The following is a 57,671-nucleotide window of genomic DNA, read 5'->3' on the forward strand; positions in this document are numbered from 1 at the left end:
GCGTGCCTGAGCAGGATGGTGCCCCGCTTCAGCCCCTTGGCGCGCGCCGTGCGGATGTAGTCCTGGCGCAGCACGTCGATCATCGACGAGCGCATCATGCGCGCGTACCAGCCGGCGCCGAGAATCCCGAGCGTGAGGGCGGGCAGCACCAGGTGCTTCCACGTGCCGTAGCCGCCGATCGGGAACCAGCCGAGCTGGACGGCGAAGATGTAGAGCAGCAGCAGGCCGACGACGAACTGCGGCGCCGAAACGCCGACGAACGACGTGACCATCAGCGTCTGGTCGGTCGCGCTGCCGCGCCGGACGGCCGCGATCAGGCCCATGGTCAGGCCGATGGCCAGTTCGCACAGGATCGCGCCGACCATCAGAAGCAGACTGGCAGGAAGGCGGGCGGCGATCAGCTCGCTGACTTCCGAACGCTGGATGTAGGAGCGCCCGAAATCGCCGGCCAGGAGATTGGTGAGGTAGCGCCAGTACTGCACCAGGAAGGGTTGATCGAGCCCGAGTTGCTGGCGGATGTTCTCGACGGTCTGAGGCGTCGCGCTGCGCCCGGCGATCTGGCGCACGGGATCGGCGGGCAGCAGGTAGAGCAGCGCGAAGGTGATGATCGAGACGCCGAGCAGGATCAGCGCGGACTGGATCAGGCGACGGCCGATATACGCGATCATCCCCGGCCTCGCTGCGTGGGATCGAGGATGTCGCGCAGCGCGTCACCGACGAGATTGAAGGCAAGCGCCAGGGCGAGGATGGCGGCGCCCGGGAAGAAGACCAGCCAGGGCGCGACCTGGAAGTAGGTCTGGTTCTCGAAGATGATGTTGCCCCAGGAGGCCGTGGGCGGCTGAACGCCGATGCCGAGATAGGACAGCGTCGCCTCAAGGAGAACGGTCGTCGAGATGCCGAGCGTGCCCCAGACGATGAGCGTCGGCAGCAGATGCGGCAGGATGTGGCGGAACAGGATACGCGGCGTGCTCGCGCCGATGGTCCGCTCGGCGTCGATGAACTCGCGTTCGGCAAGCGAGCTCGTCTCGGTGTAGATGACGCGCGCGGTCTGCACCCAGTTCACCAGCGCGATCACCAGCGCGACGATCCAAAGGCTCGGCTGAAGGATGGCGGCGAGGCAGATCGCGAGCAGCAGCGCGGGGAACGCCATCATAAGGTCGGTGAACCGCATCAGCGCACCGCCGATCCAGCCGCGGAAATAGCCGGCCGTGACGCCGACCAGCGCGCCGATCAGCAGTGCTGCGCCGTTCGCCACGATGCCGATGATCAGCGATGTGCGCGCGCCGAAGAGGATGCGCGTGGCGAGGTCGCGGCCGAGCAGGTCGGTGCCGAGCCAGAACTTTTCGCTCGGCGGCAACGGCGCGCCCTCGAGGGTGAGCCCGTCGAACATCTGGTCGTTCGGATCGTAGGGGGTGATCCAGGGAGCGAACACCGCGCCGGCAACCGCCAGGGCGATGATGACGAGCCCAAAGACCGCCAGGCGCCGCTTCAGGAGCCGCCGCCAGATCCCGTCGCGCGGCTTCCCGGCCGCCAGCGTGGCGGCGACGTCAGGCGCGGTTGGACTGGTCATCGCCGCCCTCCTCCGTCATCGCCACGATCCGCTGCGCCGCCTGCTCCATGCTCACCTGCCAGCTCATCGCCAGCGAACGCAGCTGCGCATAGGCCTGGCCGTCGTCGACGCCGCGGCTTGAAAGCGCGGCGACCGCGCGCACGATGGTCTGCCGCTCTGCGACGCGGGTCTCGAGCGCCGCGATCTCGTCCGCGAGCCGCCGGCGGGCCTCGAACGACTGCCGGGCGATCAGCAGCGCGCTATAGACGCCGGCGGCGCCCACCGGCTTCAGGAGCTGGGCGTCGGCCTTGTGGGAGAGCGCCCATTCGATGCGGCCGGGCGCCTCGGAGCCGATGAGCGCGACGAGCGGCATGGGCGCCTCGCCCGGCTTCCAGGGAAACTGCTCGTCGAACCCGAGATCGACGTCGAAGAAGACGAAGTCGGCGGCGAGGGCTTCGGCAGGCAATTCCGGCCAGCATTCGACCGTCACGAGACCGATGGCGACAAGCTGGCGCGACAGCGCATTCACCGTCACGTGCGGGCGATGCAGGATGAAGGCCTTCGCCCCGCCGAGATTGGGGATACGCGCGGACCGGGTCACGACACCACCTTCAGACGCGGCCGGCCGAAGATTTCCGTGCGGTCGTAGCGGGAAAGGTAGGGGTCGGGCGCGACGCCTTCGATGCGGCTCACCGTCTCGAACCCGTGTTCGCCGATCTGCCCGATGACCACCGGCAGCGTCGCATGCTGCGTCTGCGGATCGATGAGAGTCTCGCCGAAGGGAGTCTGGAACCTGGTCCCGGCAAAGACCGCGGGAAGCTCGGCGAAGGTGGCCTGCGGGTTGCCTTCAAGCACCTTCGCGAGGACACGCACCGAGGCATAGGCGGCGGCCTCGAAGGACGAGGCCGGCCGGGCCCGACCGCCGTCGTCGGGCGCGTCGCCGCTGCCGTCCGTGGCGCGGAAATAGGGGCCCGCCGAAAGATGCCCGCGGGCGTTGTCGCCGATTGCCGGCAGCTCGCTCTCGGTGAGATTGCAGGAGAGAAGCGGGCAGCGGTCCGGCCGGAAATGCGGGTCGGCGCGACCGAGTTCGGCATAGGCTGCGATGAAGGCGTAGGACGAGGTGCCGATCAGGTTGTTGAAGATGAAGTTCGGCCGCGTCGCCCTGATTTCTTCGATGAGCCGCGAAACGTCGGTCTCGCCGATCGGCAGGTAGCGTTCGGCAAGCACCGCGCCGCCGGCGTCGGCGATCAGGTCGCGGGCGACCCGGTTGGTCTCCCAGCCCCAGATGTAGTTGGAGCCGAGGAGCAGGCCGTTGGCCCCGAAGCGCGGCACGACATAGCCCAGGAGCGGCACGAGGTGCTGGTTCGGGCAGGCATGCATGTAGACGATGTGCTCGTTGGCCTCGAACCCTTCGTAGGGACAGGCGTACCACAGGGCCGCACCGTACTTTTCAAGGACGGAGATGACTTCCTTGCGGCTCCAGGAGGTCACGCAGCCGACGATGTGGCCGACGCCGTGCTCGCGGATCAGCGCTTCGCAAAGCGGCGCATAGCGATCGACATTGCCCTGCGGGTCGAGCTGCACCGGAAACAGATCGATCGGACTTGCCGCATCGGCGTTGACGTCGGCGATTGCCCGCAGCACGCCTTCGCGGCAGGCATTCGAGATCAGGCTGTAGGTGCCCGAATGCGAATAAAGGACGCCGATCCGAACCGAACGCTTCAAATTTCAAGCCCCAAAAACGACAAAGCCCCGCAGCCTGCACCGATCGAGGCGAGGCATGCGAGGCATATTTGCCACCCGGCGCACGAGGCCGGTATTTCGTTTGAGACTAGCGGCAAGGCCATCCGAGTCAAGGGGGGCGGCCACCGCCCACCGTGCAGGCGCGCGCACGACCCGATGACCGGATATCTCGGGTCAGAAGAACCCGGTCATCACCGTGAAGTCGACCGCCGTCGTGGTCGTACCGGCTGCATCGTCCGTCGTCACCAGCGTCATGCCCTGATGCATGCGCCGCTCGAGCTCGCGCTTGATCTGCGGGGCGGCCTTGATGCGCCGGATGACCTGGGTATCGGTGTCGCCCTCCCAGCGCGCCGAAAAGCCGGTCGCGACCCAGGTCAGTTCACCATCCTCCCCGTTGACCTTGGTCAAGGTGTAGACGTGGTCCCCGAGCGGACGATCCGGCGAAGCGACGTCGACCGGGCCGGTGGCGACGATCTCGCCATTTTCCCATATCGTCATCGAGCGGTCCTTGCCGCTGACCACGACGCTGGTCGATGTCGGGTTTTCGGTATGGCCCTGCGAGTACTGGTAGGCTTTCACCGCCCCATCGACGGCGGCGAACTCCCTGCGCGCATAGTCGCCGAGCACCATGCCCGGGTGCACCACCTCGCTCGGTTGCGACTCCTCGTCGGCGATCACCACCGTCATGCCCACCTTGGTGACGCCGAACAAAAGCTCGGAAAACGCCAGCGGCAGCCTCACGCAGCCATGCGAGGCCGGATAGCCCGGCAGGTTCCCCGCATGCAGGGCCACGCCCGACCATGTCAGGCGGTTCATATTGGGCATGGGGGCATTGTTGTAGGTGGACGACCTGTGGTGCTTGTCCTTCTGCAGAATCTTGAACACGCCGGTCGGCGTGGAGTGGCCGGGCTTTCCGGTCGAGCAGGTCGACGCGGCGATGCGGATCCCGTTGCGATAGACGTGGACCAGTTGGTCCGGCACGGAGACGATGATCAGGATCGGTCCGTCCGGCGAGCGTTCCGGGAACCAGTTGAATTCGCCGTTGCTCAACTGCTCGGCGTTCTTGTCGACCTTGACGGCCGCGCGCACCTTGAGGGACAGCGGCGCCGCCGACGCCAGCAACGCAAGCGGAAACGCAAGCCCGAAGGTGCGACGGTTCATGCTGCGGCCTCCCTGGTCGGTCCCCGCCCAACCCCGATGCCTCTATCGCCAAGGCGGGTTCCCATTCCTCGCAACGAACCACCCACGGGAAAAGGCCGCAAACGCTGCCAAGCCTGGCTGCGGAGACGTTGTGGTCGCCAAGCGTAGGCCGCCCTGATCATGGCGCCAGTAGACAGCCAAACCGGCTATTCACGCAAGAGTGACGCTGCGAGCAGCCATTGCATGCAGCAAAAGGCCTTAGGCAGATCGATGAACCAGAGGGACACTGTCGTGAATGGGCATACCCTCACAGAGCGCTGGCGTCTGAGCGCGCAATGCGAAGGGCCCCGATCAAGTGCGGGCAAGGCTGGCAAAAAGCGGAGGCCGCCATAAGCATGCCGGACGGCCACAAACGCGGCCGCCCCGAAGGCCGAGCAACAGCGGACCAGCCGCTGTCTAGGCGGATATTATTGGTAGCCTGTCGGCGTAAAGCCTTGGAAGCCGCCGCCCCCGCCCCCGCCCCTGCGCGGGTTCCGGTTCGATTGACCGCCCTTGTCATTGTTCAGCGCGTTCAGCGCGAGTGCGCGGCACGTCGAATTGCCATAGCGGTAATCGCGGAGGAATTGTTCCAGCGCCTGGACGGTGTTCTTCCGCAGCGCATCCTCACACGCACGCTGCTCGTCCAGTCGCGTCGATTCAGCGTTGGTGACGGATGGCATAGCGCCACCAATCGCCGACGCGCCCAGCAACATAAGCACGTAACTACGGAGCTTTCTCATCGATCCCACCCCAATAGACTCAATACAACCCAGCATCGTCATATTTGCGCATTTCCTAATGCCAGTCAAGAATTCGTTAACCAGCTTTCATAAGACATCGTTAACGCCTTGCCCCACCCCTGGCGGCCACCCGACCGATCCCGCGATCATTTATGACAATGATTTCAATGCGCTAAAGAAGGTACCGCGCTTGGCATCCAATCGACGGCCGCGGCATTGCCAGCGAGCCGCCTAAAACCAGAGGTCGCATCGACAATTTTCCATTGTAATCGTTCAGTAACGATCCTGGAAAAGATGGCTATTGCCTTCCGCCTCAATTTCGCCTTCCGAACATCTTGCAGACAAATTTAGTATTTTTCGAAATTCGATATCCATCCATGACAGATAAGAATTCGAGAAACAGGGAGTCAAAACGATGCCTGCTTCTCGTATTTTCAATGCTGCGCTGATAGCTGTTCCGATGCTGATTTCCGCTGTCGCAACAGCTCAAGCCCTTCCCTCGCACGGCTCGCCGATCACGATCCGCAATGATCGCGGCGGCCAGGTAATCCACTACGCGCTGAAGATGCTGCGCCTGAAGGAAGCCGGCCGATCGGTGCGCTTCTCCGGCCGCTGCGATTCGGCCTGCACGCTATATCTGGCCCTGCCACGGTCGAAGTCGTGCGTAACACCGAGCGCGTCGTTCGGCTTCCACCTCCCCTATGGCGCTTCCCGCCGGGGCAACCAGGTCGCGGCGCAATACCTCCTGTCGTCCTATCCCGGCTGGGTTCGTTCCTGGGTCGCCAGCCAGGGCGGCCTTAACGGCCAGATCAAGACGATGAGCTACGGGTATGCGAGCCGCTTTCTGCCGACCTGCCCGCAAGCTGATCGGAAGCTCGCGCTGCCGCAGTTGCGCACGCGATAGAGGCGGGCGCGGGTTGCAGTCCCAAGCCTCCTGACGGCTGGGCGGTGCGACGAACAGGCGAAGATTTCCTGTCAGGACCAGGAATCTTGCTGTAGACTTGCCGCATGGACCCTGACATCGGCCGCTTATGATCGGCCGGTGCCGTGTGGCTGGTGGGTGAAGATGAAGCATCAGGCAGAACGCGCGCGCCAAGAGGTGCGTGTCCGCGCCGGATCGTTCCGATTGCCGGCATCCCATTTCGCTCAGGCGACCGCGTGGCTGCGGCCAGCGGACGGCGTTTTCGCCACCGCTGTCGAGCCCGCATCCCTGACGACGTGAGGCGTCGAGGACCGACGTGAATAGAACAGCCATGCTCGCGGCATTTCGTCGAGCCCTGTCGGACAGGAGACAGTCCCGGTTGCTCGTGCTCGCCATAGTAGCGGCGCTGGCCACTTGCCTGCTCGGCTTGCGGGTTGTCCTCATCCTCCCCGATCTCGGGATAGGAACGATCACAGAAACAGCGGCCAACGTCTTCGCCGGCTTCCTGCAGGACATTCTACTCTGCTGCCTGATTGCTGCGGCCGCCTGGACGGCGCTTTGGCCGCGTCGCATGCGCCCTTCGCTTGTCGTCTACGCGACCTTCATCGTCGCCGTCCTGGCGTTCGGATACGGCGTCGCGAACATCGCGATCGTCAGGCTTCTCGGCGAACCGGTCACGATCGACTGGCTGAGGTACTCCGACTTCCTCTCAGGCGCCATCAATGGCATTCTGCATTTCGCCGACGCCAAAACCCTGGCAATGGCGGCACTCGTTCCGGCGTTTCTCGCGCTACTGTCCGCGGCGTTCGCCCTGCTCGTCTTTCGCCTGCACAGGACGACCCCCCGTACAGCCCTCGGAGCAGCGAGCCTCGCCCTGGCCGGGACACTCGTGGCAGGAGCAGTCGCGGAACCGACCGTTGCGCGCGCGCGCCTGGATAACCCGGTCATCGCGTTCTTCTCCTCCGTAGCCGTTCCGGCAGGGCCCGACCTCGACATCGGGGCGGCAAATAGCGGAGGCATCGGCGGGTCCCGGGCAAGCGGCGGCATCCAGAAAAGCGACATTGAAAAGAGCGGCGATCTTTCCGGGATCAGGAACGTCATCCTGTTCGTGCTGGAGTCGGTGCCGGCAGAGTACGTCTACGACTATTCGACCCCCGCTCCCGTCACCCCGAACATCAACCGCTACGGCGCAGCATCGCTACGGTTCAACAACGTCTACGCCCACGCCCCCGCAACGAACTACTCGCTGTTCTCGCTGCTGACTTCGATCGTGCCCGAACTATCGAGCACCGGCATGACCGAAAAGCACCCCGATCTGCCGCTTGCATCGGTAGCAAACGTCCTGAGCGAACGCGGCTACAGAACTGCCTACATAAGTTCGAGCGATTCGCGCTTTCAATCGACAGATCTCTTCCTCGCCAACAAGGGCTTCGACGTCATCGAGGACTTCCGCGATTGGTCGTGTGACCGGGTCTACAAGAACTCCAGCGAGACCTGGCGCTACATGGACTTCTCGCACGACCTGTGCACCGTCGACCGCCTGAAGAACTGGATCGCCGAAGATGCAACGCGTCCCTTCTTCGCGACGTTCTGGACGGGTATGACGCACTACCCGTATTTCGCCGACGACACGGTTCGCAGATATGTCGCGAACGACGACCTGAACCGCTTCCTGAACGCGCTGAACGTCGGGGATGCGGCCTTTGGCGAATTGATGCGTTTTCTCGAGGCGAGCAAGCTGGCGGACAGCACGCTGGTCGTCATCGTCGGCGACCATGGCGAGGCGTTCGGGCAGCATGGAACCTATGTACACGCCAGCGCGATCTACGAAGAGAACATCCACGTCCCGCTGATCTTCGTGAACGCAAAGGCATTTTCGGGCCAGAGGTCCGACGTCATCGGCGGAAACACGGACGTTGCACCGACGATCCTCGACCTGCTCGGCGTCGAGCGGCCTGCGCTGTGGCAGGGTGCCAGCCTGCTCGCGACAGAGCGGCCGGGGCGTCTCTACTTCTTCAGCCCCTGGAACGGTTTCAAGGTGGGCTATCGGGAAGGTAACCGAAAATACATCTACAACTCGCGCGGCCGCACGCTCGAGACTTATGACCTTGCCTCGGATCCAAAGGAGACGCACAACCTCACGCCGGACACCAACGAGGCGGAACCGGCCCTGCAGCATCTTGCATCCTGGGTCCGATACCAGGACGACTTTATCGAGGGCTCCATACTCGGCGGGCACGGTGCAGTCTCGGCCGGCGCCAAAGCCCGCAGCACCGGCATCAGGATTGCTGCGACCGGCACCAGCTTCGTAACGCCGCCGCGAGCGCGCGTCGAAGTGGACGGCGCGACGGTGGGATTCTTCGACGTGGCGGCAGCGCCGAAGAACGCCGACAAGGCCGCGGCCGACGATGACATCGCAGCCGCGCTGACCGTCTTCGAGTTCCCCCTTCCCGCGGGCACATGCCCGTCGAGGGTTCGCGTCGAGTTCCTCAACGACGAATGGGACGCGCAAAAGGAGATCGGCGACACCAACCTTTTCGTCAAGGAGATCGACGTGAACGGCGTCGGCTTTTCAGCCGACGACATGGCGATCGATTCACCCGATGCCGCCGCAAGGTACGAGGACTACATGGCGCTCTGGCGTCAGGGCAGCGTTCACCTCGACGTCGACGATCTCCGCGTCTGCGGCTGAGCCCTGTCGCGTCGGGTACTTCCTTCCCTCACGCGCTCCTGCTTGGCGATCTGCCTCGGAGAGGACGAGCCGGATCGGTATCTGAATTTGGTCGGATGCTCGCCCACTTCCGCCTGCATGTCGGTGAGTTCGAGGACGAACTCCTCGGAATACGGGACCTTCAGGTAAACACGTGCCAGCGCCCCCGCATCGTCGACGGGATCAAGGCGCGGGCAATCCAGGGTGCATGCCCACGACTGGAAATCGTCGGACAGGAAGACCTTCTGCTCCGGAAGCGTGATCCTGGTGCGATCAGGCAGATCGATGCGCCCGCCGACCGACATCCATTCGTAGACGCCGCGCAATCGGGCCTTGCCCGACACGGTGAACTTGCGTCCCGCGATTGCGTCGGCATCCTCGATCGGGAATTCGAGCCAGAAACGCTTTTCGGTGCTGGCCTGCCCCTTGTTGACGACGCGCAGGTAGGTTTTTCCCCTGGGAAGGCCGATGGTCCCGTCCGACGTCATCCGGTCCAGCGCGTATGTCTTTTCGCGTCCGTCGAACGTGACAAGCAGGCCGGGGCAAACGATTCCCGTGCTGAGCGCCTTCACAGCAAAGACATCGCGTGGGCCTGGCCATTCCCGGAAGTCGCCGTTCTCAACCAGGTTGCCTGAGCCGGAACCCGGCAGCCAGCGGGCCAGACTGAAGCGACCCTTTCCAGATCGCTCCGACATCTGCTGGATCATCCGCTGCTCGACCTCCCAGATCTGGTTGTGGAGCTTCTGGAAGCGCTCGTTCTGATCGTATTCCAGGTTCTTGTAGAACTGCCCCTGAAGAAGCAGCTGGCCGACAGATCCGCTTGTGCCGCCCCCTTCCCTGCGCACGAAGCTGTTCACAAGCTCCTTGCGCTTGGCGACGTGGATATCCCTCTGGGCGTGGACGGAGTTTCCGTAGGCGCCCGACGTCGCCTCGGGGCGGTGATGATAACCCGCCAGCGGCTCCGGGATCACGCGTATGTCGAATCGCTCGAGGATGCGAAGGTGGAAGTCCCAGTCGCCCAGAACGCCGAACTCCTCCCGGAAATGCCCGACATCGTCGAAGGCGGCGCGTCGGAACAGGAAGGAAATCGGCGGGAACCTGTTCTCGATGCCGAGGTCGACCAGCGAAATCGCATGCAGCCGGTCGTTGAAGACGAACCTGTCGACCTCGACGATGTCGTAACCATCGATGAACTGCTCGACGATCACGTCTGACCACGTGACGACGCCGGCGACGCGCGGGTTCCAGCCTTCCGAGTCCATGCATTCCACGGTTCGAGAAAGGAAGCTTGCATCCCACGTGTCGTCATCGTCGTGGATGACGATGAAATCGCTGTCACAGGCGTCGATGCCGAGATTGGATGCCGTCTGCATGCCCAGCGAGACCGCATTGTTCAGGACGATCAGCCGGTCGGACAAGTCCTCGGCGAACTGCTCGAGAACCAGATCCAAGGCATCGACCTCCCCGCCATCATTGACGACGACGGCGATCCAGTCCTTGTAGGTCTGGGCCAGGATGTCGCGCAGCGCCCGCTGCAGCATCACCGGGCGGTCCTTCGTCCGGACCACGATGGCCACGCGGGCAAAGGGGCGAGATCCCGAAGCATGCCGCAGGATGTTCTGCGCTTCGGCGTTCGCCCCCGCGCCAGTTGCCTGCTGTCGAAGCACCGAGAGGCCCTGGGCGTACTGAACCAGCTTCGCCTGATAGTGCGGCAGGGCATCGAGATAGGGACGGATGTGCCGGCGCAGGTTGGCGTTGCGATGCATCTGCATGAGCTGGTTGCGGTACATGCCGCCCTGGTCGATCCGGTACCAGAACAGCGGCAGGGGCAGCGTAACCCGCCTGGCGCCGGCCAGATCGGCGCGAATGTGCAGTTCCCAATCCTCGTGCGTGATGCCGTAGTCTTCAGAAAAACCGCCGATCCGCCGGAACAGGTCGGTCGAATACAGCGCGTTGGCGTCGCCGAGGGCCGGGCTGAAGACGGCGAAGGCGAGATCGCCGCCTACCGGCGCGTAGCAGACCGTCGGACGATCGCGCGCGACGTCCTCTTCATCCTCGAAGCCGTGGTAGAACGGCGTGACGACCTCGGCATCCAGCCGGACGGCGACAGAAACGAGCTTGGAGAGTTCGTCGGGCCTCGCACAATTGTCGTCGTCCATGAACAGCAGGTAGTCGCCTCGCGCCAGCGCGGCGCCCTTGTTGCGCGCCGCCCCCAGATAACGATTGGCCTGCCGGACGAGACGCCATCCGAGCGGTTCGATTTCCTTTTCGATCGCGTCGAGTTCCAGCGCCACGGCCTCCTCCGGGCTGCCGTCGTCGACGACGATGACTTCGAAGTTGGCGTAGTCTTGCCGCCGCAGCGACTCCAGTGCGAAGCGCAGCTTTTGCGGACGGGAGAAATGCGTGACGACGACCGACACGAGAGGCGCAACGGCAGGCGCCTCGAGCGGCGCTGAGCGCACGGGCGCGATCGTCCATTGCCGGCCATCCGCCCAGGATGTCGCCGGCCGGGGGCGCGCAATGGCGGACGACGCCGAAGCCAGGATTTCTGAGATTCGCGCCACGATCGCGCGCGGCGTCTCGTCGTCCGACACGGTCATGTCCCTGCCGATCAGTGCGAACGGAACGCCGAAGCTCGCGAACAGCCGCGCCCGCAAGCTCTCGCGCCGGCTCACATCGCAGACGACGACATTGCCCGGATCGGCGGCGAGTTCGACTTCCTCGAACAGGTCGAGGTTCCGCTCGATCCTTATAGGCACCTTCCAGGTTTGCGCCCTGATCCGGATGTACGAAACGGCATCGACGGAGCCGACCTTGCCAGCCTCGCCCACGAAGGCGACCTCGAACGGGAACGGCCGCTCGCGCGCAAGCAGAGACATCGCATCGCAGAAGTTGCGCAGGCGGGATTCCTGGCCAAGCGCGCCGAGGAACACGATGCGCGCAGGCTTTGGTTCGGCGAGCGGCGCCGCTGCCGCCGGGCGCGTGGGCGAGGCTGCGCCCCAGGCGATGTCGATGACCTGCTGCGGAAGGGAGGGCAGGCGCGACCGGTACCAGTCCCAGGCCCTGCGGTCGTGCACGACGACTGCATCCGCATCGCGGGTCGATCCGCATTCGAACACGTCCAGCATCAGCGACCGCTCTTCGTTCACCAGCGCATCCTGCGCCTCGAGCGAGAAGAGCACGCCGCCGGTAACGTGGGCGACCAGCGTCGTCTTCTGGAAATGGATGCCGCACCGCTTCGCGAGGGTCAGGTAGTAGCCATAGCCTCCGGCATCCTGAAAATGGATCTCCGCCGGCTCTCCGCGCTTCAGCATTTCGAACACGGCGTAGACACGCTGGTGTTCGGGATGACCGAGCGCCGGCGTCTCCGGTTCGGCGACGGCCACGAATGCGACTCCGCGCGAGCCCAGGTCGGGCACGCGCTCGCATATGAGGTCACGGCCGGCAATGTCGCCGTCCGCCGCGATAAGCACCATTTTCGGCTGCCCACCGCCAGTGGTTTCGGCGGCGCGCCCGTGCTTTCCCGCGAACAGGAGCGTCTGCACGACGTCCTCGGAATGCAGGGCCTTCACCCCGAGCGTCTCTACGACGAACACCAGTGTTGGATAGATCAGTTCAAAGCCTTCGAGAAAGGCCATCGGCCCTGCTCTCCCATCAGCAGCGGCCAAAGTACGCAGCACCCGGCCGGACGCTGGACACCGCATGTCCGACGCCGTCGTCGTGACAGGCGTCGAAAACGATTGGCCATTTATGGACTGCCAATAGAGGGCACGGCTCGCCGAAAGGCTTTAGTGTGTTCCATTGACAACGCTCCCCAGCGCAGAAATAGCTATAAACTATTGGCAAAAGGCATACAATCTCTGTTCGGAGAAACAACTGGAACTGGTTACTGGCAGTTCTCGCCCGACTATAATCAATGGGTTACCGCAGCGCAGGACTGTCCCGCATCGGCATGATCGATTCCAAGGTGCGCATCCGTGAGTTGATCGACGTATCGAAATGCGTCTCCTTCGACCTTTTCGACACACTCGTGCGCCGCAGGGGCGTCTTCTTCTCCAAGGACATGTTCGCGCTCGTCGAGCAGCAGGCCGCGGGCGTACTGGGAACCGCGGCGCGCGGTCTCGCCAGGACTCGCGAGGAAGCCGAGGCGGCGGCCAGGGCGCAGGCCTTGCATGCCGGCCGCATGGAGACCAGGCTTGCCGAGATCTATGCGATCGTCGCGCGGCGCATGCATCTCTCCGACAAGCAGCGCGCGCTGCTCATCGGCATGGAACTCGATTGCGAACGCGCCGTGCTGGAGGAAGACGAGTGCGCCGCCGAGCTCTTCGACTATGCGGTCTCGCGCGGAAAGACAGTCGCGATTACCACCGACACGTATTTCGACGAGACTTTCATCAAGGATATTTGCAACAAGTTCCGTTACGGAAAGTCGCTGTTCTTCGTGTCCAGCACTTTCGGCAAGGTCAAGCATGACGGTTCGCTGTTCGACGTGGTGATCGAGCGCACCGGACTGTCGCCGGACGAGATCCTGCATATCGGAGACAACGTACTGTCGGACGTCTCCGCCCCGACCATGAAAGGATTGCGGTCGTGGCACTACCTCAACACGCGGATGTCTTTCCAGAAGCGCCTTGGCATCCGCACCGCGTCGAGCGGATCGGTGGCCGCCTCGACCGTCCTGTGCGATATCGGCGACGCGCTCGCGCGACAAACGGAGGGTTCCGGCCAACCGGCGCTGCGGGCCGCCCTGTCGCTCGGGTTTCTGCTTCTCGGCTTCAATCTCTGGCTCGTGCGGCAGGCGATCGACGCCAAGGCTGCGCGAATCTATTTCTTGGCCCGCGAGGGACTTCTGCTCAAACGCTGCTTCGACCTGGTCGCCAGGCATGCCGGGCAGGCCTACGATACCCGCTACCTCATGGTTTCACGTACCAGCCTCTACCCGAGCCTCCTGTTTGCCGATCGCGAGACGGCCCTGGAGGTCTTCAGCAAGAGCTGGAGCAAGACGACCCTGGGTCAGGCGACGGAGCGCCTATCCCTGCCCTATGACGATGTCAGCGACGCGCTTCGCGACTACGGGTTCCACAGTTCGGCCGACCGCCTGCACGGCGGCGCGTTCGCACAGTTCCGGAGTTTCATCATCGACCATTGGCCGATGATCCAGGCCCGCAACCTGGCAAAGCACGAACGGGCGGTCGACTATCTGGCCGAGCAGGACTTCTTCGAAGCCGACGACACGATGGTGGTGGACCTCGGCTGGCACCTGACCCTGCAGCGTTGCCTCGGCGCGCTGTCGGAAGCGCGAAACGTTGATCGCCGGATCCGCGGCCGCTACCTGGCCACCTTCGGCGTTTCCAAATACGACCTCAAGGGCGACGCCGTCGGCTACCTGGCGAGCTACGGCGCGCCGCAGCACCGCGGCGACCTGATCCGTTCGAGCCCTTCGCTACTCGAGATCCTGCACGGCGCCGGGCACGGGACGACCGTCGGCTACCGCCGCGACGACGACGGCGGGACCATGCCCGTCCTCCAGGAGCACGCCGGCGAGATGGAACAGCATGTTTCCCTGGTCGAACCCGTGCAGGAGGCTGCGGTGGGCCATCTCGACGCGTGGGCGGCCGCGCTGCTCAAGGACGACGACGGCGCACAGATCGCGCCGGACCTCTGCGCCGCCATTGGCCTCTCAAACGTCAGCAAACCGACCCGAGGGGACGCGGAATTTCTCGGGCACATGGTGCACGCCCAGGATGTTGCGGGCATGATGAAGAGCATCACCGGCGTAGCCGAATGGAACCTCGCCCGCATCCTCGGTGACGTACTGCCGGATGGGACCTTTCCCATGTGGCGCCCGGGCTTCGAGATGCTGAGGACGGCGCAGCGCATAACCGCCACGGCTGCTGCGGCGGATCCCGCCCGGCCCGCGCCGACGCAGCTGCCAGCCGGGCGATCCGGTTCCTAAACGACCATTGCCACCGCGCAAGATGGCCAGCGACACCTACAGCCGCAACGAGGCGTCGCCTCGACCCCTGCTGCCGCCCCCGTGTATCTGCGGATCGATCCCGCATCCACTCACCTGTTCGACCGGGCCGGCGCGCGCCTCGACCCGAGGAAGCTGGTTGGCTGACCGCCGGGCAAGGACCGGCCGGAGTTTGCATGCCAGCCCGTCGCGACCATTGAACTTCTTGCCGTTTGGCAGCAGAAACCTGTCTGGCCGTCGCATCGCGGCCCGCAAGGAGCTTTCGATGGTCAGACGCCCCGCCCTCACCCCGCTCGTCGCAGACCTGCCGCCGACCGTCCCCTTCGTCGGGCCAGAAGCGCAGGAGCGTGATCGCGGGGGACGTCCCTTCCGGGCGCGCATCGGCGCCAATGAAAGCAGCTTCGGGCCGGCCCCGTCGGTCATTGCGGCGATGCGGGCCGCCGCGCCCGACATGTGGATGTATTGCGACCCCGACAATTTCGACCTGAAGACCGCTATCGCCGGGCATCTCGGCGTTGCCTGTCACAACGTCGTCGTCGGCGAGGGTATCGACGGGCTGCTCAACCTCGTCGTGCGCATGATGATCTCGCCGGGACAGCCGGTCGTCACATCGCTGGGCGCCTATCCGACCTTCAATTTCCATGTTGCCGGTTTCGGCGGCCGGCTGGTCGCGGTTCCCTACGAGAACGACCACGAGAACCTCGACGGCCTGCTTGCGGCCGTGAAGCGCGAGAACGCTCCGCTCGTCTATCTTTCCAACCCCGACAACCCGATGGGCACCTGGTGGGAGGCTTCCGACATCCGGCGCTTCGCCGACGCGCTGCCCGAAACCACCATGCTCATCATCGACGAGGCCTATGGCGAACTCGGCCCGGACTCGGCACTTTTCCCGATCGACGTGTCGCGCCCCAACGTGATCTGGATGCGCACCTTCTCCAAGGCCTACGGGCTCGCCGGCATACGCTGCGGCTACGCCGTCGGCGAGGAAGGCTTCATCCGCGACGTGGAGAAGGTGCGCAACCACTACGGCGTCAACCGCATGGCGCTCGTCGCCGGCGAGGCGGCGCTCGCCGACCAGGCCTACCTCGCCGAGGTGAAGGCCAAGGTCGCGGCCGGCCGCGAACGCATTTCCGCGATCGCCCGCGACAACGGGCTCTCGCCGATCCCGTCCGCGACGAACTTCGTCACCATCGACTGCGGCGGCGACGGCGCCTTCGCGCTTGCCGTCCTCAAGCAGATGATTGCCCGCGACGTTTTCATCCGCAAGCCGATGGTGCCGGTGCTCGAGCGCTGCATCCGGGTGAGCGTTGGCCTCGATCACGAACTCGACATCTTCGCCGAAGAACTGCCCGGGGCTCTGAAGGCGGCGCGAGGCTGACTACTGCTCGCGCAGGACGCGCTCGAAGATCGCCAATCCCTCGACGAACTTGTCGTTCGCCAGCAGCGCGAAGCCGACGCGCATGTGCTCCGGCGTCCCGAAGCAGTCGCCGGGGGCCACCAGCACGCCCTGCGCGGCCAGCGCCTCGCAGAACGGACGGCTGTCGCGGCCGTCGCGGAACCAGGGAAAGCAGACCGTGCCCCCATCGGGCTTCACCCAGGCAAGGATGTCGGAGACGCGGTCCATGAACCGCCCGAGCGCGGCCAGGTTTTCGCTGGCCGGTATCTGCAGCCTGGCGAGAATCGCCTCGCGGCTGGCGAAGGCATGCACGGCCAATTCTTCCAGCAGCGGCGAACTGGAGATGGTGAAGTAGCTCCTCGCGTCGATCATCTGCGCGCGCCTTGCCGGATCGCGCACGACCAGCCATCCGAGCCGCAGGCCCGCGAGCGACAGCGCCTTCGACATGTCGCCCATCGCGATGACGTTGGGAATCGCGGCCGCGGACGCCGGCGAATGGCCGAAATACAGGGGGTGGTAGACTTCGTCGACGACGAGCGGCACACCCTTCCGCTGCAAGGCGGCCGCCAGTTCTTCGATTTCCTCGCGCGGCATCACGGTGCCGACGGGGTTGTGCGGCGAGTTAACGAGCGCAAGGACCGTGTTGTCGTCGACCGCCTTCAACATGTCTGCGGCGCGCTGCCGGAAGCCGTCCTGGCGCGACAGCCTGACATGGCGCACGTCCAGCCCCCAGACGCCGGCCATCGGATCGAAGGCCGGATAGCCCGGATGCGGCAGCACGACATTCGCGCCCGGCCTGGCCGCCGTGCACAGGAGAACCGACAACGCTTCCGAAGCGCCGAGCGTCACCATCACCCAGTCCGGGTCCACGTCGAGAAAGTCGCCGATCGCGGCGCGCAACGCCCTTCCACCCTCGGATGGGGCGTAGCCGAGCACGACGTCTTCCATGCCGGCGCCATCGCCCAGCGCCAGGAAATCCTGCAAGGTCCATTTCGGTCCGGTGCTGGACGCCAGATCGTAGGCGATGGGGGGCGTCGCGAAACTGTGCATTGCGAGCCAATGGTCAAGCTTGAACGGCGGCAGCTGCATCTCAACCTCCATATCCCGACAGGATTGGCCTAGCGCCCTGATCGCGCCGCGACCAGGGCGACAGAGGCCCACGACGACCCACGCTCACTCCCTTGCCCGGCGGCCGTCGCTCATTGCGACCAGCCGCTGAAGCAAGGGGCGTTGCCCCTCGATCAACTTCTCATGCGCCTTAGCCAGCGCGAACCACGCTGCGCGATCGACTTCCGGGAATACCAGTACGCGCCCGCTCCCGCGCGGCCATTCCATCTCGACGCTGTTGCTGCTGAGGCCCGCCGGGTCGAAATCGCCGCGGGCCGCGAAGGCCGTTACCACCTTGCCCGCCTTCTGCCTGGCTTCGCCAAGCGGCGTCAGCATACCCTCAATCGTCCAGCCGGTTTCCTCCGTGAATTCGCGGCGAGCCGCAGCTTCGGCCTCTTCGGACTGACCGAACTCGCCCTTGGGTATCGACCAGGCCCCGATATCGCGGCGCGCCCAGAAGGGCCCGCCCGGATGGACGAGCAGGACCTCGATCCTGCCCGCACGTTCGCGGTAGACCAGTATGCCGGCGCTCCTTGCCGTCATCGCGCGCTTCCCTCCCGGACAATGTTGCCGCAAGATCGCGAGCGCGGATAGCGCCCGGAGGACAGGCATGTATCTCAACACACTCGACTTTGGCCTCGGCGAGGAGGTCGAGACACTGCGCGACATGGTGCGCCGCCTCGCGCAGGACAAGATCGCACCGCTTGCCGCCGACATCGATCGCTCGAACGAGTTCCCGGCGCACCTGTGGCGCGAGCTCGGCGCGCTTGGCCTGCTCGGCGTCACCGCCGATCCTGATTTCGGCGGCGCAGGCATGGGCTACCTCGCCCACGTCGTCGCCATGGAAGAGATCTCGCGGGCGTCGGCTTCCGTCGGCCTCTCCTACGGCGCGCACTCCAACCTGTGCGTCAACCAGATCAACCGCTGGGGTACCGAGGCGCAGAAGGAGAGGTACCTGCCCGGCCTCTGCTCCGGCGAAACGGTCGGCGCGCTGGCCATGTCCGAGCCGGGTTCCGGCTCCGACGTCGTCTCGATGAAGCTGCGCGCCGAGAAGCGAAACGACCGGTTCGTGCTCAACGGTTCGAAGATGTGGATCACCAACGGTCCGGACGCCGGCGTGCTCGTCGTCTACGCCAAGACCGATCCCGAACGGAAGTCGCGCGGCATCACCGCCTTCCTGATCGAGAAGGGGATGCACGGCTTCTCCGTGGCACAAAAGCTCGACAAGCTCGGCATGCGGGGATCGAACACCGGCGAACTGGTGTTCCAGGACGTCGAAGTGTCGTTCGATCACGTGCTTGGCGAGGAAGGGCGCGGCGTCGAAGTGCTGATGTCCGGCCTCGACTACGAGCGCACCGTGCTTGCCGGCGGGCCGCTCGGCATCATGGCCGCCTGCCTCGACGTCGCAGTGCCCTATGCGCGCGAGCGAAAGCAGTTCGGCCAGCCGATCGGCGACTTCCAGCTTGTCCAGGGCAAGCTCGCAGACATGTATTCGACGACGAGCGCGTGCCGCGCCTATGTCTATGCGGTGGCCGCCGCCTGCGATCGCGGCCGGACGACACGCAAGGACGCCGCCGGCTGCATCCTCTACGCAGCCGAGAAAGCGACGCTGATGGCGCTCGACGCCATCCAGCTCCTCGGCGGCAACGGCTATATCAACGACTACCCGACGGGCCGGCTGCTGCGCGACGCCAAACTCTACGAGATCGGCGCGGGCACCAGCGAGATCCGCCGCTGGCTGATCGGCCGGGAGATGATGGGGGAGAGCTGATGCCCGCGGCAGTTGTGGTTTCACGGCCGGCGACCGCACCGGCCGGGGTTTCGGCCGACGGCCCTCACCGCCCCTCACTTCGCCTGAGGAGCGCATCCGCCGCTTCCCCCGCCGCCTGCATGTAATCCGGGTCGCGGTGCAGCAGGCCGGCCGCGAACGCGCCATCCATCAGCAGTTGCAGCTGCCGCGCCAGCCGCTCGGCTTCAGCCTTCGGGCGCTCTGCCGCGATGACCGACGATAGCCACGCTTCCACATTGCGCTTGTGGCGGCGTGCGGCCTGCACGGCGGGATGGCCGGGGGTGGCGACCAGTTCGGCTGCCGTGCGCAGGTATCCGCACCCCTTCCACGAGCGGCCGCCCGCGTTTTCCGCAAGCTTCCGGAACAGCGCCCGCAGACGGTCCGCGAGATCGCCGTCGGCGGCGTCGAACCACGCCTGGAACAGCGCGAGATTCGGCTGGTCGCGCGCCTCCAGATAGGCGGCGACAAGATCGTCCTTGCTGCGGAAATGATTGTAGAGCGTGCGCTTGGTCACCCCCGCCGCCTCGGCGACCGCATCGACGCTCACCGAACCGATCCCGTGGCGGTAAAACAACCTCGCTGCGGCATCGACGATGCGTTCGCGCGTGCCGGCCCCCCCGCTCCGTTGCCGAGTCCCGGGCTTCGCCTCCGCCATCTCCATCACCCCTAGGTATACTTACTAGTGAATATACATGCTCGCGCTCTCCGTTCAACATGACTTCCAGCAAGGAGGCCTCCATGACCGAGATCGTGCTCGTCGAACGCAGCGACCGCATCGCAACGCTCACCCTCAACCGACCGGACAAGCTGAATGCGCTCGACTACGCGCTGATCGACCGGCTGATGGAATTGCTGGACAGCATCGAAGCGGACCCTGCGGTCGGCGCGGTGATCCTGACGGGCGCCGGCCGCGCCTTCTCGGCCGGCGCCGACATCCACGAATTCTCCGCCAGCGTCGCCGCCGGTCCGGGGGTCGCGCTTCGCGATTTCGTGGCGCGGGGCCAGCGGCTCACCGCACGCATCGAGGCGTTCACCAAGCCGGTCATCGCCGCCGTCAACGGCCTCGCCTATGGCGGCGGCTGCGAGATCACCGAAGCTGCGCCGCTGGCGATTTCGGCGGAGAGCGCCCGGTTCGCAAAGTCCGAAATCAAGCTCGGCATGCCGCCGACATTCGGCGGCACCCAGCGGCTGCCGCGCCTGGCCGGCCGCAAACGCGCGCTCGAACTGCTTTTGACCAGCGACGCCTTCACACCCCGGCACGCGCAGCGGATCGGCCTCGTCAACCAGGTCGTGCCTGATGAGCGGCTGCTGCCCGCCGCGCGCGAACTCGCGTGGACGGTCCTGCAGCACACGCCCGAAGCCGTCGCCGCAATCCTCGCGGCGGTGACGCGTGGCATCAATCACAGCATCGCCACGGGCCTGCTTTGCGAAGCCGAACAGTTCGCCAGGGTCGCCGCCGCGCCTGGGCTGCGACGCGAACTCGCGCGCTGGACCGGGCGTCAGCGGCACGACCACCGCAGCCAACAGGGCTAGCCGCAGCGCCGCAATGGCTGGTACAGGAAAGGCACACAGTGAAACCAGCGGAAGCGCCGGCATGCCCGTCATCCAGTCCGCCATCTCCCCCGCATCCGATGCATTTCGTGCGAATGCGGAGCGCATGAAGGCGCTGGTCGCCGACATCTCCGCCAAGGCGACGATCGTCGAGCGCGGCGGTTCCGACGAGGCGCGCGAGCGCCACACGGCGCGCGGAAAACTCCTGCCGCGCCAGCGCCTTGCCCAGCTGCTCGACCCCGGCTCGGCGTTTCTCGAGATCGGCCAGTTCGCGGCTTGGGGCCTGTATGACGATGCCATTTCGTCAGCTGGCCTCGTCGCCGGCGTCGGGCGCGTCTCGGGACGCGAGGTGATGGTCGTCGTCAACGACGCCACCGTTAAGGGCGGCACCTACTATCCGCTCACCGTGAAGAAGCACCTGCGCGCGCAGGAAATCGCGCTGCAGAACAATCTGCCGTGCGTCTATCTTGTCGACTCTGGCGGCGCCAACCTGCCGAACCAGGACGAGGTGTTTCCCGACCGCGAGCACTTTGGCCGCATCTTCTTCAACCAGGCCACCATGTCCGCTGCCGGCATCCCGCAGATCGCCTGTGTGATGGGCTCATGCACGGCGGGCGGCGCCTATGTGCCGGCGATGTCCGACGAGAGCGTCATCGTCAGGAACCAGGGAACCATCTTCCTTGGCGGACCGCCGTTGGTGAAGGCCGCCACCGGCGAGGACGTCACCGCCGAGGAACTCGGCGGCGCCGATGTGCATACGCGGCTTTCAGGCGTCGCCGACCACCTCGCCGAAGACGACGCCCATGCGCTGGCGATCGTCCGCCGTATCGTCAAGAACCTGAATCGGAAGAAGGAGATAGAGCTCGATCTCAAGAAACCGATTCCGCCGCTTCACGCGGCGGACGAGGTCTACGGCATCGTCCCCGAGGACACTCGAAAGCCCTATGACGTGCGCGAGATCATCGCGCGCATCGTCGACGGGTCCGAACTCGACGAGTTCAAGGCCAACTACGGTGTCACGCTGGTGACCGGCTTCGCGCATCTGATGGGCATGCCGGTCGGCGTCATCGCCAACAACGGCGTGCTGTTCTCGGAGTCGGCGCTGAAGGGCGCGCATTTCATCGAACTGTGCTGCCAGCGCAAGATCCCGCTCGTCTTCCTGCAGAACATCACCGGCTTCATGGTCGGCAAGAAGTACGAGCAGGGCGGCATCGCCAGGGACGGCGCGAAGCTCGTCACCGCCGTCGCGACCGCGCAGGTGCCGAAAGTCACGATGATCATCGGCGGGTCTTTCGGCGCAGGCAACTACGGCATGTGCGGGCGCGCCTTCTCCCCGCGCTTCCTGTGGATGTGGCCGAACGCCCGCATCTCGGTGATGGGCGGCGAGCAGGCTGCCACCGTGCTGGCTCTGGTCAAGCGCGAGGGCATCGAACGCAGGGGGGGCGTCTGGCCGGCCGAGGAAGAGGCCGCGTTCCGCGCGCCGATCCTGGAGAAGTACGAGCGCGAAGGCCACCCGCTCTATTCCTCGGCACGGCTCTGGGACGACGGCATCATCGACCCCGCGAAGTCGCGCGAGGTGCTGGCGTTGTCGCTGTCGGCCGCACTCAATGCGCCGATTCCCGAAACCAGGGTCGGCGTCTGGCGGATGTGAAGCCTGCCGGGCAGGGAATTTCCCCGATCTGATGCAATCTGATGTAACCTTTGATGGTCGTCGCCCGCACCGTGGCTACGATCCCATCCGGAGGTTCGCTGCCCGGGAAGAAAAGAAGATGCGCCTTCGCATCCGCCCCGGACGGCGAGAGGAATGAACCCGGGCGCCGCGGCGAACGCGACGCCCGGAGACGGTTCATGCGTCTAAACGGGAGGAAGTCATATGCTGAAGACGTTGAAGATGTTGGTCGCCGGCGCCGCGCTGGCGCTGACGATGCCGCTGTCGGCCGAGGCCGCCGGCAAGACCTACTACTGGATTTCGCACGGCAGCCCCGCCGACCCCGTGTGGACCTACTTCCTCGCCGGGGCGAAGCAGTGGGAAGCCGACACCGGCAATACGGTGAACACCTCGTTCCACAACGGCGACGTCGCCGCCCACCAGGAAGCGGTGCGCGCGGCAATCGCCGCCAAGGCGGACGGCATCACCACGACCAGCCCAGATCCGGGCAGCCTGGTCGAGGTCGCCAAGGAGGCGAACGCCGCCAACATTCCGATCATCAACTTCAATACTCCCGACCCGACCGCCAGCTTCGACGCCTATGTCGGCGGCAACAACGTGGTGTTCGGCCGTGGCTGGGCCCAGTATCTGGTCGACAAGGGGCTGGTGAAGTCCGGCGACTTCGTCTGGATGCCGGTCGAGATCCCCGGCGCCACCTACGGCGTGCAGGAAGAGGAAGGCATCAAGAGCGTGTTCGAGCCGCTCGGCATCAACTACGAGGTGACCGACGCGACCCTCGACCAGGCCGAGGTCATCAACCGCATGGTCGACTACCTCACCGCCAACCGCGACAAGATCAAGGCGATCATCGGCCTCGGCGACCTCGTCACCGGCTCGATCAAGCGCGTGTTCGACCAGGTCGGCGTGAAGCCCGGCGAAATCCCCGTCGTCGGCTGGGGCAACTCGCTGGACACCACCCAGGAAGTGCTGACCGGCTACGTCAACGCGGCGCAGTGGCAGGACCCGCAGGCGACCAGTTACGTCGCCCTGTCGCTGGCGGCGATGGAAGCCGGCGGCGTTCCGGCCGGGTTCGACGTCATCACCGGCGCGCTCTACGAGAAGGATACCGCGCAGGTCTACGACGACATCCTGTCGGGCAAGTAACACTGCTCCGCGTCCGCGGCGACATCCGCCGCGGACGCTTCCCGCCGGCTCCCGCGCAGCCGCTCGGAAGCGCCGAGCGCATTGAACAACGCAAACCAGAAAACGGGTTTACGTGGAAAATCGCACACTCCTGCAGCGTCTGATCGCCAGGCCGGAATTCGGCCCCTTCGTGCTTCTCATGCTTGAGATCGTGGTCTTTCAGTCGATCAACCACAATTTCCTCTCGCCGCAGAACATCTCCAACACGCTGGCCTTCACCGTCGAGCTAGGCCTGATCGCGCTCGCCATGACGCTGCTGATGACATCAGGAGAGTTCGATCTCTCGGTCGGCTCGGTCTTCGGCTTCTCGCCGGTCCTGATGTGGACGCTGTTCAACGCCGGGCTCACCTCGCTGGAAGTGGGTTTCATCACGGCTCTCGTGGTCGCGGCTCTCATCGGCTACGTGAACGGCTTCTTCGTGACGCGCCTGAAGATCCCGTCCTTCCTGGTCACGCTCGGCATGCTGCTCGTCGTGCGCGGCAGCGCGCTCTTCATCACCGACGGCTTTCCGCAGCGGACATGGAGCGCCGAGGGAAGCTGGCTTGCCGAAGCGCTGGTCGGCGACTTCATGATCGGCCCCTTCCGCATCTACATGTCTTTGTTCTGGTTCATCCTGGCGGTCGCCGCGCTCGGCTACCTGCTGACGCAAAGCCGGATCGGCAACTGGATCCAGGCGTCGGGCGGCAATCCCGGCGCCGCCTCGGCGCGCGGCGTCAAGGTCAACCGCGTCAAGATCGGCCTGTTCATGCTGTCCTCGGCGATGGCGGCGCTGGCCGGCGTCATCAGTTCGATCCGCACGGCATCCGCCAACCCGAACAGCGGCACCGGCTACGAACTCGAAGTCATCGCCATGGTGGTGATCGGCGGCACGGCGCTGATGGGCGGCCGCGGCACCATCATCGGGACGGTGCTCGGCATCCTGATCCTGCGCGTGATGCGCAACGGCATCATCATGATCGGCGTGCCGGGGCTGGCCTACAACATCTTCATCGGAGCGATCATCCTCGGCATGATGGCGCTGCATTCCTGGCTCGAGCGCCGCCACCAGGCAGGAACATGACCATGTCCGAGCCCCTGATCCGCATGGTGAACATCCGCAAGTCCTACGGGCGCGTACAGGCGCTGGACGGCGCCAACTTCCACGTCAACGAGCGAGAGATCGTCGGTCTCCTGGGCGACAACGGCGCCGGCAAGTCGACCCTCATCAAGGTGCTGTCGGGCGCCGTCCCACTGACCGGCGGCGACATCTTTATCCGCGGCAAGAAGGTCGACCTTCGCAACACAAGCGATGCCATCGAACAGGGTATCGAGACGATCTACCAGGATTCCGCGCTGGTCACGCAACTGTCGATCGCGCGCAACCTGTTCCTGGGACGCGAGCCGCTGAAAGGCCCGCGCTTCATGAACCGCATGGACCAGGAGGCAATGAACGCGGTGGCGCGCGACCTGCTGCGGCAGGTCGGCATCACCAAGAATATTCCGCCCACCACCCCGATCGGATCGCTGTCGGGTGGCGAACGGCAGGCCGTCGCCATCGCCCGCGCCATGCATTTCGACAGCGACCTGATCATTCTCGACGAACCGACGAACAATCTGGGCGTCGCCGAGACGCAAGGCGTTCTCTCCTTCGTGCGCGGCGCCCGCGATTCAGGCCATTCCTGCATCTTCATCGCGCACAACATCCATCATGTCTTCCAGGTGGTGGACCGCATCGTCGTCATGCGCCGCGGCAAGGTCGTCGCCGACGGCATCGACCCGAAGAAATCCACGGTCGAGGAGGTCGAGCGCGTCATCACCGGGATGTCCGGCGACCAGGCGTGACGCCCGCCTAGAACCGCCGGCCCACCTGAGGGGCGGCTGTCAGCAGCCGCGCGGCAGGGCCTTGCCGTGCGGCGCGGCGGCATGACACTGTCGGGCATTTGGAGCCCGACACGCCATGATCCTCATCGGCCAGTACGATTCCTCGTTCGTGCGTCGCGTCGGCATCGCGCTCCGGCTGTACGGCCTGCCTTTCGAACACCGGCCGTGGTCGGTGTTTTCCGATGCGGCGAGGATCCGGCCGCTCAGCCCGCTGATGCGTGTTCCCGTGCTGGTCCTCGACGACCTGGACGTGCTGGTCGACAGCCATCTGATCCTCGCCCACCTGGAAAGCGCGGTTCCGGCGGAGCGCTCGCTGTGGCCGGCCGCGGAGCCGGACCGACACCGCGCCTTCAGGGTTGCCGGTCTGGCCACCGGCCTTGCCGACAAGGGCGTCAGCCTCTTCTACGAACGGGTGCTCCACAAGGAGATCTCCGCGCTCTGGGCCGATCGATGCCGGTCGCAGATTTCCGGCGCGCTTGCCATGCTCGAGGAAGACCGGGCGGAAAGACAGTCCGCCTGGTGGTTCGGCGACGCCATCGGCCATGCCGACGTCGCGGTGGCCTGCGCCATCCGCCACACGACGGAGGCGCTGCCCGACGTCGTGGCGATGCAGGACTATCCGGAACTCCGTGCCCATTGCGAGCGGCTGGAGGCGCTGCCGGTGTTCCGCGAAATCAGCCAGCCCTTCATCCCGCCGGCCTGAACGCGGGGGAGAGCGCCGGCCGCTGGCTAGCCGGGCGCTTCGGCGCTACAGCTATGGCCCTGTGACCGCAACCGAGGAGGAACGAGCATGACACCTGCTTCGACACCGCATCGCATCTCGCTGTTTGCCGGCGCAGCGCTCGCCCTGTCGTTGGCCGGGCCGGCATGGTCCAACGCGCAGGTCGGCATCCTCAAATGCGATACGTCGCGCGCCATCGGCGAAATCATCACCCGCAAGCAGTCGATGACCTGCGTCTTCACGCATAACGACGGAACGACCGAAAACTACACGGGCATCATTCACCAGTACGGCGTCGAAATCGGCATGGTGAAGGAAGGCCATCTCGTCTGGGGCGTCGTCGCAACCACGCCGCCCGCCGGCACAGGCCTGCTCGCCGGCAAGTATGGCGGGGTGGACGCTTCGGTGGCTGCGGGCCTCGGGCTGGGCGCGGACGTGCTGGTCGGCGGAACCGGCAAAGCGTTTTCGCTGCAACCGCTGGCGGTCGAAGGCGAGGCCGGCATCAACGTCGCGGCGGGCGTCGAGGCGGTCGAACTGAAGGCCGCGGACTGAGCTGCGAAAAACAAAGACGCCGGCACAAGGCCGGCGTCTTCGGTCGTCCCCCGGGACCCCTCCCGGAACAGAAACTGTCGAGCTAAATCCGGTCAATCACCCCTTGCCGGACCACTCATTCGCCACTCCCTGAAGTGGCGAAGTTCGGTAGCACTTCTACAACAATGCTCCGCGCAGTCGAGCGAATTGCCAGACGAACGGGCACCCGCGCCCGCATTTGAATCTGAATCGTTGCACATCCACAACAGGTCGCACGAGCGCCGGAACCTTTGCCGAAGGCCCAGATATTTGCTCCAGGACCGCGCAACCGGCAAATTGCACGGCAGTGCCACGACGCCTACAATACGGAAATCGCCAGAAGGAGGACGACATGGCATCCGGCTTCTTCCGGTACGACCGGGTGACGACCGACGGCACCTGCGGGAAGGCGACGGACCGAACGTCGAGGCTATCGGACGGTGCGGCCATGCGCGCCGCGCAGGCATAGACCGACCGGCATGTTCAAGAAGATCCTGATCGCCAACCGCGGCGAAATCGCCTGCCGCATCATCCGCACGGCACGCCGCCAGGGCGTCGCGACCGTCGCCGTCTATTCCGATGCCGACGCGGGCGCTCTGCATGTCGAAATGGCGGACGAGGCCGTCAATATCGGCCCGGCGCCGGCCAGTGAAAGCTATCTGCGCGGCGATCGCATCGTGGCCGCGGCCATCAATGCGCGCGCCGATGCGGTGCATCCTGGCTACGGCTTCCTGTCGGAAAACCCTGATTTCGTCGACCAGGTGACGGCGGCCGGCCTCGTCTTCATCGGTCCCTCGTCCGCGTCGATCCGCGCCATGGGCCTGAAGGACGCGGCCAAGCGGCAGATGGAACGGGCCGGCGTCCCCGTCGTGCCGGGCTATCATGGCGAAGGCCAGGAACTCGTTCTGCTGGCCGGCAAGGCGCGCGAGATCGGCTATCCCGTGCTGATCAAGGCGCGAGCCGGCGGCGGCGGCAGGGGCATGCGCCGGGTCGAAAGCCCGGACGACCTGCCGGACGCACTGTCCGCCGCGCGGCGCGAGGCGAAGGCCGCGTTCGGCGACGACCGCGTGCTGGTCGAGAAATACGTCGACCGGCCCCGGCACATCGAGGTCCAGGTGTTCGGCGACGGCTTCGGCAACGTCGTCCACCTGTTTGAACGCGACTGCTCGACGCAGCGCCGGCATCAGAAGATCATCGAGGAGGCCCCCGCTCCCGGCATGACCGACGCGATGCGCGAGGCCATGACGGACGCCGCCGTGAGGGCCGCCAAGGCAGTCCACTATTCGGGCGCGGGCACCATCGAATTCATTGCCGATGCATCAGACGGGCTGCGGCCAGACCGGTTCTGGTTCATGGAAATGAACACAAGGCTGCAGGTCGAGCATCCCGTCACCGAGATGATCACCGGCGTTGATCTCGTCGAATGGCAATTGCGCGTCGCCGCAGGCGAGACGCTGCCGAGGACGCAGGCTGAGATAAGTTGCACCGGCCATGCGTTCGAAGCGCGCATCTACGCCGAAGACGCCGCGCGCGACTTTCTGCCGGCGACCGGAACGCTGCACCATCTGGCCTTCCCGGAAGCGGGGCCACGCCTGCGCGTCGAAACCGGCGTCCGGGCCGGCGATACGATATCGCCCTTCTACGACCCGATGATCGCGAAGCTCGTCGTCTCCGCGGACGACCGTACGGCCGCGCTGGACGCCCTCGGCGAGTCCCTCAATTCCATCGAGATCGCGGGTGCGGTAACCAACCTCGGTTTCCTGGCGGCGCTGTCGCGCGATCCCGATTTTGCGTCCGGCGCGGTCGATACCGGCCTGGTCGCGCGCCGGCAGGACGCGCTCGCCGCGCGGCCGGAACCGTCGTCGGACGTGCTGGCGGCAGCCCTGCTCGCCGCCGCCGGCTTCGAAAACGGCGTCCCCGACGACGACCCCTGGTCCACTCTTTCCGGCTACGCGCATTTCCATCCGCTCGAGCGGCTCGCGACGTTGCGTGTCGGCGAGCGCAACATCGTCGCCACGATCGCGACCGCGACGGACGGACGACGCCGGATCCAGATCGATGGCGAAGCGACGGCGCGAACGGTCCGCGACCAAGACCTGCCGAAAACGATTCGCTGGCCTGGCCATGTCACTGTTTTTGCAGAGGGATCGGCCTTCGACTTCGTCCTGCCTGATCCCTTCGACGGGACTGCGCGAACCGACGCCCCGTCCGCCGGAATGCGGGCGCCGATGCCCGGCCTGGTCAAGATCGTACGGGCGGCGATCGGCGACACGGTCGCGAAGGGGCAGCCGCTGCTGGTGCTCGAGGCCATGAAGATGGAACATACGATCACCGCCCCGCATGACGGCGTCGTGGCTGAAATCGCCGCGGCGGGCGCACAGATCTCGGAAGGCGCCGTTCTCGTCACCTTCGAAACGGCCGGCTCCCAATGAAAAAGGCCGGGCAAGCCCGGCCTTTCCACATCGTCGAACTGGCGGCTACTGCGCGATCGGCGCGTAGTTTCCGTCATGCCACTGGTTGATGTCGTAGGTCGCGTCCTTGATGTCGCCCTTCTCGTCGAAGGCGATCGAACCGACGACGGTGTCGACCGGCGTTCCGTCCTTCAGCGCCTCGGCGACCTTGATCGGGTCGTCGGTGCCGGCGCGCTCGATGCCCTGCGCGATCGCCTGGATCACCGCATAGGAGAACAGCGTGAAGCCCTCGGGGATGAAGCCGCCGGCCTTGATCTTCTCGACTGCTTCCTTGGCTTCCGGCTTCGACTGCGGGTCCGACGGGAACACGAACATGGTGCCCTCGGCGGCCGGACCGGCAACCTGCCAGAACTCGGGCGACGCGATGCTGTCGGGCATGATCAGCTGGAACTTGAAGGCCTGTTCGGCCGACTGGCGCAGGATGAGGCCCGCCTCGGGGTGATAACCCCCGAAGTAGACGACGTCGGCCTTGCGGTCCTTCATCTTGGTGACCAGGACCGAATAGTCCTTGTCGCCGGCGTTGATGCCCTCATACATCACCTCGTTGAGGCCGGCCGCGTTCATCGTGGCCTTGACCGCATCGGCGACGCCCTGGCCGTAGGCGCTTTTGTCATGCAGGATGACGACGTTCTTGCCCTTGTACTTCTCGGCGATCCACGGACCGATGAAGGCGCCCTGCGCGTCGTCGCGCGTGTAGAGGCGCATGATCGTCGACCAGCCGTTGGCAGCCGCGTCGTCGGTCATCAGCGGGTTGGAGGAAGCCGGGCTCATCATCAGGATGCCCGATTCCGCGTAGACCGCGGAGGCCGGAATGCTCGAACCGGAGCAGGCATGGCCGTCGACGAACTTGATGCCGTCGGCGGCGATGCGGTTGGCCACGGAAACGGCCTGCTTCGGATCGCAGACGTCGTCCTGGATCGAAAGCTTGATCTGGCGGCCGTTGACGCCGCCGGCGGCGTTGATCGCGTCGGCCGCGGCCTGTGCGCCGATCTTGAACTGGTCGCCGATGGTGGCGAGCTGCCCGGTGATCGGTCCGGCGACGGCGATCACGATGTCTTCCTGCGCGAAGGCGCCCTGTGCGCCCAGCGTCAAGCCGATTGCGGCGACGCCCGCAAATATCCTGGATTTCATGGAATTCTCCTTAGCGATGCCGACGTGTTCGGCGGCGCGAACCTATCCCGACCGGCCGCGCCTTCCAAGCCAATTGCCCGGCTGGACCAACCGGATGTCGGGTCAACGACAAAGGCCGCGCCGGGTCTTCGCCCGGTCGCGGCCTTTGTTGGTTTCGTGCGGGCATCCCCACACCCGCACGTCGCCCTACCCTGTCGTCACAGCGCGATTTTTCGCGTCTTGTCCGGACGCCCTCCGTGGCGGCGGGCGTCTGCCTTCACCTTGAAGATCAGTGCGTCGTCATCCACTCGCGGGCTTCGCGCAGCGCCTGGGCGATGTCGCTCTTGGACATGGACCCCGAGAGTTCCGAGCGCAGTTCGGCGGCGCGGGCGGAACCCTTGATCGCGGCGATGTTGAACCATTTGTGGGCGGCAACGATATCGGCGTCGCAGTCGCGGCCGGTCGCATACATCATGCCCAGTTCGAAAAGGATGTCCGCCTGGGCCGTCGCGCCCATGATGCCGAAACCCTGCTCAAGCATTTCAAAGCGTGCCATTTCAATCCCCTGTCTCGCTCCTGGGAGCAGCTCCTTTCGGTGTCCCCGGGGCTGCTCTTCCGATGCTTTCGAGGATGGCGGCGCACGCTTGAATCCGCCGTTAAGCGGTGTGCTTAATTTGAAACAAACAAAGTTCAAACGAGCGGTAAACGGCGGAAATCATTAAGGATAGAGACCCGCGGCATTGCGCGGATTCTCCAAGACTTTGATGAAAATGCGCCGGCGTCGACGCAAGTCTTTGATAACCACGCGGCGCGTTGGAGACGAAAAAGCGGCCGCTTCCGCTTTGGCCCGCCTTGGCATAACGTCGATCCGCTACGCGATGCGCGTGCGTCCAGGGAGGACACCATGTTTCGCAGATTGAGCCTGGCCGGCTTGGCCATGATCGCGGCAACCGGCCTAGCCTGCGCCGATCCGATCGAAGGGAACTGGAAGACCGAGGCCGGCAGCACCGCCCGCATCAGCGCGTGCGGCAGCGGCTTCTGCATCAAGCTCATCAGCGGCACCCACAGCGGCAAGCAGATCGGGACGATGGCCGCCTCGGGGAGCGGCTACACCGGGACGATCACCGATCCCGCGAACGACAAGACCTACAAGGGCAAGGCGTCGATCGCGGGCGGCATCCTGAAGATGAGCGGCTGCGTGCTCGGCGGCCTCATCTGCCAGTCGCAGAACTGGAACCGGATGTAGCCTAGGCCCGCGCCCGCTGGCCGAACAGGACCTTCTGGGCTTCCTTGTCGTCGGCGAGGTTGCGGCGGTGCTCCTGCCCGACCACCAGCGCGCGCTCGACCGCAGGCCTTGCAAGCAAGGCCTCGAACCAGCGCTTCAGGTGCGGAAAGTCATCGAGGTCCTGGCCCTGGTTCTGGTACGGCTTGACCCAGCCGATCGCGGCCATGTCGGCGATCGAATAGTCGCCCGCCAGGAACGCGCGTTCGGCAAGGCGCTTGTTCATCACGCCATAGAGCCGGTTCACCTCGTTGGTGTAGCGATCGACCGCATAAGGCACCTTCTCGGGCGCGTACTGGCGGAAGTGGTGCGCCTGCCCGGCCATCGGCCCGAGCCCGCCCACCTGCCAGAACAGCCATTCCTCGACCTCGACGCGCGTGCGCTCGTCCGTCGGGTAAAACCTGCCGAACTTGCGGCCGAGATACTGCAGGATGGCACCGGACTCGAACACCGAGATCGGCTCGCCGCCCGGCCCTTCGGGGTCGACGATGGCCGGCATGCGGTTGTTCGGCGCGATCTTGAGGAATGACGGTTCGAACTGCTCGCCCTTGCCGATGTTGACGTATCTGACCTCGTAGGGAACGCCGAGCTCCTCCAGCATGATCGTCACCTTCCAGCCGTTCGGTGTCGGCCAGTAGTAGAGTTCGATCGGCTTCGTCTGCTTGGTCATCTGATTTCTCCGCTGCGGGTCAGTACCGCAGATAGGTTCCGGACGCCGAAGCGCAAGCGCAGCCAACCCCGCGGCGGCGTCAATAAATTTGAACCTCACATGAACGACGGTCTCAGAGGCCGTTCAGCCGCATTGCGGCATTGTCCGCTCATACAAGGAGACGGAAATGCTCGCTCGCCGCTTCACCATCGTCTGCCTGCTCGTGACGCTCTTCGGAATGGCCTTCGCCATTCTCGTCGCGGATGCGGGCCGCAATACGCGGCAACACCTTGCGGCCGGCGCCGCCTCCTGCCTTGGCGGCATCGCGTTCTGCCGCACGGCAAACGACGACTGACACAAGCTGCACCGACACGAAAGCGAATGAAGATCATGAACCGCGCCCGCACCGAGACCGCAACCTACCTGCGCCTGCTGCCACGAGCCTTGATCGTCATGCTGGCGCTCTGCGCTCCGCTGATGGCGGTGCCCGGCCTGCGCGCCGCGGACCAGACGACCATCGAGGCGCCCTCGCTGAAAAAGACAGGCGCCGGCTTCGTGCTGATGGTCAGCCTGCAGAGGGCGTGATTGGACCAGCGCTGCCTAAAGTTTGGGCGACGTCTCCCCAGCGTCGCAAACGCCCCTTATAGTGGGTCATGGAAAAGCGAATCTATCCCGAACCCATCGAATCAGTCGTTTCGCCCGAACCGGTCGGGCGCAAGAGCTACACCGACGCCGCCGAGGCGGTCGCCGCCCTGAAGCACCTTTATGACCGCAACACGCGGTTCCTGCGCGACTCCTTCTCAGCCCTGGCGCGCGGCGCGGACCCCAACAGGCGCTACCGCGCCTTCTACCCCGAAATCGGCGTCACCACCTCTTCCTACAGCCAGATCGATTCCCGCCAGGCCTACGGGCACATGCCGACGCCCGGGCATTTCACCACGACCATCACCCGGCCCGACCTGTTCGAGAGCTACCTGATCGAGCAGCTCAAGCTGATCATGCGCAACCACGGCGTGCCCGTGGTCGTCGCGGAATCGCCGGTGCCGATCCCCCTCCATTTCGCCTTCCTCGAAGGAACCCATGTCGACGGTGCGATCGCGGACCGCATCCAGCGCCCCATCCGCGACCTGTTCGACGTGCCGGACCTCGACGGAACCGACGATCACATCGCCAACGGCACGTTCGAGGTGCTGCCGGGCGAAGCGAGGCCGCTGGCGCCGTTCACCGCGCAGCGCATCGACTATTCGCTGCACCGGCTTTCGCACTACACTGCGACCACGCCGAACCATTTCCAGAACTTCGTGCTCTTCACCAACTACCAGTTCTACATCGACGAGTTCTGCGTCTACGCGCGCGAACTGATGGCGAACGGCGGGGGCGGCTACGACGCCTTCGTCGAGCCCGGAAACATCGTCACCCTCGCCGGACACGCCGCGCCGGGCGACGGACCCACGCTCGGCCGCCTGCCGCAGATGCCGGCCTATCACCTCAAGAAGGCCGGGCACGAAGGCATCACCATGGTCAACATCGGCGTCGGCCCGTCCAACGCCAAGACCATCACCGACCATATCGCGGTGCTGCGGCCGCATGCCTGGCTGATGCTTGGACACTGCGCCGGCCTTCGCAACACGCAGGCTCTGGGCGACTATGTCCTCGCCCACGCCTATGTGCGCGAGGACCACGTGCTCGACGACGACCTGCCGGTGTGGGTGCCGATCCCAGCGCTGGCCGAGGTTCAGGTCGCGCTCGAGGAGGCGGTCGCCGAGGTCACCGGGCTTTCGGGCTACGACCTCAAGCGCGTCATGCGCACGGGCACGGTCGCGACGATCGACAACCGCAACTGGGAACTGCGCGACCAGCGCGGGCCGGTGCAGCGGCTGTCGCAGAGCCGCGCCATCGCCCTCGACATGGAATCGGCGACGATCGCGGCGAACGGGTTCCGCTTCCGCGTGCCGTACGGAACGCTGCTCTGCGTCTCGGACAAGCCGCTGCACGGCGAGCTCAAGCTGCCGGGCATGGCGTCGGAGTTCTACAAGCGGCAGGTGGCCCAGCACCTGACGATCGGCATACGCGCCATGGAACGGCTGTCGGAAATGCCGAAGGAACGGCTGCATTCGCGCAAGCTGCGCAGCTTCGCAGAAACCGCGTTCCAGTAGAGCCGCCAGCATCTTGAATGGGCCGCAATCCTGCCCAACAAGGCGGGCATGGACAGCAAGCGCATGTATCGACCGGTCGCCCTGATCGCATTCGCAGCGTCGACCGTTCTGGCGCTGGCGCTGGTCGGCGGCTTCTTCGGGCAGGTGCATCCCGCCCTCGATTCGCTGGCCCATTTCCGGATCCATCTCGCGGCGGCGCTGATCGTCACGGCCGTGCCGCTCGTCGCCGCGCGCGGCTTCAGATGGAACGGCGTGCTGTCGGCAGCGCTTGGCGCGTGGGCCATCGTGAACGTGACCGGGCTGCCGTTTTCGGTGCAGGCGTCGCACGGACCAAAGGACGAGACGAGCCCCGTCTACCGGCTGATGCATCTCAACCTGCGCTATGACAATCCCGAGCCGGGCCAGGTCCTGTCGCTGATCGGGCGGACGCGGCCGGACGTGCTGACGCTCAACGAAGTGTCGCCGATGTGGGCGAAAAAGCTCGACCTGCTCGCCGGCAGCTACCCCTACCGCGTGATCTGCAGGATCGACAACCACGCCGGCGGCGTGGCGATCCTTTCGCTGAGGCCGTTTGCCGACGGCGTCGAGGGAACGTGCCTCGAAGGCGGCACGTTCGCGACCGCGACCATCGATCTCGGCGGCCGCTTCGTCGAAATCGCCGCGCTGCACCTGCATTGGCCGTGGCCCTCAGACCAGGCCGACCAGATCGGCGACCTGACGCCGTTGCTCGGCCGGCTGGCGGACACGTCGATCCTGGCCGGGGACCTCAATGCGACGCCATGGAGCGCAGCCTCGGCGCGGGTCGCCGCCGCCGCGGCCATGGTTCCCGTCGGGCCCGACGGCCCGACCTGGCTCTACCGCAAGCTGCCGGCGTTCCTGCGCTTCGCGGGACTGCCGATCGACCGGATCTTCGCCAAGGGCGACGTGATCGTCCACTCGGTCGAGACGCGCGACGCCGTCGGCTCGGACCACCTGCCGGTGCTGGTCGAATTTTCTCTGAAGCCGGCCGAACCCGAAGACGACGATGCGCCCAGGACGGCGACCGCCTCTCTGGCGCAGGCGCCGTTGTACTGAGGCCTTGCCGGGAGCGCCCGGCGGCCGGCCTCACATGTTCGGATAGACCGGCCCCTCGCCGCCCTGCGGCGGCACCCAGTTGATGTTCTGGTTCGGATCCTTGATGTCGCACGTCTTGCAGTGGACGCAGTTCTGCGCGTTGATGACGAAGCGCACGTCCTTTGCCGAGGGGTCGGACGCCGAATTGCCGTCCGCATCGACCCATTCGTAGACGCCGGCCGGGCAGTAGCGCGTCGACGGGCCGGCGAAGACGTCATGCTCGGAACGCTGCTGCAGGGTCATGTCCTTCACCTGCAGATGCACGGGCTGGTCTTCCTCGTGGTTGGTGTTCGACAGGAACACCGAGGACAGCCGATCAAAGGTCAGCACGCCGTCGGGCTTGGGATAGGCGATCTTCTCGTGTTCCGACGCGGGATCAAGCGTCGCGTAGTCGGGCTTGCCGTGCTTCAACGTGCCGAACAGCGACACGCCGAACAGCGTGTTCATCCACATGTCGAAGCCGCCGAGCCCGATGCCCAGCGCCGTGCCGAAGCGCGACCACAGCGGCTTCACGTTGCGCACCTTCTTCAGGTCCCTGCCGATGTCGCTGTCGCGCCAGGCTGCCTCGTAGGCATCAAGTTCGTCGTTGGCGCGGCCGCCGGCGATCGCCTCGGCGACATGCTCGGCCGCCAGCATGCCGGACAGTACCGCGTTGTGCGAACCCTTGATGCGCGGCACGTTGACGAAGCCCGCCGAGCAGCCCAGCAGCGCGCCGCCGGGGAAGGACAGCTTCGGCACCGACTGCCAGCCGCCCTCGGTGATGGCGCGCGCGCCGTAGGAAAGGCGCTTCGCCCCTTCGAACGTGCCGCGGATCGCCGGATGCGTCTTGAAGCGCTGGAACTCCTCGAAAGGCGAGAGCCACGGGTTGCGGTAGTTGAGGTGCATCACGAAGCCGACCGCCACCTGGTTGTCCTCGAGATGGTAGAGGAAGGAGCCGCCGCCTGTCTTCATGTCGAGCGGCCAGCCGAAGGAGTGCTGCACCAGGCCAGGCCGGTGGTTCTCCGGCTTGACCTGCCAGAGTTCCTTCAGACCGAGCCCGAATTTTCCGGGCTCGCGGCCGTCGGAAAGGCCGAATTTGGCGATCAGCTGCTTTGCCAGCGAGCCGCGCGCGCCTTCGCCGATCAGCACATATTTGCCCATCAGCGCCATGCCCGGCGCGTAGTTCGGCCCATGCGTGCCGTCGCGCTCGACGCCCATGTCGCCGGTGTAGACGCCGGCAACCGCGCCGGCGTCGTCGTAGATGAGGCCGGCGGCGGCGAAGCCCGGATATATCTCGACGCCGAGGGCTTCCGCCTTGCCGGCAAGCCAGCGGCAGACATTGCCGAGCGAGACGATGAAGTTGCCGTGGTTGTTCATCAGCGGCGGCATCATGAAGTTCGGCAGCTTCAGCGATCCGGCGGTCGTCAGGAACAGGAAGTGGTCGTCGGTGACGGGCGACTTGAAGGGATGATCCGCCTCGTCGCGCCAGCCGGGCAGCAGACGGTCGATACCGATCGGGTCGACCACCGCGCCGGAAAGGATGTGCGCGCCGACCTCGGCACCCTTTTCGAGCACCACGACGCTAAGCTCGGGGTTCAGCTGCTTCAGCCTGATCGCCGCCGAGAGGCCCGCCGGACCGGCGCCGACGATCACCACGTCGAACTCCATGCTCTCGCGTTCGATTTCGCTCATCATGCTCCCCACATCGGCTTGCTCGGGCTGGCTCGGGTCCGCCGTTTTGCCGGCTTGCGGGCTACTTAGCCCATTCGGAAGCGGCGTGGAACTGTCTGGAGCCGCTTTTGGAGTGTTCCGCCGCATCCTTCTCGTCCATACTGCCGCGATGCCGCAAGCCGAGCTTTTCCGGTCCGTGTTGCTGCGACTTCATCACCTGCGCCGCGGAATGGCCGGCGCCGCGGCAAGCGCCGCACTTGCTCTCCTCGCCGCCGGGGCGGCCGCGCAGGACAAGCCCGGTCCCTGGGAGGCCGGCGCCTACAGCTTTTCCGACGAGCTCGGCGGATTCCGCATCACGGGAGCATCCGGCAAGGGAACCAAGGACGACCCGATCGTCATCCAGGAGGAAATCCTCTCGGCGTCGCCGGTAACCATGGTCATCCGCACCATCAAGCCGATCCGGACCTTCGACTATTCGGGCCTATATGCCAGCGGCTTCCTGCACATGCGCCTCGAGGTCCTCAACAACAGCAAGCTGCCCTGGATCGAGTTCGAATTCGAACTGCAGGAGCAGCTCGGCAGGGCCAGCATCTTCGGCGACGGGCTGTCCTTCGACCAGCGCCGCACGGACGGCACCAACATCTGGTCGGAGAGTTTCAGCGAGCACAGCCGGGCCTTCGAACCCTATGATCGGCTGTTGTTCCGCAACGGCAAGATCGACCATCTCGACACCGGTTCGTTCAACTTCTTCGTCACCGACTTCACGCCGCGCTGGGAGTTCTATCTGGTGCAGGACCCCCGCATTCCATCGTCGTGACCTTGCAAATGCGGCGGCGCCGGACGAATGTCCGGCGATGGAATTTCAGAACCAACAGGGCCACCCCGGCATCCGCGAACTGCTCGCATTCTACGCGGAGGCCGGCGTCGATGCCGCGCTCGTCGAGGAGCCGGTTGACCGGTTCACGGCCCGCGCGACCGACGCCGCCCCGACCGGGCGAGCCGCCGAACGCCCGCGCGCCCGTTCGCCAGAGCCGGGGCTAGGCGCCCCCCCGCCGCCGGCCGCGCCACGCGCGCCGGTCGCCGTGCCGGACGAGGCGCAGGTCGCCCTCGCCCGCCAGCGTGCGTCGTCGGCGACGACGCTCGAGGACCTGCACGGACAGATGGCGGAATTCGACGGCTGCAACCTGAAGTTCACCGCCAAGAACCTGGTCTTCGCGGACGGCAACCCCGAGGCCGACATCATGCTGGTGGGCGAAGCTCCCGGCCGCGACGAGGACCTGGAGGGCCTGCCCTTCGTCGGCCGTTCGGGCCAGTTGCTGGACCGCATGCTGGCGGCGATCGGGCTCGACCGCCGGTCGGCCTACATCGCGAACGTCATCCCCTGGCGACCGCCGGGAAACCGCACGCCGACGCCGCAGGAGACGGAGATCTGCCGGCCCTTCATCGAGCGGCAGATCGAGCTGGTCAATCCGAAGCTGCTGGTCACGCTGGGCGGTCCGTCGGCAAAGACGCTCCTGCACGCCAAGGAGGGCATCCTGAGGCTGCGCGGCAACTGGAAGAGCCATGCGACGGCGTCGGGGAGGACGATCCCGGCCATGCCGACGCTTCATCCCGCCTATCTGCTGAGAAATCCCGCCCACAAGAAACTCGCGTGGCGGGATTTCCTTGAGGTCAACGCGAAGCTGCGCGACCTGCGCGGCTAGGCTTGCGCCGTTTGCCGGCGAAGGCCGCTGAACTGCAGCCAGCCGAACAGCGCCACCACCAGCGCCTGCGCGGTCACGAAGGCAAAGCCAAGCAGGGTCGGCTCCACCGCCGCGGTGACCAGGACGCCGAAGCTCGCCGCGACCCACAAGGCGTTGAGCGCAACGATGTCGACCAGCAGGAAGCCTGGCGCACGGCCGCGCCGCGCCACCACCAGAAGCGTCGCGACAAAGGGGATGAGCACCATGCCCGCCCAGAAGAGGAGGCCGGACGGAAGGCCAAGGAGAGGCGACAGGAACGGTGCACCGGCGGCCATCAGCAAAGCGGCCGCGCCGCTGACGGCCGCGTCGGCGAACAGGACCTGGCGAAGAAACGGATTGAGCGTGACGGACATGGCGATTTTCCTTTCGGTTCGTCCGGCCTCGTGCCGGGATGGCCGAAGGATCGCCGCATCCGAATTTGATTGCGATTATGCGCCAGGTAATAGAAGCGATTTCTCACCTCGCCTAACGTCCGGGACATGCTGATGACCGAAACAACCGCCGGGGACCTGCTGCGCCAGTGGCGCCAGAGAAGGCGCATGAGTCAGCTCGACCTGGCCGGCGAAGCGGAAATCTCGCAGCGCCATCTGAGCTTTCTCGAAAGCGGCCGCGCCAAACCGTCGCGCGAGATGGTACTGCGGCTGGCGCAGCAGCTCGACATTCCATTGCGCGAGCGCAACCACCTGCTTCTCGCCGCCGGCTTCGCGCCGCGCTACGGCGAGCGCAGGCTCGACGATCCCTCGCTCGACGCCGCGCGCGAGGCGATCCGCCACGTCCTCAAGGGGCATGAGCCCAACCCGGCCATCGCGATCGACCGCCACTGGCACATGGTCGATGCCAACGCCGCCATCGCGCCGCTACTGGCCGACATCGCCGACCCCGGCCTGCTGAAGCCGCCGGTCAACGTGCTCAGGCTCAGCCTGCATCCCGCGGGGCTCGCGCCGCGCGTCGTCAACCGGCATGAATGGAGGCTTCACCTGCTCGACCGCCTCAAGCGCCAGCTCGACGCCTCAGGCGATCCGTTCCTCGCCGACCTGGAGCGGGAACTTGCGTCGTACCCGGCCGGCCCGCGAACCCAACCCGCGCACACCGAAGTCTCGGCGGGGATCGTGCATCCGCTGATCCTGCGCAGCGGCAACGAGGTGCTGACCTTCATCAGCACGACGACCATCTTCGGGACGCCGCTCGACGTCACCCTGTCGGAACTGGCGATCGAGTCGTTCTTCCCGGCCGACCAACAAACCGCGACGGCACTGCGCAAGGCGGTCGGCGCCCGGCAAGGCGCCACCTAGGGCCGGCAGAGCCTCGCCTCACTGGGGCGTCGATGCCTGGCGCGCCCTGCGCCGCTCGATGCCGAGCTGGCGCTCGCGCCAGACGATGAAGATGCCCGCGCCGATGACGATCGCGCCGCCGACCACGATGTGGATCGTCGGCCTTTCCCCGAAGGCGAGGTAGCCGATCAGGATGGCAAGGATGATCGACGTGTATTCGAACGGGGCGACGGTCGACGCCTCGGCGTGGCGGTAAGCCTCTGTCATCAGGATCTGTGCGATGCCCCCGCAAATGCCGGCCGATACAAGCAGCGTGACCTGCCAGGCGTCGAGATCCGCCCAACCGAACGGAATCGTCAAGAGGCCGGCAAGGCTCGCGGTCAGCGAGAACCAGATGACGATGACCGCGCTTTTCTCGGTGCGCACGAGGCTCCGAATCTGCAGCATGACGACGGCAGACAGGGATGCGGCGCCCAGCGCCGCCGCGACGCCCAAAAGCTCTGCGTTCTCGATCGCCTCCCCGCCGAACAGCGACAGCTTCGGCCACGAGACGATGAGGACGCCGATCATGCCGACGACGACCGCGCTCCAGCGATAGGCGCGGATCGTCTCGCCCAGGAAGATCGCGCTGAAGACGATGACCAGGAGCGGCTGAGCGTAGTTGAGGGTGACCGCCTCGGGCAGCGGCAGGCGGGTCAGCGCGAAGAAACCGAGCCCCATGGCGCTGACGCCGACGACGCCGCGCACCAGGTGCCCAAAGGGACGTTGCGTCTGCACGGCGGCGCGCAGGTCGCCGCGGTAGCCGAGATAGAGCAGCACCGGAAGCAGCGCGAAGAACGACCGGTAGAAGACGATCTGGCCGGCAGGCAGTTGGCCGGACGCCTTGATGAAGGATGCCATGGCCACGAAGATGGCGACCGACGCCACCTTCAGCCCGATGCCGATCAGCGGGTTGGACGCTGGGCCGTGCGCCTGGCTCAATTTCCCGGGGCCGCGTGGATCGCCGCCCACACGCGCGCAGGTGTCGCCGGCATTTCGATATGGTCGATGCCGTAGGCCCGCCACAGCGCGTCGGTGACTGCATTGATGGTCGCCGGCGCGGCGCCGATCGTGCCTGCCTCGCCCGCGCCCTTGATGCCCATGGCATTGGTGGTGGACGGAACGTTGCGCGTCTCGAAGGAGAAGAACGGCACGCTGTCGGCGCGCGGAACCGCGTAGTCCATGAAGCTCGCCGTCAACAGCTGACCATCGTCGCCGTAGACCGCATCCTCGCAAAGCGCCTGCCCGATGCCCTGCGCCACCCCGCCATGCACCTGCCCGGCGAGAAGGACCGGGTTAACCGTCACCCCGAAATCGTCGACGATCGTGTAGCCGACGATCTCGGTGGCCCCGGTTTCGGGGTCGATCTCGACCTCGCAGACATGCGTCCCGTTGGGATAGGTCGCCTCGTCCTGGACGAACTCGCCCATGGCCAGCAGATCGTCCGGCTTCCTGGCGGCCTTGGCGACCTCGACGAAGCTCAGCGAACGGTCGGTGCCGACGATCCTGGCCGCGCCGTCGCGCAGTTCGATATCGAGCGGCGATGCTTCCAGTTCGTCGGCTGCAATTCTGCGGATCTTTTCGGCGAGCGCCTCGCCTGCGCGTACCGCCGAAACCCCACCGAGCGGGATGGAACGCGAGCCGCCCGTGCCCTCGCCGTCGTCGAGGTCGTCGGTGTCGCCCTGGCGCAGGACAATCCTGTCGACCGGCAGGCCGAGCTTGTCTGAGACAAGCTGCGCATAGGCGGTCGCATGGCCCTGCCCCGTCGTCTGCGTGCCGATCTTCAGGGTCACGGTCCCGTCGCCGTTCAATTCGACGAAGGCCGGTTCGGAACCCGGAAAGGCGCAGGCCTCGATGTAGGTCGCGAGGCCGATGCCGCGGATCTTGCCCGCCCGCCTGGAAGTCTCGAGGCGGGTCTCGAAGTCGGTCCATCCGGCGCGTTCCATCGCCAGCGTCATGTGGCCGTCGAACTCGCCGACATCGTAGAGACGCCCGGCCTGGGTGCGGTAAGGGAACTGGTCAGGCCGGATGAAGTTGCGCCGGCGGATCTCGTCGCGGCCGAGGCCCATGTCGCGCGCGCAAGCATCGACAAGCTTCTCGACCAGGAACGCAGCCTCGGGACGGCCGGCGCCGCGATAGGCGTCGATGGGACAGGTGTTGGTGTAGACGCCGGCGATTTCGACGTCGAGCGCCGGGATGTCGTAGACGCCGGTCGACATGGTGGTTCCCGTATAGGGGATCTCCGCGCCGTACTGCGACAGGTAGGCGCCCATGTTGGCGACCAGATCGACCTTCAGCCCGAGGAAGCGTCCGTCGCCGTCCATCGCCATCTCGGCCGACGCGACATTGTCGCGCCCCTGCGCGTCGGTGAGGAAATGCTCGTTGCGGTCGCTCGTCCACTTGACCGGCCGACCGAGGCGCCGGGCGGCCTCCATGACCAGGGCGTATTCCCGGTAGACGAAGATCTTGGTGCCGAAACCGCCGCCGACATCCGGCGTCAGCACGCGCAGCTTCTTCTTCTCGATGCCGAAGGTCCGAGCGAGGATCTTCTGCAGCGAGTGCACACCCTGCGAGCAGGCGGTGAGCACGAAGCGGTCCTCGCCGGCGTTCCATTCGGCAATGGCCGAGCGCGGCTCGACATAGTTGGAGACGAGGCGGTTATTGCGGAATTCGATGCGCGTGACCGTCGCGGCGCGGGCAAAGGCGGTGGCGGTCTTGTCGCGATCGCCGTGCCGGTAGGTGAACGCGCGGTTGGTTCCGAGTTCGGGCCAAACCAGCGCGGCATCGGGAGCGAGGGCGTCCTCGGTCCTGGCGGCCGCGTCAAGCCCGTCATAGTCCACCTCGATCAGGTCGGCGGCATCCTGTGCCTCAGCGCGCGTGTCCGCGACGATGAAGGCCACGGCGTCGCCGACATAATGGACCTGGTCGCGGCACAGTATCGGAATGTCGCGGGTCTGCACGCGGCTCCCGTCGGGCTGGCGCGGGGCCTTTCCGCGAAGGTCGCGCAGATGGCCGAGATCCGATCCCGTCAGAACAAGCCGGACGCCGGGAGCCGAAACGGCCGCCTCGACCGACCCGACCGTGAAGCGGGCATTCGCAAAGGGCGAGCGCAGCACATAGCCGTGCAGCACGCCATCCGGCGCGATATCGTCGGTGTAGCGCCCGTTGCCCTGCACGAAGGCGGCGTCTTCCAGGCGCAACACCGAAGCGCCCATCCCGAATTTCGGCGTGGCGACCGTCATATAAGCCTCGCGGAACTGATTGAGGTGCGTGCCTGAAATAGGCCGCGTTTCAGTTTTGTCGAGAGTGGGCGATCATGTAAAGACCGGTCGACATCATATTGCCCGCCAGCAACTCCGGCGGCGCGACGACGGGAACGCCAGAAGATGCGCACAGATACCGGCCAGGTTTTCCGCCTCGAGGACTATCGCCCGAGCGACTACCTGATCCCGAAAACCAGCCTGACGTTCAGGCTGCATCCCGACGCGACGGTGGTGACGGCCGACCTGACGATTGCGCGGCGGCCGGGCGCCGACCGGCATTCGCCGCTCATCCTCGACGGCGACGACCTCGTTCTCAAGGCGATCTCCATCGACGGTGCACTGCTGCCTGCATCCGCCTACCAGGCGACGCCGGACCAGTTGATCGTCGCCTCCCCGCCGGACGCGCCGACATTCAGGCTCAGGCTGGAAACCGAGGTATCGCCGTCAGCCAATTCCGCGCTCATGGGCCTTTTCCGCACCAACGGCGCCTATTGCACGCAATGCGAGGCGGAAGGTTTTCGCCGCATCACCTATTTCCTCGACCGGCCGGACATCCTGTCTGTCTATACGGTGCGCATCGAGGCCCCGAAGCGCGAAGCGCCGCTGCTCCTGTCCAACGGCAACCGGCAGGAAACCGGCGAACTCGCCGACGGCTGGCATTTCGCCGTCTGGCACGATCCCTTCCCCAAGCCCTCCTACCTCTTTGCGCTGGTCGCCGGCGACCTCGGCGCGATGCACGACATGTTCACCACGGCGTCCGGCCGCAGGGTAGAACTCGGCATCTATGTCGAGCACGGCAAGGAACCGTTCGCCGCCTACGCGATGGACGCCCTGAAGCGCTCGATGCGGTGGGACGAGGAGGTTTATGGCTGCGAATACGACCTCGATGTCTTCAACATCGTCGCCGTTTCCGACTTCAACATGGGCGCCATGGAGAACAAGGGCCTCAACATCTTCAACGACAAGTACGTGCTTGCCGACGAAGAGACCGCCACAGATGCGGACTTCGCCAATATCGAGGCCATCATCGCGCATGAATATTTCCACAATTGGACAGGCAATAGAATCACTTGCCGAGACTGGTTCCAGCTTTGCCTCAAGGAAGGCCTGACGGTTTTCCGCGACCATGAGTTCTCCGCCGACCAGCGCTCGCGGCCGGTGAAGCGCATCGCCGAGGTGCGCACGCTGCGGGCGCATCAGTTCCCGGAGGACCAGGGCCCGCTGGCGCACCCGGTGCGGCCAAGGCGCTACCGCGAGATCAACAACTTCTACACGGCGACGGTCTACGAAAAGGGATCCGAGGTCGTGCGGATGATCCGCACCATCCTCGGCCCGGAGGGCTTCCGGCAGGGCATGGACCTCTATTTCCAGCGTCATGACGGCCAGGCCGCGACCATCGAGGATTTCCTGAAGGCGTTCGAGGACGCATCGGGCCGCGACCTCCAGCAGTTCGCGCTCTGGTACCATCAGGCGGGAACCCCCAATCTCAGCATCTCGACCGCACACGATGCGGCGAAACGCGAATTCGTCGTCGAGATCGAACAATCGGTCCCGCCGACGCCGTCCGAGGCGCGCAAGCGCATGATGCACATCCCGCTCGCCTTCGGCCTCGTCGGCCGCGACGGCAAGGATTTCGAACACGGGCCGGTCGAGGGCGCCGACGTCGAAAACGGCGTGATCCACGTCAGGAAGCGCCGCCATGTCGTCCGCTTCGCCGGCATCGCCGAACGCCCCGCGCTGTCGCTCAACCGCGGCTTCTCGGCGCCGATCACGCTGACGGTGGAGCAGAAGCCCGAGGACCTGTTCTTCCTCGCGCGGCACGACAGCGACGCCTTCTCGCGCTGGCAGGCGTACAACTCGCTGCTCACCGACGCGCTGGTCGCCGCTCGAAAACAGGCGGCCTTTGCCGCAAAACTGGCGGATCTCGCCGGCGTCATCGCCGGGGACGCCTCCCTCGAACACGCGTTCCGCGCACTGGCGCTCGCGCTGCCGGGCGAAGCCGACATCGCCCGCGAGATGGCCAGGGACATCGATCCCGACGCCATATTCGAACGCCGCGAGGCGCTGGCCCGGATGATCGCGCAATCGAACGAAGCGGCGTTCCGCGAACATTACGCCGCACTCGCGTTCCAGGGGCGTTTCCGCCCGGACGCCGCAAGCGCCGGACGGCGCGCGCTTCGTAACACGCTGCTCGACTACCTGGCGCCCCTCCCCGGCGGCGCCGAACTGGCCAGCCGCCATTTCGTCGATGCAACCAACATGACCGACCGGGCGGCCGCCCTGACGGTGCTGGTGCACCGGCATGGCGAGACGAACGAGGCCAAGGCGGCGCTCGCGGCGTTCGAGGAGCGCCATGGCGCGAACCCGCTGACGATGGACAAGTGGCTGATGATCCAGGCGACCGCGCCAGGCGCTGCGACACTCGACAAGGTGAAGACGCTCACCCGCCATCCCGGCTTCACCATGAGCAATCCGAACCGCGTCAGGGCGCTGATCGGGACATTCGCGACGGCCAACCAGACCGCCTTCAACCGGCCGGACGGAGCCGGTTACGATTTCTTCGCAGGTGTTGTTCTCGAGATCGAACCGCGCAACCCGCAGCTTGCCGCCCGCCTGGCGACCGCACTGCGCTCGTGGCGCTCGCTGGAGCCGGTTCGCCGCGCGAAGGCACGCGAGGCCTTGCAACGGATTGCCGGCTCGGACGACCTGTCGGCCGACCTGCGCGATATCGTCGAAAGGACGCTCGCCTGACCCGCGCGCCAGACGAATTTCAGCAATTTTAAATCTTTTTGCCGCGGCCCACTGGACAAGGCGAATCACCTTTGATTCCTTAAGGACGATTCGGCAGTGCGGTTATCGCCGGATCGTCAGTTGGAAACCTGGGGGATCGGCAATGGCCGTAGCGGACGCGTGGGGCGCGCCCGATAGGTCGACATTTGCCCGCCGCAAAGGCGCGCGGGACAAGGTCACCGGCAATGCGCGCATTCTCGCGGCGCCCGCCTACCGTCGTCTTCTCGCGGCCGAACCCTTGCTGAAACGCTCCATCCCGATCCTCATCCTCCTGTTTCTCGTGGTGGTCGCCTCGGTGCGCTTCATGTCGTTGATCGCCGAGCGAGACGAAGCGGGACAGGAGGCCAAGGCGGTTCTCAGCCTCGCCGCCGGAGAACTCGTCAACGCTCTCATGCTGGCAGAGGCCGGCCGCGGCGATTTCGAACGCAACGCGACGCGGCTGATCCAGAAGACGGCGCAGGCAGGGTCGCTGACGGCCAACCATGTGCTCGTCGTGACGGACGCGGCGTTCAAGGTCGTGGCCACCAGCCCCGCCGCCACGGAGTGGCAGGGCAAGAACCTCGGCGACCTCGTTTCCGGCGGCCAGCCGCTCTTCATGTTCGGCGACCGTGCCGGCGTGATGGAGGTGACGATCGGCGAGACCGTCTGGTACGCCGCCGTCGACCTGACCGACAGCAGGTCCGGCGCGGCCGTCGCCATGACGACCTACGACAGCGTGTATGCCGGCTGGCGCAGGACGGTGTCCATGAACGTGACGCTGTTCGTCGTCACCGCGGGCGTGCTGCTGGTCATCCTCTACGCCTATTTCAGCCAGGCCGCGCGCGCCCAGGCGGCCGACCGCATCTACGTCGAAGCGCACCAGCGCATCGACCTGGCGCTCGTGCGCGGTCGCTGCGGGCTTTGGGACTGGGACATGGTGCGCGGCAAGATGTACTGGTCGCGCTCGATGTACGACATGCTGGGCTATCGCTCCTGCGACACCATGCTCTCCTTCGGCGAGGTGGCCGAGATCATCCACGAGGACGACGGCGACCTGTTCGAACTCGCAAAGCGCATCGTGGCGCGCGAGATCGTGCAGATCGACCAGGTGTTCCGCATGCGGCACGCCGACGGCCACTGGGTCTGGGTGCGCGCCCGCGCGCAGGTCATCGATCCCGAGGCGCCGGAGATCCAGCTGATCGGCATCGCCGTGGACGTCACCGAGCAGCGGCACCTGGCGCTACGCTCGGAAGCGGCGGACATGCGGCTCCGGACGGCGATCGAGAGCATCAACGAATCCTTCGTCCTGTGGGATTCCTCGCAGCGCCTGCTGATGTGCAATTCGAAGTACCAGGAAGACAACGGCCTTTCCGACCGCGACGTGATGCCCGGCGCGCGACGCGGCGAACTCGAAGCCAAGATGCTGGCCTTCGTCTCCGACCGCCGGCTCGCCAATGCAAACGGGTCGCAGGGCGGCGCGAGCTTCGAGCGGCAGCTGGGCGACGGTCGCTGGCTGCAGGTCAACGAACTGGTGACGCGCGACGGCGGCATCGTGTCGGTCGGCTCCGACATCACGCAGATCAAGCAGCACCAGGAGAAGCTCGTCGACAGCGAGCGCCGGCTGATGGCGACCATCCACGACCTCAGCCTGGCGCGCCGCGCCGAACAGGAGCGGTCGGCCGAACTGGTAGAGCTGAACCGCAAATACATGCGCGAGACGGAACGCGCGGAGGCGGCCAACCGCGCCAAGTCCGAGTTCCTGGCCAACATGTCGCATGAGCTGCGCACGCCGCTCAACGCCATCATCGGTTTCTCGGAGGTGATGGAATCGAAATTGTTCGGGCCGCTCGGCTCGGAGCGCTACGAGGAATACGCCCGCGACATCCAGTCGAGCGGCTCCTACCTGCTCGGCGTGATCAACGACATCCTCGACATGTCGAAGATCGAGGCCGGCCAGTTCTCGGTCGAGCGCGAGGAGATCGATCTCTGCCCGCTGATCCACGAGACGGTGAAGGTGATCTCGCTTCAGGCGGCGAAGAAGAACATTTCCGTCGAGACGCGGATCGCCGACACGCTGAGCGTCTACGCCGACCGCCGCGCCATCAAGCAGATCGCGATCAACCTCCTCTCCAATGCCGTCAAGTTCACTGGGGAGGGAGGACACATCGCGGTACGAGCGCGCAACGTCGCCGGCGCCCTGATGCTCACGATCGAGGACAATGGCTGCGGCATTCCCAAGCATGCGCTGGGCAAGCTCGGGCGGCCGTTCGAGCAGGTGCAGAACCAGTTCTCGAAGAACCACACCGGATCCGGGCTGGGCCTGGCGATCTCGCGCTCGCTGGCGCAGCTTCACGGCGGCGTGCTGAAGATCCGGTCCAAGGCGGGCATCGGCACCATCGTCTCGGTGCGGATCCCGCTTCGCAAGCCGGCGACAACGACTGGCCCGGCCTCAAGAGCCGCGTGACGCCTTACGCTTCGACGCCGGGAGCAGCCGATCGAAATGGCCGCGCACGGTCTTTTCCGTGTCCTTCAGATGCGCCTCGAGCACCTTCACGTCAGGCAGGTCGGTCGTCGCCAGCAGCAGATCGATCAGCCCGGGCGGGCTGTCGTCGCTTTCGAACGGCCCGGTCAGGCAAAGCCTGATCATCTGCGTCAGCGACAGGTAGAAGGCCCAGGCATCGACCAGGTCCTGCCGCGCCTGGACATCGGCGAAATCCGGCGATAGCCGCGCCAGCGCAGCCGCCGTCGCCGTCGTCCGGCCCTCCCCCTCCAGGCGGCCGGTCAGCGTGGCCACCTGGGCGATGAACTCGAGGTCGATCAGTCCACCCGGCGCCAGCTTGACGTCCCATTCGTCGCGGGGCGGCTTCTCCTCCAGGATCAAGGCCCGCATCTCGGCCGCTTCGGCTGCGATCTTGGCGCCGTCGCGCGGCAGCGACAGGATCTCCACCACGTCGGCCTCGATCTCCGCGCCGAGGTCGGCATCGCCAGCGACGACGCGGGCGCGGGTCAGCGCCATGTGCTCCCAGGTCCAGGCGTCGTTGCGCTGATATTTGCGGAAGGCGTCTACATGGGTTGCGACCGGCCCCTTGTTGCCGGACGGGCGCAGCCGCAGGTCAAGTTCGTAGAGCACCCCCTCCGCGGTGGGCGCCGAAACCGCCGCGATCAGGCGCTGCGTCATGCGCGCATAATAATGCGACGGCGCGAGCGGCTTCTCGCCGTCGGACTCCTCGGCGTCCGCATCGTGATCGTAGAGCAGGATCAGATCGACGTCGGACCCGGCCGTGAGTTCGCGGCTGCCGAGCTTGCCCATGCCGAGGATCGCGACCCTGCCGCCGGGCACGCGACCGTGACGGATCGCGAACTCCGCCTCGACGGCGTCCAGCGCCGCGCCGATGGCGAGGTCGGCGAGATCGGAAAACGCCTTGCCAGCGCGGCCGGCGTCGATGGCGCCGGCCAGCAGCCGCACGCCGATCAGGAACTTCTGCTCGGCGCAGAAGATGCGCAGCCTGTCGAGCGTCTCCTCATAGCCGGCCGAACTGTCGACGAAGGCGGCAAGCCTTGCCGAAAGATAGGCGCGGTTCGGCAGTTCGGCGAGCAGCGCCGGGTCGAGCAGCCCGTCGAAGACGTGCGGCCGGCGCGTGATGATCTCGGCAAGCCTCGGCGCCGCACCCATGATCGTCGCGAGCAGCCTGAGCAGGCTCGGGTTGGACTGCAGCAGCGAGAACAGCTGGATGCCGGCCGGCAGGCCCGCCAGGAACTGGTCGAAGCGCATCAGCGCCTTATCGGCTTTCCTGGTCTTGCCGAAGGCCTCCAGCAGGGCCGGCGTCAGTTCGGTCAGCCGCTCGCGCGCCTCGGCCGACTGGGTCGCGCGATAGCGGCCGAAATGCCAGCTGCGCATGACCCGGCAGATGTCGCTCGGACGCTTGAAACCGAGCTTGCTCAGCGTCGTCAGCGTGTCGGGATCGTCGACGTCGCCGGTGAAGACGAGGTTGCCCACGCCTGAAGACAGGCCTGGGGCAGACTCGAACAACGCGGCGTAATGGCCCTCGACCTCCTGCAGCGAGGCGCGCAGCGCGGCGGAGAATTCGGCCTCGCCGGCAAACCCCAGCATCCTGGCGATCCGCCGCAGTCCTTCGTCGGTCTCGGGAAGCGTGTGCGTCTGCTCGTCCGCAACCATCTGGATCGCGTGTTCGACCCGGCGCAGGAACCAGTATTGGCGAGCCAGTCCGTCGCGCGCGTCTTCGCTGATCCAGCCGCGCCTGGCCAGTTCACCAAGCATGGGCACCGTGGCGCGCCCGCGCAATTCCGGAAAACGTCCGCCCGCGATCAGTTGCTGCGTCTGCACGAAGAACTCGACTTCGCGTATGCCGCCGCGTCCGAGCTTGACGTTGTGGCCCCTGACGGCGATCTCGCCATGCCCCTTGTGCGCATGGATCTGGCGCTTGATGGAGTGGATGTCGGCGATCGCCGCGTAGTCGAGGTATTTGCGCCAGACATAGGGCTGCAGTTCCTTGAGGAACGCCTCGCCGGCCTTGAGGTCGCCCGCCACCGGCCGCGCCTTGATCATCGCGGCGCGTTCCCAGTTCTGGCCCCTGCTCTCGTAGTAGGTCAGGGCCGCGTCGATCGAGATCGCGAGCGGCGTCGATCCGGGATCCGGGCGCAGCCGCAGGTCGGTGCGGAAGACGTAGCCGTGCTCGGTCCGGTCCTGGAGGATGCGCACCAGCCGCCGCGACAGCCGCGCGAACAGGTCGGTGGCCTCCATCGGGTCGATCACCGCGGGCGCCTCCGGATCGAAGAAGGAGATGAGGTCAATATCCGAGGAGAAGTTCAGCTCGTGTGCGCCGAGCTTGCCCATGCCGAGGATGATCCAGCCGGAACCGACGCCGGGATGCTGCGGGTCACGCAGCTTGAGCTTGCCCTGGCCGTGGGCGTCGAGAAGCAGGAAGTCGATCGCCGCGCTGACGCAGGCGTCGGCTAGCCGGCTCAGCCGCTCCACGGTCTCCGCGGCCTCGGCCTCGCCAGCCAGCTCGGCCAGCGCGATCAGGAAATGGGCTTCAAGTTTCAGGGCGCGGAGCCCGGTCATCAGGCTGTTTTCGCTGGCATCCTCCGCACGGGGACTCGCCAGGATCGTCGAGAGGATCGTTTCCAGCCGCTGTTCGACCGTCTGATCGAACAGCCCGTCGAGCATCTCAGGGCGTCGACGCGCGGCATCTCGCAGGAAATCGGAAAGGTCGAACGCGGCGCCCAGGAAATCCTGAATCGGCCCTTTCAGGCCAAGATATCGCGACAGGCGTTCGAGCCCGGCCTCGTCGGCAGCCGACGCCAGTTCGGCAAGCTCGGCCCGGGCGGCGGCCGCATCAAGCGGCAGGAGCTTCGTCGCCGGCTTCAGAAGCAGCCCTGCAGTATCGCTATCTGCAGCCTTTGCGGCTCTGCTCATGCGCTCCTTGCCCTCGGAAACGTCATCACCACGCTCAAGCCCGGATCACCGGGCAGCAGTTCGAGCGTCCCTCCATGGAACTTCATCACCGCCTTGGCAAGGCTGAGGCCAAGGCCGGAGCCCGGCTGCGACCGGCTCTGCTCCAGCCGCACGAAGCGTTCCGTCGCCCGGTCCCGGTCGCCCTGGTCGGGAATGCCGGGGCCGTTGTCGGCGATCGTCACGCTGATGTCGCCGCCCTTTTGCGCGAGCGACACGCGCACGGTCGGCGCCTCGGTCGAACCGGTCGAGTATTTTATCGCGTTGTCCACGATGTTGGAGAGCGCTTGTGCGATCAGTTCCCGGTTGCCGTCAACGACGAAGCTGCCCTCGACCGGCGCCTCCAGCTTCACGCCGACCTCCTCGGCCGCCGGTTCGTAGAGCTCGACGACGTCGTGGACCGCGGTGGCAAGATCGATCCTGGTCGATGTCTCGGCCGAGTAGCCCGCCTCGAGCCGGGAAATCATCAGGATCGCGTTGAAGGTCTTTATCAGGCGATCGGATTCGCTGATCGTGGCCTCCAGGGCCTCGCGATAGCCGGCCTCGCCGGGATCGCCTGCAAGCGCCGCCTCGGCCCGGTTGCGCAGCCGGGTAAGCGGGGTCTTCAGGTCGTGCGCGATGTTGTCGGACACCTGCCGCAGACCCTCGTTCAGGCCAGCGATCTTGGTGAGCATCATGTTGAGGTTTTCCGACAGGCGATCGAACTCGTCGCCGGCGCCCGTGACTGGCAGCCTGCCGCTGAGGTCGCCCCCCATGATGCGCTTTCCGGCCTCCGAGACGCTGTCGATGCGCTTCAGCGCGCGCCGACCGACAAAGTACCAGATCAGAAGGCCGCCGAGCGCCATGATGCTCAGCGCGAAGATGAGCGCCTGTCTGATGACGTCCCGGAACCGTTCCGGTTCGCCCAGGTCGCGGCCGACAAGGACGATCATCTGGTTCGGCAGGCGGGAGACCAGAGCAATGGCGGCATGCCGCGTTTCCGTCGAAGTCGGCGGCGCCTCCAGTTCGCTGACGCTCGGCGCGCGGCGCTCGGCGGCCCCCTCGCCATAGCGCTGATAGGTGAACGGGTGGCCCGTCCAGCCGGTGGTCTCGAGCACGCCCGGCTCAAGGCTTTCGACGTTGCCGGTCAGGATGCGGCCGTTGGCGTCCGCGATCAGGTAAAGATTGGCGCCCGGCTGGCGGGATCGCTGCCCGACCACCCTGACCAGCAGCGGCAGGCCGCCCGCCCGATAGGCACGGTCGAGCCCCTGCACCTCTTCGTCAATCGTATCCATGGTCTGAGCGGTCAGCATGCTGGCCGACAGCGAGGTCATGTAGAAGACGAGCAGGATCGCGCAAAGCGCGAACAGGATGAAGTAGAGCGCCGACAGCCTGGCGGCGGTGGTGCGCATGATCGCCGGCAGGCGCATCAGCGCGACATCCGGTGGAGCCCGATTGCACGGCCTGTCATGGCGCTAGGCGGCCTTGAGCATGTAGCCGGCGCCGCGAACCGTGTGCAGGATCGGACTGTCGAAACCCTTCTCTATCTTGCCCCGGAGGCGCGACACGTGAACGTCGATGACGTTTGTCTGCGGATCGAAGTGATAGTCCCACACGTTCTCGAGCAGCATCGTGCGGGTGACGACCTGGCCGGCATGGCGCATCAGATACTCGAGCAGGCGGAACTCGCGCGGCTGCAGTGTTATCTCGCGCCCGGCCCGCTTGACGCTGTGCGCCAGACGATCGAGTTCGAGATCGCCGGCGCGATAGACGGTCTCGGCCTCCTTCGAGGTCGCGCGCCGGTTCAGCACCTCGATGCGGGCAAGCAGTTCGGAGAAGGCGTAGGGCTTGGTCAGGTAGTCGTCGCCGCCGGCGCGCAGCCCGGTCACCCGATCGTCGACCTCGCCCAGCGCCGAGAGGATCAGCACCGGCGTCGTGTTGCCGCGCGAGCGCAGTCCGGCGATGAGGGAGAGGCCGTCGCGGCGCGGCAGCATGCGGTCGACCACCATGACGTCGTAGTCGCCGGCGTCCGCCAGCGCGAAACCGGTCTCGCCGTCGCGCGCGACATGCGCCGTGTGTCCGGCCTCGGCGAATGCCTTCTCCAGATAGTCGGCGGCCTCGCGATCGTCCTCGATGATCAGAATCTTCATGGAGCTTCTATACGCGAAATTGCCGAGGATGCGGATACCGGAGCGATCCCGGCAGGGAGTTCCGGCAGCAGGCGGGGGGGCCTGCTGCCGCCGTGCGCACCGCGTAAGACTGACTAGACGCGGTGGCGCGGGTTCCGGCGCCGCATCGGCCAACGCGGCGCCGGAAACCGAAGCCGGTCAACCCTTCGCGACGGGGAGGGTCACAAAGCGGCTGGCGTCGTCCCGGCTGACCTGGACGAGCACCGCCTTGCGGCCGGCCTTGGCGGCTTCCGCCATGGCCTTCTCGATGTCGTCGCCGCCCGAAACCGGCTTCGAGTTCACATTGGTGATGACGTCGCCGGCCTGCAGTCCGCGGTCGGCCGCGTCGCTGCCGGGATCGACGTCGGTAACGACGACACCCTTTCCGTCGTCGGCGGGCGCGATGGTGAGGCCGAGTTCGGCGAGCTGGTCGCTCTGCGCCTGGCTATCGCCGCCTTCCTGGAGCGAGGCCTGCTTCTCAGGGGCCGGCAACTCGCCCAGATCGACCTTCATGGTCTCCGACTGGCCGCTGCGCCACACCGTGACGTCGACAGCCTTGCCGGGCGTGATCGCGCCGATGATGCGGGCAAGTTCCTTGGGCGAGGCAACGTCCTTGCCGTCGACCGCGGTGATGACGTCGCCGGCGATCACGCCGGCCTTCTTCGCCGGGCTGTTGTCCTGCGCATTCGACACCAGCGCACCCTTCTCGCCCGACAGTCCGAGCGATTCAGCGATCTCGGCCGTTACCGGCTGGATCTCGACCCCGAGCCAGCCGCGCTGCACGGCGCCGTCGCGGATCAGGTCCTGCGTGACCTCGCGGGCAGTCGAGGCCGGGATGGCGAAGGCGATGCCGACATTGCCGCCCGACGGTGAGAAGATCGCGGTGTTGATGCCGACCACTTCGCCGTTCAGGTTGAACGCCGGACCGCCGGAATTGCCGCGGTTCACGGCGGCGTCGATCTGCAGGAAGTCGTCGTAGGGGCCGGCGCCGATGTCGCGGCCGCGGGCCGACACGATGCCGGCGGTCACGGTGCCGCCGAGGCCGAACGGATTGCCCACGGCAACCACCCAGTCGCCGACCCGAACCTTCGAATCGTCGGCGAAGTTGACATAGGTGAACTTCTGGCCGCCGCCGTCGACCTTGAGAACGGCGAGGTCGGTGCGCGGATCGGTGCCGACCAGCTTGGCGTCGAACTCCTTGCCGGCGTCGTCGACGACGGTGAACATCGCGCCGCCCTCGACGACGTGATTGTTGGTCACGACGTAGCCGTCATCGGAAATGAAGAAGCCGGAGCCCTGCGCAACCGGGCGCGGGCTGTCGTCGCGGTGCTTGCGGCGCTCCATGCGACCGCCCTGGTCCTGGTCGCCCCAGCCGCGGAATTCCTTGAAGAAGCGCTTCATGGGATGGTCGTCGGGCAGATCGTCGAAGCCGCGGCCGAACATCTGGAAATCGGTATCGGAAGCGGGCTCGATCTTGGCCTTGACGCGGACGCTGACGACAGCAGGCGAAACCTGCTCGACGACGTCGGCGAATCCGGGCGCCTGCGGAGCTTCGACGCGGACCGCCTCTGCCTGGACCGGAAGCGTGCCCGAGGTGATTGCGCCGAAACCGACTGCGGCTGCGATGGCGATCGATGCGCCGGCAGCGAGGAGACGCTTGCGGCCACTGGAGAAAGGCTTGGGAGAACTGGTCATTGGTTTCTATCCTCTTGTCGGGACGCTGAGCCGCATCCTTCGAAAGAGACATAGAAATCCGGACATTACGGCGCCATTTCCATGGCATGAAATTTTCGTAATGTTGCTTCCTGCGGGCGGCCGTGGAACCGCCAATTCCGGCCTGTCAAAGCGGCCGATCCGCCGGCTATTTCCCGGTGTCGCGCAGGATGCGGTCGAGTTCGGCGGCTTCTTCCTCGGTCAGGCCGGAAGCGAGCGACCTTCGCCTGCGCTGGGAATAGACCAGCACGCCCGCCCCCGCCGCCAGCAACAGGATGGGCGTGCTCCACAGAATGGCATTGCGCAGGCTGAAGCTGGGTTTCAAGAGAACGAACTCGCCGTAGCGCGAGACGACATAGTCGAGGACCTCGCTGTCGCTGTCGCCAGCCATCAGCCGCTCGCGAACGAGCACGCGCAGGTCGTGCGCCAGTTCCGCGTCGGACAGGTCGATCGACTGGTTCTGGCAGACCATGCAGCGCAGTTCTGCCGAGAGCGTACGCGCCCTCGCCTCCAGCGCCGGGTCGGAAAGCGCCTCGCCGGGCAGAACCGCCCCGGCGCGCCCGGGCAGGAATGCCAGCGCCAGGACCAGGCCGACCGTGGCCGCCGTGCGCCTCACTGCGCGACGCCCTGCGGCGATGCGACCCTGCGCCGGCTCCGCGCCGGGGCGCCGATGCGCAGCCGGCGGTCGAACAGCGAAACCGCACCACCCAGCATCATGGCGAGCGCGCCACCCCAGATCAGCGTGACCAGCGGCTTCCACCAGATGCGCACGACAAGTGCGCCGTCCTGCGTGTCGTCGCCGATCGAAACATAGAGCTGGCTCAGCCCCATCGTGCGGATGCCGGCTTCGGTCGTCGGCATCTGCCTGACCGGATAGAAGCGCTTCGATGAGACGATCTCGCCGTCCGGCCTACCCGCCGCGTCGAGGATCGAGAATCGGGCGCGGCTCTCGGTGTAGTTGGGTCCCTGTATCGGAAGCATATCCTCGAAGCGCAGAACCAACCCCGATATCTCGGTGGTCTGCCCTGGCTTCATGGCGAGGATGTTTTCGGTCTGGAACGACATCACGCCGACAATACCGAGCGTCGTCAATCCCAGACCAAGATGCGCCAGCGCCGTGCCGAACATCGAACGCGGCAGACCGGCCAGCCGGCGCAGCATGACGCCCACCGGCACGCTGCCAAAACCTGACTTCAGTGCAAGATCGGTGATGGCGCCGAGCACCAGCCAGACCGCCAGTCCGATGCCGAGCGCCGCCAGCACCGACGCGCGATCGACAAGGAGCAAGGTGACAAGAACCGCCAGCAATGCGCCAGCGAACGCGGTCATCAGGCGCTGCGCGGCGGCCAGCATGTCGCCCCGCTTCCAGGCGAGCAGCGGCCCGAACGGCACGAGGATGAGCAGCGGCGCCATGAGCGGGCCGAACGTCAGGTTGAAGAAGGGCTCGCCGACCGAGATCTTGTCGCCGGAAATCGCCTCGATCGCCAGGGGGTACAAGGTCCCGACGAAAACCGTGGCGGTCGCCGTGGTCAGAAACAGGTTGTTGAGGACCAGTGCGCCCTCGCGCGAGATGGGATGGAATAGCCCGCCTCCCGCCAGCGCCGGCGCGCGCCACGCGAAGAGGGCCAGCGAGCCACCGATGAAAAGCAGCAGGATGCAGAGGATGAAGACACCACGGCTCGGGTCGGTCGCGAAGGCATGCACGGAAGTGAGCACGCCGGACCGAACCAGGAAAGTGCCGAGCAGCGACAGCGAGAAGGTGAGGATCGCAAGCAGCAGCGTCCAGATCTTCAGCGCGGACCGCTTCTCCATGACGATCGCCGAGTGCAGGAGGGCGGTGCCGGCCAGCCAGGGCATGAAGGATGCGTTCTCGACCGGATCCCAGAACCAGAAGCCGCCCCAGCCCAGTTCGTAATAGGCCCAATAGGACCCCATCGCGATGCCGCCGGTCAGGAACGACCATGCGGCGAGCGTCCACGGCCGCACCCAGCGCGCCCAAGACGCGTCGATGCGCCCGTCGATCAGCGCGGCGACGGCGAACGAGAAGCAGACCGAAAAGCCGACATAGCCGAGATAGAGCAGCGGCGGATGGATTGCGAGGCCTATGTCCTGCAGGATGGGGTTGAGGTCGCGGCCCTCGATCGGCGCCGGCGAGAGCCGG

General features: G+C 65.9%; 46 protein-coding genes (2 of these 46 only partly in view). 23 read left to right on the forward strand and 23 right to left on the reverse strand.

The window, feature by feature from the left end:
- The 6 genes from ABUE31_RS12210 to ABUE31_RS12235 all read right to left on the reverse strand — a co-directional run.
- On the reverse strand, positions 1-668 hold the 5' portion of the coding sequence (locus ABUE31_RS12210) for an ABC transporter permease (RefSeq protein WP_367723874.1). 253 nt of this gene lie to the left of the window's left edge; the window shows 668 of its 921 coding nt (coding positions 1-668); the start codon lies at positions 666-668; its stop codon lies beyond the left edge, outside the window.
- Positions 665-1,570: an ABC transporter permease gene (locus ABUE31_RS12215; protein ID WP_367723875.1), complete on the reverse strand. Its 906-nt coding sequence runs from the start codon at positions 1,568-1,570 to the stop codon at positions 665-667. Before ABUE31_RS12215 ends, ABUE31_RS12210 begins: the two co-directional genes overlap by 4 nt.
- Positions 1,548-2,150 carry an ANTAR domain-containing response regulator gene (locus ABUE31_RS12220; protein WP_367723876.1) on the reverse strand — a complete coding sequence of 201 codons (603 nt, stop codon included), beginning with the start codon at positions 2,148-2,150 and terminating at the stop codon, positions 1,548-1,550. The genes ABUE31_RS12215 and ABUE31_RS12220 overlap by 23 nt, the downstream gene beginning before the upstream one ends.
- Positions 2,147-3,274 (reverse strand): transporter substrate-binding protein, encoded by a 1,128-nt coding sequence (locus ABUE31_RS12225; protein WP_367723877.1) that lies wholly within the window; start codon positions 3,272-3,274, stop codon positions 2,147-2,149. The genes ABUE31_RS12220 and ABUE31_RS12225 overlap by 4 nt, the downstream gene beginning before the upstream one ends.
- A gap of 192 nt (positions 3,275-3,466) precedes the next feature.
- Positions 3,467-4,453 (reverse strand): L,D-transpeptidase, encoded by a 987-nt coding sequence (locus tag ABUE31_RS12230; protein ID WP_367723878.1) that lies wholly within the window; start codon positions 4,451-4,453, stop codon positions 3,467-3,469.
- 446 nt (positions 4,454-4,899) lie between these two features.
- Positions 4,900-5,211 carry a hypothetical protein gene (locus ABUE31_RS12235; RefSeq protein ID WP_367723879.1) on the reverse strand — a complete coding sequence of 104 codons (312 nt, stop codon included), beginning with the start codon at positions 5,209-5,211 and terminating at the stop codon, positions 4,900-4,902.
- 415 nt (positions 5,212-5,626) lie between these two features.
- Between ABUE31_RS12235 and ABUE31_RS12240 the strand changes: the two genes are divergently transcribed.
- Together ABUE31_RS12240 and ABUE31_RS12245 are read left to right on the forward strand one after the other, a co-directional pair.
- On the forward strand, positions 5,627-6,115 hold the full coding sequence (locus ABUE31_RS12240; protein ID WP_367723880.1) for a hypothetical protein: 489 nt from the start codon (positions 5,627-5,629) through the stop codon (positions 6,113-6,115).
- Positions 6,116-6,518: 403 nt separating this feature from the next.
- Positions 6,519-8,825 carry a sulfatase-like hydrolase/transferase gene (locus tag ABUE31_RS12245; RefSeq protein ID WP_367724168.1) on the forward strand — a complete coding sequence of 769 codons (2,307 nt, stop codon included), beginning with the start codon at positions 6,519-6,521 and terminating at the stop codon, positions 8,823-8,825.
- Here ABUE31_RS12245 and ABUE31_RS12250 read toward each other — a convergent pair.
- Entirely contained in the window at positions 8,789-12,481 is a 3,693-nt protein-coding gene (locus tag ABUE31_RS12250; RefSeq protein WP_367723881.1) for a glycosyltransferase, read from the reverse strand. The two genes, ABUE31_RS12245 and ABUE31_RS12250, sit on opposite strands and share 37 nt — an antisense overlap.
- Positions 12,482-12,759: 278 nt before the next feature.
- Between ABUE31_RS12250 and ABUE31_RS12255 the strand changes: the two genes are divergently transcribed.
- Positions 12,760-14,799, forward strand: coding sequence for an HAD family hydrolase (locus ABUE31_RS12255; RefSeq protein ID WP_367723882.1), 2,040 nt, complete (start codon positions 12,760-12,762; stop codon positions 14,797-14,799).
- Positions 14,800-15,082: 283 nt separating this feature from the next.
- Positions 15,083-16,195, forward strand: coding sequence for a pyridoxal phosphate-dependent aminotransferase (locus ABUE31_RS12260; protein WP_367723883.1), 1,113 nt, complete (start codon positions 15,083-15,085; stop codon positions 16,193-16,195).
- Here ABUE31_RS12260 and ABUE31_RS12265 read toward each other — a convergent pair whose 3' ends face one another.
- Together ABUE31_RS12265 and ABUE31_RS12270 are read right to left on the reverse strand one after the other, a co-directional pair.
- On the reverse strand, positions 16,196-17,302 hold the full coding sequence (locus tag ABUE31_RS12265; protein ID WP_367723884.1) for a pyridoxal phosphate-dependent aminotransferase: 1,107 nt from the start codon (positions 17,300-17,302) through the stop codon (positions 16,196-16,198).
- Between the two features lie 84 nt (positions 17,303-17,386).
- A complete protein-coding gene (locus ABUE31_RS12270) occupies positions 17,387-17,863 on the reverse strand; it encodes an NUDIX hydrolase (RefSeq protein WP_367723885.1) in 477 nt (158 codons plus the stop codon).
- Positions 17,864-17,930: 67 nt separating this feature from the next.
- Here ABUE31_RS12270 and ABUE31_RS12275 point away from each other — a divergent pair, with 67 nt between their 5' ends.
- Positions 17,931-19,091 (forward strand): isovaleryl-CoA dehydrogenase, encoded by a 1,161-nt coding sequence (locus ABUE31_RS12275; RefSeq protein ID WP_367723886.1) that lies wholly within the window; start codon positions 17,931-17,933, stop codon positions 19,089-19,091.
- A 64-nt stretch (positions 19,092-19,155) separates the two neighbouring features.
- Here ABUE31_RS12275 and ABUE31_RS12280 read toward each other — a convergent pair whose 3' ends face one another.
- Positions 19,156-19,764, reverse strand: a complete 609-nt coding sequence (locus tag ABUE31_RS12280; RefSeq protein ID WP_367723887.1) for a TetR/AcrR family transcriptional regulator — start codon at positions 19,762-19,764, stop codon at positions 19,156-19,158.
- 83 nt (positions 19,765-19,847) lie between these two features.
- Between ABUE31_RS12280 and ABUE31_RS12285 the strand changes: the two genes are divergently transcribed.
- From ABUE31_RS12285 to ABUE31_RS12320, 8 genes are all read left to right on the forward strand, one after another.
- Positions 19,848-20,642: a crotonase/enoyl-CoA hydratase family protein gene (locus ABUE31_RS12285; protein WP_367723888.1), complete on the forward strand. Its 795-nt coding sequence runs from the start codon at positions 19,848-19,850 to the stop codon at positions 20,640-20,642.
- A 61-nt stretch (positions 20,643-20,703) separates the two neighbouring features.
- Entirely contained in the window at positions 20,704-22,311 is a 1,608-nt protein-coding gene (locus ABUE31_RS12290) for a carboxyl transferase domain-containing protein (RefSeq protein ID WP_367723889.1), read from the forward strand.
- 222 nt (positions 22,312-22,533) lie between these two features.
- Complete coding sequence (locus ABUE31_RS12295; RefSeq protein ID WP_367723890.1) at positions 22,534-23,472, forward strand: substrate-binding domain-containing protein; 939 nt, start codon at positions 22,534-22,536, stop codon at positions 23,470-23,472.
- Positions 23,473-23,584: 112 nt separating this feature from the next.
- Positions 23,585-24,571, forward strand: coding sequence for an ABC transporter permease (locus ABUE31_RS12300; protein WP_367723891.1), 987 nt, complete (start codon positions 23,585-23,587; stop codon positions 24,569-24,571).
- A 2-nt stretch (positions 24,572-24,573) separates the two neighbouring features.
- Positions 24,574-25,332, forward strand: a complete 759-nt coding sequence (locus tag ABUE31_RS12305) for an ATP-binding cassette domain-containing protein (RefSeq protein ID WP_367723892.1) — start codon at positions 24,574-24,576, stop codon at positions 25,330-25,332.
- A 115-nt stretch (positions 25,333-25,447) separates the two neighbouring features.
- Positions 25,448-26,074 carry a glutathione S-transferase family protein gene (locus ABUE31_RS12310; protein ID WP_367723893.1) on the forward strand — a complete coding sequence of 209 codons (627 nt, stop codon included), beginning with the start codon at positions 25,448-25,450 and terminating at the stop codon, positions 26,072-26,074.
- Positions 26,075-26,161: 87 nt separating this feature from the next.
- Complete coding sequence (locus ABUE31_RS12315) at positions 26,162-26,644, forward strand: DUF992 domain-containing protein (RefSeq protein ID WP_367723894.1); 483 nt, start codon at positions 26,162-26,164, stop codon at positions 26,642-26,644.
- 497 nt (positions 26,645-27,141) lie between these two features.
- Positions 27,142-29,094 carry an acetyl/propionyl/methylcrotonyl-CoA carboxylase subunit alpha gene (locus tag ABUE31_RS12320; RefSeq protein ID WP_367723895.1) on the forward strand — a complete coding sequence of 651 codons (1,953 nt, stop codon included), beginning with the start codon at positions 27,142-27,144 and terminating at the stop codon, positions 29,092-29,094.
- Between the two features lie 45 nt (positions 29,095-29,139).
- Here the strand turns inward: ABUE31_RS12320 and ABUE31_RS12325 are convergent, their stop codons facing one another.
- Positions 29,140-30,264 (reverse strand): ABC transporter substrate-binding protein, encoded by a 1,125-nt coding sequence (locus ABUE31_RS12325; RefSeq protein WP_367723896.1) that lies wholly within the window; start codon positions 30,262-30,264, stop codon positions 29,140-29,142.
- A gap of 268 nt (positions 30,265-30,532) precedes the next feature.
- Positions 30,533-30,799 carry an SEL1-like repeat protein gene (locus tag ABUE31_RS12330; RefSeq protein WP_367723897.1) on the reverse strand — a complete coding sequence of 89 codons (267 nt, stop codon included), beginning with the start codon at positions 30,797-30,799 and terminating at the stop codon, positions 30,533-30,535.
- A 348-nt stretch (positions 30,800-31,147) separates the two neighbouring features.
- On the opposite strand from ABUE31_RS12330, the gene ABUE31_RS12335 reads away from it, so the two are divergent.
- Positions 31,148-31,489 carry a DUF2147 domain-containing protein gene (locus ABUE31_RS12335; RefSeq protein WP_367723898.1) on the forward strand — a complete coding sequence of 114 codons (342 nt, stop codon included), beginning with the start codon at positions 31,148-31,150 and terminating at the stop codon, positions 31,487-31,489.
- 1 nt (position 31,490) lies between these two features.
- On the opposite strand, the gene ABUE31_RS12340 is transcribed toward ABUE31_RS12335, so the two are convergent.
- On the reverse strand, positions 31,491-32,195 hold the full coding sequence (locus tag ABUE31_RS12340; RefSeq protein WP_367723899.1) for a glutathione S-transferase N-terminal domain-containing protein: 705 nt from the start codon (positions 32,193-32,195) through the stop codon (positions 31,491-31,493).
- Between the two features lie 166 nt (positions 32,196-32,361).
- Between ABUE31_RS12340 and ABUE31_RS12345 the strand changes: the two genes are divergently transcribed.
- The 4 genes from ABUE31_RS12345 to ABUE31_RS12360 all read left to right on the forward strand — a co-directional run bounded on the left by ABUE31_RS12345 (position 32,362) and on the right by ABUE31_RS12360 (position 35,404).
- Positions 32,362-32,529 carry a hypothetical protein gene (locus ABUE31_RS12345; RefSeq protein ID WP_367723900.1) on the forward strand — a complete coding sequence of 56 codons (168 nt, stop codon included), beginning with the start codon at positions 32,362-32,364 and terminating at the stop codon, positions 32,527-32,529.
- A gap of 26 nt (positions 32,530-32,555) precedes the next feature.
- Positions 32,556-32,759, forward strand: coding sequence for a hypothetical protein (locus tag ABUE31_RS12350; protein ID WP_437344114.1), 204 nt, complete (start codon positions 32,556-32,558; stop codon positions 32,757-32,759).
- A 68-nt stretch (positions 32,760-32,827) separates the two neighbouring features.
- Entirely contained in the window at positions 32,828-34,330 is a 1,503-nt protein-coding gene (locus ABUE31_RS12355) for an AMP nucleosidase (RefSeq protein ID WP_367723901.1), read from the forward strand.
- A 63-nt stretch (positions 34,331-34,393) separates the two neighbouring features.
- Positions 34,394-35,404, forward strand: a complete 1,011-nt coding sequence (locus ABUE31_RS12360; protein ID WP_367723902.1) for an endonuclease/exonuclease/phosphatase family protein — start codon at positions 34,394-34,396, stop codon at positions 35,402-35,404.
- 30 nt (positions 35,405-35,434) lie between these two features.
- Here ABUE31_RS12360 and ABUE31_RS12365 read toward each other — a convergent pair whose 3' ends face one another.
- A complete protein-coding gene (locus ABUE31_RS12365) occupies positions 35,435-37,114 on the reverse strand; it encodes an electron transfer flavoprotein-ubiquinone oxidoreductase (protein WP_367723903.1) in 1,680 nt (559 codons plus the stop codon).
- 208 nt (positions 37,115-37,322) lie between these two features.
- Between ABUE31_RS12365 and ABUE31_RS12370 the strand changes: the two genes are divergently transcribed.
- Together ABUE31_RS12370 and ABUE31_RS12375 are read left to right on the forward strand one after the other, a co-directional pair.
- Positions 37,323-37,910, forward strand: a complete 588-nt coding sequence (locus ABUE31_RS12370) for a hypothetical protein (protein WP_367724171.1) — start codon at positions 37,323-37,325, stop codon at positions 37,908-37,910.
- Between the two features lie 37 nt (positions 37,911-37,947).
- Entirely contained in the window at positions 37,948-38,796 is an 849-nt protein-coding gene (locus tag ABUE31_RS12375) for a uracil-DNA glycosylase (RefSeq protein WP_367723904.1), read from the forward strand.
- On the opposite strand, the gene ABUE31_RS12380 is transcribed toward ABUE31_RS12375, so the two are convergent.
- On the reverse strand, positions 38,793-39,188 hold the full coding sequence (locus ABUE31_RS12380; RefSeq protein WP_367723905.1) for a hypothetical protein: 396 nt from the start codon (positions 39,186-39,188) through the stop codon (positions 38,793-38,795). The genes ABUE31_RS12375 and ABUE31_RS12380 overlap by 4 nt on opposite strands.
- Positions 39,189-39,314: 126 nt before the next feature.
- On the opposite strand from ABUE31_RS12380, the gene ABUE31_RS12385 reads away from it, so the two are divergent.
- Positions 39,315-40,127, forward strand: a complete 813-nt coding sequence (locus ABUE31_RS12385) for an MmyB family transcriptional regulator (protein ID WP_367723906.1) — start codon at positions 39,315-39,317, stop codon at positions 40,125-40,127.
- A gap of 18 nt (positions 40,128-40,145) precedes the next feature.
- Here the strand turns inward: ABUE31_RS12385 and ABUE31_RS12390 are convergent, their stop codons facing one another.
- Both ABUE31_RS12390 and ABUE31_RS12395 read right to left on the reverse strand, forming a co-directional pair.
- On the reverse strand, positions 40,146-41,087 hold the full coding sequence (locus ABUE31_RS12390; protein ID WP_367723907.1) for a DMT family transporter: 942 nt from the start codon (positions 41,085-41,087) through the stop codon (positions 40,146-40,148).
- Positions 41,084-43,387: a xanthine dehydrogenase family protein molybdopterin-binding subunit gene (locus ABUE31_RS12395; protein ID WP_367723908.1), complete on the reverse strand. Its 2,304-nt coding sequence runs from the start codon at positions 43,385-43,387 to the stop codon at positions 41,084-41,086. The genes ABUE31_RS12390 and ABUE31_RS12395 overlap by 4 nt, the downstream gene beginning before the upstream one ends.
- A gap of 144 nt (positions 43,388-43,531) precedes the next feature.
- Here ABUE31_RS12395 and pepN point away from each other — a divergent pair, with 144 nt between their 5' ends.
- Together pepN and ABUE31_RS12405 are read left to right on the forward strand one after the other, a co-directional pair.
- On the forward strand, positions 43,532-46,159 hold the full coding sequence (gene pepN / locus ABUE31_RS12400) for an aminopeptidase N (protein WP_367723909.1): 2,628 nt from the start codon (positions 43,532-43,534) through the stop codon (positions 46,157-46,159).
- A 142-nt stretch (positions 46,160-46,301) separates the two neighbouring features.
- Positions 46,302-48,641, forward strand: coding sequence for a PAS domain-containing sensor histidine kinase (locus ABUE31_RS12405; protein WP_367723910.1), 2,340 nt, complete (start codon positions 46,302-46,304; stop codon positions 48,639-48,641).
- Here the strand turns inward: ABUE31_RS12405 and ABUE31_RS12410 are convergent.
- From ABUE31_RS12410 to ABUE31_RS12435, 6 genes are all read right to left on the reverse strand, one after another.
- Positions 48,627-51,614 carry a bifunctional [glutamine synthetase] adenylyltransferase/[glutamine synthetase]-adenylyl-L-tyrosine phosphorylase gene (locus ABUE31_RS12410; RefSeq protein WP_367723911.1) on the reverse strand — a complete coding sequence of 996 codons (2,988 nt, stop codon included), beginning with the start codon at positions 51,612-51,614 and terminating at the stop codon, positions 48,627-48,629. The two genes, ABUE31_RS12405 and ABUE31_RS12410, sit on opposite strands and share 15 nt — an antisense overlap.
- Positions 51,611-53,059 carry a sensor histidine kinase gene (locus ABUE31_RS12415; RefSeq protein ID WP_367723912.1) on the reverse strand — a complete coding sequence of 483 codons (1,449 nt, stop codon included), beginning with the start codon at positions 53,057-53,059 and terminating at the stop codon, positions 51,611-51,613. Before ABUE31_RS12415 ends, ABUE31_RS12410 begins: the two co-directional genes overlap by 4 nt.
- Positions 53,060-53,104: 45 nt before the next feature.
- Positions 53,105-53,779: a response regulator transcription factor gene (locus tag ABUE31_RS12420; protein ID WP_367723914.1), complete on the reverse strand. Its 675-nt coding sequence runs from the start codon at positions 53,777-53,779 to the stop codon at positions 53,105-53,107.
- A gap of 177 nt (positions 53,780-53,956) precedes the next feature.
- Complete coding sequence (locus ABUE31_RS12425; RefSeq protein ID WP_367723915.1) at positions 53,957-55,492, reverse strand: Do family serine endopeptidase; 1,536 nt, start codon at positions 55,490-55,492, stop codon at positions 53,957-53,959.
- Positions 55,493-55,658: 166 nt separating this feature from the next.
- The gene (locus ABUE31_RS12430; RefSeq protein WP_367723916.1) at positions 55,659-56,126 is read right to left on the reverse strand and encodes a cytochrome c-type biogenesis protein; all 468 of its coding nucleotides are present in this window, start codon (positions 56,124-56,126) and stop codon (positions 55,659-55,661) included.
- On the reverse strand, positions 56,123-57,671 hold the 3' portion of the coding sequence (locus ABUE31_RS12435) for a heme lyase CcmF/NrfE family subunit (protein WP_367723917.1). Its footprint extends 440 nt past the window's final position; the window shows 1,549 of its 1,989 coding nt (coding positions 441-1,989); the start codon falls outside the window, past its right edge; the stop codon is at positions 56,123-56,125. The genes ABUE31_RS12430 and ABUE31_RS12435 overlap by 4 nt, the downstream gene beginning before the upstream one ends.

Origin of the sequence: Mesorhizobium marinum (assembly GCF_040813675.1) — a bacterium.
GTDB lineage: Bacteria > Pseudomonadota > Alphaproteobacteria > Rhizobiales > Rhizobiaceae > Mesorhizobium_K > Mesorhizobium_K marinum.

Excerpts from the sequence above, each read along its gene's own strand:
- ABUE31_RS12345 (WP_367723900.1), top strand. The coding sequence starts at position 32,362 with ATGCTCGCTCGCCGCTTCACCATCGTCTGCCTGCTCGTGACGCTCTTC.
- ABUE31_RS12315 (WP_367723894.1), top strand. The coding sequence starts at position 26,162 with ATGACACCTGCTTCGACACCGCATCGCATCTCGCTGTTTGCCGGCGCA.
- ABUE31_RS12340 (WP_367723899.1), bottom strand. The coding sequence starts at position 32,195 with ATGACCAAGCAGACGAAGCCGATCGAACTCTACTACTGGCCGACACCG.
- ABUE31_RS12360 (WP_367723902.1), top strand. The coding sequence starts at position 34,394 with ATGTATCGACCGGTCGCCCTGATCGCATTCGCAGCGTCGACCGTTCTG.
- ABUE31_RS12270 (WP_367723885.1), bottom strand. The coding sequence starts at position 17,863 with ATGACGGCAAGGAGCGCCGGCATACTGGTCTACCGCGAACGTGCGGGC.
- ABUE31_RS12410 (WP_367723911.1), bottom strand. The coding sequence starts at position 51,614 with ATGAGCAGAGCCGCAAAGGCTGCAGATAGCGATACTGCAGGGCTGCTT.
- ABUE31_RS12265 (WP_367723884.1), bottom strand. The coding sequence starts at position 17,302 with ATGCAGCTGCCGCCGTTCAAGCTTGACCATTGGCTCGCAATGCACAGT.
- ABUE31_RS12230 (WP_367723878.1), bottom strand. The coding sequence starts at position 4,453 with ATGAACCGTCGCACCTTCGGGCTTGCGTTTCCGCTTGCGTTGCTGGCG.
- ABUE31_RS12280 (WP_367723887.1), bottom strand. The coding sequence starts at position 19,764 with ATGGCGGAGGCGAAGCCCGGGACTCGGCAACGGAGCGGGGGGGCCGGC.
- ABUE31_RS12305 (WP_367723892.1), top strand. The coding sequence starts at position 24,574 with ATGTCCGAGCCCCTGATCCGCATGGTGAACATCCGCAAGTCCTACGGG.
- ABUE31_RS12395 (WP_367723908.1), bottom strand. The coding sequence starts at position 43,387 with ATGACGGTCGCCACGCCGAAATTCGGGATGGGCGCTTCGGTGTTGCGC.
- pepN (WP_367723909.1), top strand. The coding sequence starts at position 43,532 with ATGCGCACAGATACCGGCCAGGTTTTCCGCCTCGAGGACTATCGCCCG.
- ABUE31_RS12325 (WP_367723896.1), bottom strand. The coding sequence starts at position 30,264 with ATGAAATCCAGGATATTTGCGGGCGTCGCCGCAATCGGCTTGACGCTG.
- ABUE31_RS12215 (WP_367723875.1), bottom strand. The coding sequence starts at position 1,570 with ATGACCAGTCCAACCGCGCCTGACGTCGCCGCCACGCTGGCGGCCGGG.
- ABUE31_RS12365 (WP_367723903.1), bottom strand. The coding sequence starts at position 37,114 with ATGAGCGAAATCGAACGCGAGAGCATGGAGTTCGACGTGGTGATCGTC.
- ABUE31_RS12240 (WP_367723880.1), top strand. The coding sequence starts at position 5,627 with ATGCCTGCTTCTCGTATTTTCAATGCTGCGCTGATAGCTGTTCCGATG.
- ABUE31_RS12330 (WP_367723897.1), bottom strand. The coding sequence starts at position 30,799 with ATGGCACGCTTTGAAATGCTTGAGCAGGGTTTCGGCATCATGGGCGCG.
- ABUE31_RS12290 (WP_367723889.1), top strand. The coding sequence starts at position 20,704 with ATGCCCGTCATCCAGTCCGCCATCTCCCCCGCATCCGATGCATTTCGT.
- ABUE31_RS12295 (WP_367723890.1), top strand. The coding sequence starts at position 22,534 with ATGCTGAAGACGTTGAAGATGTTGGTCGCCGGCGCCGCGCTGGCGCTG.
- ABUE31_RS12375 (WP_367723904.1), top strand. The coding sequence starts at position 37,948 with ATGGAATTTCAGAACCAACAGGGCCACCCCGGCATCCGCGAACTGCTC.
- ABUE31_RS12260 (WP_367723883.1), top strand. The coding sequence starts at position 15,083 with ATGGTCAGACGCCCCGCCCTCACCCCGCTCGTCGCAGACCTGCCGCCG.
- ABUE31_RS12420 (WP_367723914.1), bottom strand. The coding sequence starts at position 53,779 with ATGAAGATTCTGATCATCGAGGACGATCGCGAGGCCGCCGACTATCTG.
- ABUE31_RS12335 (WP_367723898.1), top strand. The coding sequence starts at position 31,148 with ATGTTTCGCAGATTGAGCCTGGCCGGCTTGGCCATGATCGCGGCAACC.
- ABUE31_RS12370 (WP_367724171.1), top strand. The coding sequence starts at position 37,323 with ATGGCCGGCGCCGCGGCAAGCGCCGCACTTGCTCTCCTCGCCGCCGGG.
- ABUE31_RS12250 (WP_367723881.1), bottom strand. The coding sequence starts at position 12,481 with ATGGCCTTTCTCGAAGGCTTTGAACTGATCTATCCAACACTGGTGTTC.
- ABUE31_RS12415 (WP_367723912.1), bottom strand. The coding sequence starts at position 53,059 with ATGCGCCTGCCGGCGATCATGCGCACCACCGCCGCCAGGCTGTCGGCG.
- ABUE31_RS12275 (WP_367723886.1), top strand. The coding sequence starts at position 17,931 with ATGTATCTCAACACACTCGACTTTGGCCTCGGCGAGGAGGTCGAGACA.
- ABUE31_RS12310 (WP_367723893.1), top strand. The coding sequence starts at position 25,448 with ATGATCCTCATCGGCCAGTACGATTCCTCGTTCGTGCGTCGCGTCGGC.
- ABUE31_RS12350 (WP_437344114.1), top strand. The coding sequence starts at position 32,556 with ATGAAGATCATGAACCGCGCCCGCACCGAGACCGCAACCTACCTGCGC.
- ABUE31_RS12425 (WP_367723915.1), bottom strand. The coding sequence starts at position 55,492 with ATGACCAGTTCTCCCAAGCCTTTCTCCAGTGGCCGCAAGCGTCTCCTC.
- ABUE31_RS12385 (WP_367723906.1), top strand. The coding sequence starts at position 39,315 with ATGCTGATGACCGAAACAACCGCCGGGGACCTGCTGCGCCAGTGGCGC.
- ABUE31_RS12235 (WP_367723879.1), bottom strand. The coding sequence starts at position 5,211 with ATGAGAAAGCTCCGTAGTTACGTGCTTATGTTGCTGGGCGCGTCGGCG.
- ABUE31_RS12320 (WP_367723895.1), top strand. The coding sequence starts at position 27,142 with ATGTTCAAGAAGATCCTGATCGCCAACCGCGGCGAAATCGCCTGCCGC.
- ABUE31_RS12355 (WP_367723901.1), top strand. The coding sequence starts at position 32,828 with ATGGAAAAGCGAATCTATCCCGAACCCATCGAATCAGTCGTTTCGCCC.
- ABUE31_RS12285 (WP_367723888.1), top strand. The coding sequence starts at position 19,848 with ATGACCGAGATCGTGCTCGTCGAACGCAGCGACCGCATCGCAACGCTC.
- ABUE31_RS12405 (WP_367723910.1), top strand. The coding sequence starts at position 46,302 with ATGGCCGTAGCGGACGCGTGGGGCGCGCCCGATAGGTCGACATTTGCC.
- ABUE31_RS12255 (WP_367723882.1), top strand. The coding sequence starts at position 12,760 with ATGGGTTACCGCAGCGCAGGACTGTCCCGCATCGGCATGATCGATTCC.
- ABUE31_RS12380 (WP_367723905.1), bottom strand. The coding sequence starts at position 39,188 with ATGTCCGTCACGCTCAATCCGTTTCTTCGCCAGGTCCTGTTCGCCGAC.